This is a genomic window from Streptomyces sp. WM6372 (assembly GCF_001279655.1).
In the GTDB taxonomy this organism is placed as follows: Bacteria; Actinomycetota; Actinomycetes; order Streptomycetales; family Streptomycetaceae; genus Streptomyces.
This window is the reverse complement of the sequence record NZ_LGDB01000208.1, coordinates 1-54478: the sequence shown is the minus strand read 5'-3', so window position 1 is coordinate 54478 and position 54478 is coordinate 1. Positions and strand designations below refer to the sequence as shown.

55 protein-coding genes and 1 riboswitch (1 of these 56 cut by a window edge) are annotated in these 54478 nt (G+C 72.8%); of the genes, 29 read left to right on the top strand and 26 right to left on the bottom strand.

Annotated elements, in window-relative coordinates:
• Positions 1-289, bottom strand: partial view of a CapA family protein gene (locus ADK52_RS27885; protein WP_078988654.1) — the start only. 950 nt of this gene lie to the left of the window's left edge; 289 of the gene's 1239 nt are visible here — the first part of the coding sequence; it begins with the start codon at positions 287-289; its stop codon lies beyond the left edge, outside the window.
• Between the two features lie 162 nt (positions 290-451).
• The gene (cobC, locus tag ADK52_RS27880; protein WP_078988653.1) at positions 452-1882 is read right to left on the bottom strand and encodes an Rv2231c family pyridoxal phosphate-dependent protein CobC; all 1431 of its coding nucleotides are present in this window, start codon (positions 1880-1882) and stop codon (positions 452-454) included.
• 86 nt (positions 1883-1968) lie between these two features.
• On the opposite strand from cobC, the gene ADK52_RS27875 reads away from it, so the two are divergent.
• The gene (locus tag ADK52_RS27875; protein ID WP_053692595.1) at positions 1969-2694 is read left to right on the top strand and encodes a ZIP family metal transporter; all 726 of its coding nucleotides are present in this window, start codon (positions 1969-1971) and stop codon (positions 2692-2694) included.
• Between the two features lie 2 nt (positions 2695-2696).
• Here ADK52_RS27875 and ADK52_RS27870 read toward each other — a convergent pair whose 3' ends face one another.
• The 7 genes from ADK52_RS27870 to ADK52_RS27840 form a co-directional block, all read right to left on the bottom strand.
• Positions 2697-4115, bottom strand: a complete 1419-nt coding sequence (locus ADK52_RS27870) for a cobyrinate a,c-diamide synthase (RefSeq protein ID WP_053692594.1) — start codon at positions 4113-4115, stop codon at positions 2697-2699.
• A complete protein-coding gene (gene cobO / locus ADK52_RS27865) occupies positions 4109-4708 on the bottom strand; it encodes a cob(I)yrinic acid a,c-diamide adenosyltransferase (RefSeq protein WP_030163123.1) in 600 nt (199 codons plus the stop codon). The genes ADK52_RS27870 and cobO overlap by 7 nt, the downstream gene beginning before the upstream one ends.
• Positions 4708-6861, bottom strand: coding sequence for a putative cobaltochelatase (locus tag ADK52_RS27860; protein ID WP_053692593.1), 2154 nt, complete (start codon positions 6859-6861; stop codon positions 4708-4710). The genes cobO and ADK52_RS27860 overlap by 1 nt, the downstream gene beginning before the upstream one ends.
• Before the next feature lie 67 nt (positions 6862-6928).
• Entirely contained in the window at positions 6929-8473 is a 1545-nt protein-coding gene (locus ADK52_RS27855) for a cobyric acid synthase (RefSeq protein WP_053692592.1), read from the bottom strand.
• A complete protein-coding gene (locus ADK52_RS27850; RefSeq protein WP_053692591.1) occupies positions 8470-9429 on the bottom strand; it encodes a cobalamin biosynthesis protein in 960 nt (319 codons plus the stop codon). The genes ADK52_RS27855 and ADK52_RS27850 overlap by 4 nt, the downstream gene beginning before the upstream one ends.
• A 57-nt stretch (positions 9430-9486) precedes the next feature.
• Positions 9487-9582, bottom strand: a riboswitch (cobalamin riboswitch).
• A gap of 171 nt (positions 9583-9753) precedes the next feature.
• Positions 9754-9975, bottom strand: a complete 222-nt coding sequence (locus ADK52_RS27845; RefSeq protein WP_053692590.1) for a hypothetical protein — start codon at positions 9973-9975, stop codon at positions 9754-9756.
• Between the two features lie 28 nt (positions 9976-10003).
• Positions 10004-11296, bottom strand: a complete 1293-nt coding sequence (locus ADK52_RS27840; RefSeq protein WP_053692589.1) for an inorganic phosphate transporter — start codon at positions 11294-11296, stop codon at positions 10004-10006.
• A gap of 355 nt (positions 11297-11651) precedes the next feature.
• On the opposite strand from ADK52_RS27840, the gene ADK52_RS27835 reads away from it, so the two are divergent.
• Both ADK52_RS27835 and ADK52_RS27830 read left to right on the top strand, forming a co-directional pair.
• Positions 11652-12782: an alpha/beta hydrolase family protein gene (locus ADK52_RS27835; protein WP_053692588.1), complete on the top strand. Its 1131-nt coding sequence runs from the start codon at positions 11652-11654 to the stop codon at positions 12780-12782.
• A 117-nt stretch (positions 12783-12899) separates the two neighbouring features.
• On the top strand, positions 12900-14369 hold the full coding sequence (locus ADK52_RS27830; RefSeq protein ID WP_078988652.1) for a hypothetical protein: 1470 nt from the start codon (positions 12900-12902) through the stop codon (positions 14367-14369).
• A 39-nt stretch (positions 14370-14408) separates the two neighbouring features.
• Here the strand turns inward: ADK52_RS27830 and ADK52_RS27825 are convergent, their stop codons facing one another.
• On the bottom strand, positions 14409-14804 hold the full coding sequence (locus tag ADK52_RS27825) for a VOC family protein (RefSeq protein ID WP_053692610.1): 396 nt from the start codon (positions 14802-14804) through the stop codon (positions 14409-14411).
• Between the two features lie 60 nt (positions 14805-14864).
• Complete coding sequence (locus tag ADK52_RS27820; RefSeq protein WP_053692587.1) at positions 14865-15755, bottom strand: neutral zinc metallopeptidase; 891 nt, start codon at positions 15753-15755, stop codon at positions 14865-14867.
• A 248-nt stretch (positions 15756-16003) separates the two neighbouring features.
• Here ADK52_RS27820 and ADK52_RS27815 point away from each other — a divergent pair, with 248 nt between their 5' ends.
• From ADK52_RS27815 to ADK52_RS27805, 3 genes are all read left to right on the top strand, one after another.
• Complete coding sequence (locus tag ADK52_RS27815; RefSeq protein ID WP_053692586.1) at positions 16004-17602, top strand: ABC-F family ATP-binding cassette domain-containing protein; 1599 nt, start codon at positions 16004-16006, stop codon at positions 17600-17602.
• A 353-nt stretch (positions 17603-17955) separates the two neighbouring features.
• On the top strand, positions 17956-18177 hold the full coding sequence (locus tag ADK52_RS27810; RefSeq protein WP_030163146.1) for a helix-turn-helix domain-containing protein: 222 nt from the start codon (positions 17956-17958) through the stop codon (positions 18175-18177).
• A gap of 162 nt (positions 18178-18339) precedes the next feature.
• Positions 18340-19119 carry an enoyl-CoA hydratase/isomerase family protein gene (locus ADK52_RS27805; protein ID WP_053692585.1) on the top strand — a complete coding sequence of 260 codons (780 nt, stop codon included), beginning with the start codon at positions 18340-18342 and terminating at the stop codon, positions 19117-19119.
• A 2-nt stretch (positions 19120-19121) separates the two neighbouring features.
• On the opposite strand, the gene ADK52_RS44625 is transcribed toward ADK52_RS27805, so the two are convergent.
• Positions 19122-20075, bottom strand: a complete 954-nt coding sequence (locus ADK52_RS44625) for a zinc-binding dehydrogenase (protein WP_053692584.1) — start codon at positions 20073-20075, stop codon at positions 19122-19124.
• A 187-nt stretch (positions 20076-20262) separates the two neighbouring features.
• Between ADK52_RS44625 and ADK52_RS27795 the strand changes: the two genes are divergently transcribed.
• From ADK52_RS27795 to amaP, 5 genes are read left to right on the top strand one after another with little or no spacing between them, the layout of a single operon-like run.
• Positions 20263-20694: an Asp23/Gls24 family envelope stress response protein gene (locus tag ADK52_RS27795; RefSeq protein WP_078988651.1), complete on the top strand. Its 432-nt coding sequence runs from the start codon at positions 20263-20265 to the stop codon at positions 20692-20694.
• 10 nt (positions 20695-20704) lie between these two features.
• The gene (locus ADK52_RS27790; protein WP_053692582.1) at positions 20705-20887 is read left to right on the top strand and encodes a hypothetical protein; all 183 of its coding nucleotides are present in this window, start codon (positions 20705-20707) and stop codon (positions 20885-20887) included.
• A gap of 7 nt (positions 20888-20894) precedes the next feature.
• Entirely contained in the window at positions 20895-21308 is a 414-nt protein-coding gene (locus tag ADK52_RS27785; RefSeq protein WP_053692581.1) for a hypothetical protein, read from the top strand.
• Positions 21305-21907, top strand: coding sequence for a DUF6286 domain-containing protein (locus ADK52_RS27780; RefSeq protein WP_053692580.1), 603 nt, complete (start codon positions 21305-21307; stop codon positions 21905-21907). Before ADK52_RS27785 ends, ADK52_RS27780 begins: the two co-directional genes overlap by 4 nt.
• A gap of 4 nt (positions 21908-21911) precedes the next feature.
• A complete protein-coding gene (gene amaP / locus ADK52_RS27775) occupies positions 21912-22496 on the top strand; it encodes an alkaline shock response membrane anchor protein AmaP (RefSeq protein ID WP_053692579.1) in 585 nt (194 codons plus the stop codon).
• A gap of 27 nt (positions 22497-22523) precedes the next feature.
• On the opposite strand, the gene ADK52_RS27770 is transcribed toward amaP, so the two are convergent.
• The 5 genes from ADK52_RS27770 to ADK52_RS27750 all read right to left on the bottom strand — a co-directional run bounded on the left by ADK52_RS27770 (position 22524) and on the right by ADK52_RS27750 (position 26229).
• Positions 22524-23279, bottom strand: coding sequence for an SDR family oxidoreductase (locus tag ADK52_RS27770; RefSeq protein WP_053692609.1), 756 nt, complete (start codon positions 23277-23279; stop codon positions 22524-22526).
• 10 nt (positions 23280-23289) lie between these two features.
• Positions 23290-24084, bottom strand: coding sequence for an SURF1 family protein (locus ADK52_RS27765; RefSeq protein ID WP_053692608.1), 795 nt, complete (start codon positions 24082-24084; stop codon positions 23290-23292).
• Between the two features lie 130 nt (positions 24085-24214).
• On the bottom strand, positions 24215-24448 hold the full coding sequence (locus ADK52_RS27760; RefSeq protein WP_078613516.1) for a hypothetical protein: 234 nt from the start codon (positions 24446-24448) through the stop codon (positions 24215-24217).
• 64 nt (positions 24449-24512) lie between these two features.
• Positions 24513-25490 carry a DEDDh family exonuclease gene (locus tag ADK52_RS27755; protein ID WP_053692578.1) on the bottom strand — a complete coding sequence of 326 codons (978 nt, stop codon included), beginning with the start codon at positions 25488-25490 and terminating at the stop codon, positions 24513-24515.
• A gap of 76 nt (positions 25491-25566) precedes the next feature.
• Positions 25567-26229 (bottom strand): TetR/AcrR family transcriptional regulator, encoded by a 663-nt coding sequence (locus ADK52_RS27750; RefSeq protein WP_053692577.1) that lies wholly within the window; start codon positions 26227-26229, stop codon positions 25567-25569.
• A 142-nt stretch (positions 26230-26371) separates the two neighbouring features.
• Between ADK52_RS27750 and ADK52_RS27745 the strand changes: the two genes are divergently transcribed.
• The 4 genes from ADK52_RS27745 to ADK52_RS27730 are packed head-to-tail and all read left to right on the top strand — an operon-like array spanning position 26372 to position 30595.
• Positions 26372-27169, top strand: a complete 798-nt coding sequence (locus tag ADK52_RS27745) for an acetoacetate decarboxylase family protein (RefSeq protein ID WP_053692576.1) — start codon at positions 26372-26374, stop codon at positions 27167-27169.
• A 1-nt stretch (position 27170) separates the two neighbouring features.
• A complete protein-coding gene (locus tag ADK52_RS27740; RefSeq protein ID WP_053692575.1) occupies positions 27171-28055 on the top strand; it encodes an SDR family NAD(P)-dependent oxidoreductase in 885 nt (294 codons plus the stop codon).
• A gap of 12 nt (positions 28056-28067) precedes the next feature.
• Complete coding sequence (locus tag ADK52_RS27735) at positions 28068-29375, top strand: amidohydrolase family protein (RefSeq protein ID WP_234344269.1); 1308 nt, start codon at positions 28068-28070, stop codon at positions 29373-29375.
• Positions 29372-30595, top strand: coding sequence for an amidohydrolase family protein (locus ADK52_RS27730; RefSeq protein WP_053692574.1), 1224 nt, complete (start codon positions 29372-29374; stop codon positions 30593-30595). Before ADK52_RS27735 ends, ADK52_RS27730 begins: the two co-directional genes overlap by 4 nt.
• Before the next feature lie 22 nt (positions 30596-30617).
• Here the strand turns inward: ADK52_RS27730 and ADK52_RS44620 are convergent, their stop codons facing one another.
• On the bottom strand, positions 30618-33710 hold the full coding sequence (locus ADK52_RS44620; RefSeq protein ID WP_053692573.1) for an NACHT domain-containing protein: 3093 nt from the start codon (positions 33708-33710) through the stop codon (positions 30618-30620).
• Between the two features lie 113 nt (positions 33711-33823).
• Between ADK52_RS44620 and ADK52_RS27720 the strand changes: the two genes are divergently transcribed.
• From ADK52_RS27720 to ADK52_RS27710, 3 genes are read left to right on the top strand one after another with little or no spacing between them, the layout of a single operon-like run.
• Positions 33824-34762 (top strand): sterol desaturase family protein, encoded by a 939-nt coding sequence (locus ADK52_RS27720; RefSeq protein WP_053692572.1) that lies wholly within the window; start codon positions 33824-33826, stop codon positions 34760-34762.
• A complete protein-coding gene (locus ADK52_RS27715; protein WP_078988649.1) occupies positions 34759-35475 on the top strand; it encodes a lysoplasmalogenase in 717 nt (238 codons plus the stop codon). Before ADK52_RS27720 ends, ADK52_RS27715 begins: the two co-directional genes overlap by 4 nt.
• A 28-nt stretch (positions 35476-35503) precedes the next feature.
• Positions 35504-36547: a zinc-dependent alcohol dehydrogenase family protein gene (locus tag ADK52_RS27710; protein WP_053692571.1), complete on the top strand. Its 1044-nt coding sequence runs from the start codon at positions 35504-35506 to the stop codon at positions 36545-36547.
• A 67-nt stretch (positions 36548-36614) separates the two neighbouring features.
• Here ADK52_RS27710 and ADK52_RS27705 read toward each other — a convergent pair whose 3' ends face one another.
• Positions 36615-38168 (bottom strand): S8 family serine peptidase, encoded by a 1554-nt coding sequence (locus tag ADK52_RS27705; protein WP_053692570.1) that lies wholly within the window; start codon positions 38166-38168, stop codon positions 36615-36617.
• Between the two features lie 275 nt (positions 38169-38443).
• On the opposite strand from ADK52_RS27705, the gene ADK52_RS27700 reads away from it, so the two are divergent.
• From ADK52_RS27700 to moaA, 3 genes are all read left to right on the top strand, one after another.
• Complete coding sequence (locus ADK52_RS27700; RefSeq protein ID WP_053692569.1) at positions 38444-38809, top strand: DUF485 domain-containing protein; 366 nt, start codon at positions 38444-38446, stop codon at positions 38807-38809.
• Positions 38806-40443, top strand: coding sequence for a cation acetate symporter (locus ADK52_RS27695; RefSeq protein ID WP_053692568.1), 1638 nt, complete (start codon positions 38806-38808; stop codon positions 40441-40443). Before ADK52_RS27700 ends, ADK52_RS27695 begins: the two co-directional genes overlap by 4 nt.
• A gap of 194 nt (positions 40444-40637) precedes the next feature.
• Positions 40638-41627, top strand: a complete 990-nt coding sequence (gene moaA / locus ADK52_RS27690; RefSeq protein WP_053692567.1) for a GTP 3',8-cyclase MoaA — start codon at positions 40638-40640, stop codon at positions 41625-41627.
• A 54-nt stretch (positions 41628-41681) separates the two neighbouring features.
• On the opposite strand, the gene ADK52_RS27685 is transcribed toward moaA, so the two are convergent.
• Both ADK52_RS27685 and ADK52_RS27680 read right to left on the bottom strand, forming a co-directional pair.
• The gene (locus ADK52_RS27685; RefSeq protein ID WP_053692566.1) at positions 41682-41963 is read right to left on the bottom strand and encodes a hypothetical protein; all 282 of its coding nucleotides are present in this window, start codon (positions 41961-41963) and stop codon (positions 41682-41684) included.
• 146 nt (positions 41964-42109) lie between these two features.
• On the bottom strand, positions 42110-42442 hold the full coding sequence (locus tag ADK52_RS27680) for a DUF3099 domain-containing protein (RefSeq protein WP_078988647.1): 333 nt from the start codon (positions 42440-42442) through the stop codon (positions 42110-42112).
• 180 nt (positions 42443-42622) lie between these two features.
• Here ADK52_RS27680 and ADK52_RS27675 point away from each other — a divergent pair, with 180 nt between their 5' ends.
• Positions 42623-42901 carry a GlsB/YeaQ/YmgE family stress response membrane protein gene (locus ADK52_RS27675; protein ID WP_053692565.1) on the top strand — a complete coding sequence of 93 codons (279 nt, stop codon included), beginning with the start codon at positions 42623-42625 and terminating at the stop codon, positions 42899-42901.
• An 81-nt stretch (positions 42902-42982) separates the two neighbouring features.
• On the opposite strand, the gene tyrS is transcribed toward ADK52_RS27675, so the two are convergent.
• The 3 genes from tyrS to ADK52_RS27660 are packed head-to-tail and all read right to left on the bottom strand — an operon-like array spanning position 42983 to position 47253.
• Positions 42983-44248 (bottom strand): tyrosine--tRNA ligase, encoded by a 1266-nt coding sequence (gene tyrS / locus ADK52_RS27670; protein ID WP_053692564.1) that lies wholly within the window; start codon positions 44246-44248, stop codon positions 42983-42985.
• Between the two features lie 57 nt (positions 44249-44305).
• Positions 44306-45694 (bottom strand): metallopeptidase TldD-related protein, encoded by a 1389-nt coding sequence (locus ADK52_RS27665; protein ID WP_053692563.1) that lies wholly within the window; start codon positions 45692-45694, stop codon positions 44306-44308.
• Positions 45691-47253: a TldD/PmbA family protein gene (locus ADK52_RS27660; RefSeq protein ID WP_420714938.1), complete on the bottom strand. Its 1563-nt coding sequence runs from the start codon at positions 47251-47253 to the stop codon at positions 45691-45693. The genes ADK52_RS27665 and ADK52_RS27660 overlap by 4 nt, the downstream gene beginning before the upstream one ends.
• 146 nt (positions 47254-47399) lie before the next feature.
• On the opposite strand from ADK52_RS27660, the gene fabG reads away from it, so the two are divergent.
• From fabG to ADK52_RS44845, 3 genes are all read left to right on the top strand, one after another.
• Positions 47400-48119, top strand: a complete 720-nt coding sequence (fabG, locus tag ADK52_RS27655) for a 3-oxoacyl-[acyl-carrier-protein] reductase (RefSeq protein WP_030300576.1) — start codon at positions 47400-47402, stop codon at positions 48117-48119.
• Between the two features lie 5 nt (positions 48120-48124).
• Entirely contained in the window at positions 48125-48895 is a 771-nt protein-coding gene (gene fabI / locus ADK52_RS27650) for an enoyl-ACP reductase FabI (protein ID WP_053692562.1), read from the top strand.
• A 235-nt stretch (positions 48896-49130) separates the two neighbouring features.
• On the top strand, positions 49131-49691 hold the full coding sequence (locus ADK52_RS44845) for a hypothetical protein (RefSeq protein WP_324615945.1): 561 nt from the start codon (positions 49131-49133) through the stop codon (positions 49689-49691).
• A gap of 22 nt (positions 49692-49713) precedes the next feature.
• On the opposite strand, the gene ADK52_RS27640 is transcribed toward ADK52_RS44845, so the two are convergent.
• A complete protein-coding gene (locus tag ADK52_RS27640; protein ID WP_053692561.1) occupies positions 49714-50385 on the bottom strand; it encodes a FadR/GntR family transcriptional regulator in 672 nt (223 codons plus the stop codon).
• Between the two features lie 70 nt (positions 50386-50455).
• Between ADK52_RS27640 and ADK52_RS27635 the strand changes: the two genes are divergently transcribed.
• The 4 genes from ADK52_RS27635 to ADK52_RS27625 all read left to right on the top strand — a co-directional run bounded on the left by ADK52_RS27635 (position 50456) and on the right by ADK52_RS27625 (position 52857).
• On the top strand, positions 50456-51769 hold the full coding sequence (locus tag ADK52_RS27635) for a CynX/NimT family MFS transporter (protein ID WP_053692560.1): 1314 nt from the start codon (positions 50456-50458) through the stop codon (positions 51767-51769).
• A 5-nt stretch (positions 51770-51774) separates the two neighbouring features.
• Entirely contained in the window at positions 51775-51894 is a 120-nt protein-coding gene (locus tag ADK52_RS44615) for an SGM_5486 family transporter-associated protein (RefSeq protein ID WP_267880934.1), read from the top strand.
• A 149-nt stretch (positions 51895-52043) separates the two neighbouring features.
• On the top strand, positions 52044-52244 hold the full coding sequence (locus tag ADK52_RS27630; RefSeq protein WP_053692559.1) for a hypothetical protein: 201 nt from the start codon (positions 52044-52046) through the stop codon (positions 52242-52244).
• A 91-nt stretch (positions 52245-52335) separates the two neighbouring features.
• Positions 52336-52857, top strand: a complete 522-nt coding sequence (locus ADK52_RS27625; RefSeq protein WP_053692558.1) for a SixA phosphatase family protein — start codon at positions 52336-52338, stop codon at positions 52855-52857.
• A gap of 126 nt (positions 52858-52983) precedes the next feature.
• Here ADK52_RS27625 and serB read toward each other — a convergent pair whose 3' ends face one another.
• Positions 52984-54183 (bottom strand): phosphoserine phosphatase SerB, encoded by a 1200-nt coding sequence (serB, locus tag ADK52_RS27620; protein WP_053692557.1) that lies wholly within the window; start codon positions 54181-54183, stop codon positions 52984-52986.
• Positions 54184-54478 lie beyond the last annotated feature (295 nt).

Below are 54478 nucleotides of genomic sequence, written 5' to 3'. Positions count from 1 at the left end.
TCCGGAAGTCGTGGCTCTCGCCGCTGCCCCGGGCATCGTCCGCGGCCCGCTGGACGATCGACGGGTACGGGATGATGTCGCCGGTCGCGACCAGCGTGAACGGCTTGGCGCCGGCGGGCGCCGCGGGGCTCGCCTTGCCCTGGCCCGTCTTGCCCTGGCCGGGCTTGGCCCGGAGCTGCTGCTCCCCGGCGTCCTTGCCGTGGTCGAGCAGGCCCGGCAGGGCGAGGATCCCGCCGGCTATGGCCGCCACGGCGGCCACGGCCAAAGCCGTGCTGGCTGTCTTCTTCATTCCGGTCCCCCCGGGGCTTCCCTGCAGATGCCGAGATCATCGCCTACCTCCGGCCGCCCCGCCAACGGAGCCGGAGCGTCCGGATAGCCTCGGCGCCGCAGGTCAGGGGTGTGGGCCGCCCGCCGCAGGTGGGGGCGGCCCACACCCCTGACCTGCGGGCCGTCAGCGGGCCGTCAGCGCCAGGGCGTGGTCCAGGGCCTGGAGGAGGCGGCCCGTCGTGGCCCGGTCGCGGACCGCCAGCCGGAGCCAGGACTGGTCCAGGCCCGGGAAGGTGTCCCCGCGGCGGACCGCGAAGCCCAGGGCGCGCAGCCGGGTGCGGATCTCCGCGCCGCCCGCCACCTGGATCAGGACGAACGGCCCCTCCGCCACCCCCGACACGGTGATCTCCTCGAACTCCGCGAGCCCCGCCAGCAGATGCGCCCGGTCCACCGCCATCTGCCGGGCCGCGTCCTCCGCCTCCGCCAGCGCCGCCGGGGTCACACAGGCCTCCGCCGCCACCAGGGCCGGCGTCGACACCGGCCACAGCGGCTGCGCCGCCGCCAGCTTCGCGATCACCTGCGGCTCGGCCAGCACGTAGCCGATCCGCAGCCCCGCCAGCCCCCACGTCTTGGTCAGGCTCCGCAGCACCACCAGACCCGGCACGTCCGTCCGCCCGGCCAGCGCCTCCCGCTCACCCGGTACCGCGTCCATGAACGCCTCGTCCACGACCAGGATCCGGCCCGGCCGGGCCAGCGCCGTCAGCACCGCCGCCGGGTGCAGGACCGACGTCGGGTTGGTCGGATTGCCGACCACCACCAGGTCCGCGTCCCCGGGCACCGCCTCCGGGTCCAGCCGGAACCCGTCCGCCGCCCGCAGCACCACCCGCTCCACCGTGTGCCCCGCGTCGCGCAGCGCCGCCTCCGGCTCCGTGAACTGCGGGTGCACCACCACCGGCCGCTGCGCGCCCAGGGCCCGCGCGATCAGTACGAACGCCTCCGCGGCCCCCGCCGTCAACAGCACCCGATCGGCCGCCAGCCCGTGCCGGGCCGCCACCGCCGCGCGGGCCGCCCGCCCGTCGGGATACGCGGCGAGGGCGTCGAGCGAAGCCGCGATGCGCTGCTTGAGCCAGTCCGGCGGGGTGTGCGCCCGTACGTTGACCGCGAGGTCCACCAGCGCTCCGCCGTTGCCGCGCACCTCCGCGTCCCCGTGATGGCGCAGGTCGTGCGCCTGCGCCGTGGCCACGGCGCAGGTCGCCGCCACCGACCGGCGCTTCGGCACCAGCAGCTCCCCGCCGCCCGCGAGCGCCGCGGCCTCCGCCACCGAGGAGGTACCGGCCACATCGCGCACCGCGTCGGAGGGGTGCGGTACGGGGATCGCGGCCAACTCCTCGGCGGGATAGCTGAGCAGGGGTACGCCGAAACGTTCCGCCGCGCCCGTGATCCCCGCCTCGCCCGCCTTCGACTCCACCGTGGCCAGCGCCTTCACCGCCCCGGCGGTCAGCCCGGCGCCCCGCAGCGTCTCCTCGACGAGGGCGCAGACCTCCGCCACGGACACCCCCGCGCGTCCGCCGACCCCGACCACCAGCTGCGTCGCGTAGTCGCCCACCGGGCTCATGCCCCCTCCGTAGTCGTCAATGGTTCGTGCCCCGCCGCCCGCGCGCACACGTGCGTACGGGGCGAGGAGTCGGTATTCAGGGGCACATGGCCGTGATCGTGGCGCTGGGCGCGTTCCTGATGACCCTGGCGGGCGGGTGGACGGCGCAGCGCGTCACCGACCGCCGCCACCTCGTGCTGGGCCTGGCCGGCGGGCTGATGCTCGGCGTCGTCGGCCTCGACCTGCTGCCGGAGTCGCTGCACGCGGCCGGCCGCAAGGTGTTCGGCGTCCCGCTCGCCCTGCTGCTCTTCGTGGCCGGGTTCCTGATCGCGCACGTCGTGGAACGCCTGCTGGCGGTACGGCAGGCCGCGCACGGCGCCGAGAACGGGGGCCGCGTCCCCGAGGTCGGGCTGACGGCGGCCTCGGCGATGGTCGGCCACAGCTTCGCCGACGGCGTGGCCCTGGGCGCGGCCTTCCAGGTCGGCGGCGGGATGGGCGTGGCCGTGTCGCTGGCCGTCATCACGCACGACTTCGCCGACGGCTTCAACACGTACACGCTCACCCGGCTGTACGGGAACGCCCGCCGCAAGGCGCTGATGATGCTCTTCGCGGACGCGGTGGCCCCGGTGCTGGGCGCGGCGTCCACTCTGCTGTTCACCCTTCCGGAGGAACCGCTGGGGGCGTACCTCGGCTTCTTCGGCGGAGCCCTGCTGTACCTGGCGGCCGCCGAGATCCTGCCGGAGGCGCACCACAAGCACCCCGCCCTGTCCACGCTGATGTGCACGGTGGGCGGGGTGGCCGGGATCTGGCTGGTGGTGGGCCTCGCGGACTGAACTCACCTGGCCCGCGCCGCGGCTTCCGCGAACCGCAGGGCCACGGAGGGCTCCGCCGCCCAGTGCGTGTGCAGGTAGCTGGCGTGCACACCCCGCTGGACGAAGCCCTCGACCCGGCGTTCGGGATGCGTGAACCCCCAGGCGGGGGCGGCGCCGGCACCGGGCTCGATCACCGTGCGGTGGAACTCGTGGCCGCGCAGCCGGGTGCCGGTGGCGGCGAGGGCGCTGTCCGACACCGCGACGGCCTCGCGGTAGCCGAGGGTCAGCCGCTCCGACATGCGCGCGTCGGCGTCGAGCACCCCGCACATGGGCTTGCCGTCCAGGGAGCGGGCGAGGTACAGCAGCCCGGCGCACTCGGCGGCGACGGGCCCGCCGGCCGCGGCGAAGCCCGCGACGGCCTCGCGGAGCGGCGCGTTGGCCGCGAGCTCGGGGGCGTACACCTCGGGGAACCCGCCGCCGATCACCAGGCCCGTGGTCGCGTCGGGCAGGGCCTCGTCCCTGAGCGGGTCGAAGGTGACGACCTGCGCTCCGGCTGCGGTGAGCAGCTCGGCGTGCTCGGCGTACGAGAACGTGAACGCCGGCCCGCCCGCGACGGCGATGACGGGTGCGGCGCCGCCGCCCTCGAGCCCCCGCGCCCCGAACGCCGGCGGGGCCGGATTCCGCCCGGCTTCGCTGAACAGGGCCCGTTCCGGCGACCAGGCTTCGCAGGCCAGCGGCGGCGCCGTCCGGGCCAGGGCCATCAGGGCCTCCAGATCGCAACCCGCCCGGACCTGGTCCGCCAGGGCGGCGACCGAGGACAGGGCATCGGTGCGCCGCTCGGCGACCGGGACCAGGCCCAGGTGCCGCGACGGCGCGGCGACCTGCGGGGCCCGCCGCAGGACGCCGAGCACCGGCATCCCGGCCTCCTCCAGAGCCTCCCGCAGCATCGCCTCGTGCCGGTCGGACCCGACCTTGTTCAGGATCACGCCGCCCAGCCGCACCTGCGGGTCGAACGACGCGAAACCGTGCACCAGCGCCGCCACCGAACGCGACTGCGACGAGGCGTCGACCACCAGCACCACCGGCGCCCGCAGCAGCTTCGCCACCTGCGCCGTCGACGCCAGCTCGCCCCGCCCCGCGGCCCCGTCGTACAGGCCCATCACGCCCTCGACGATCGCGAGATCGCACCCCGCCGCCCCGTGCGCGAACAGCGGGGCGACCAGCTCTGGTCCGCACAGGAACGCGTCCAGGTTGCGCCCCGGCCGGCCCGTGGCCAGCGCGTGGTAGCCGGGGTCGATGTAATCGGGCCCGGCCTTGTGCGGGGACACGGCGAGGCCGCGTTCCGAGAAGGCCGCCATCAGGCCCGTGGCGACGGTGGTCTTGCCGCTGCCGGAGGACGGCGCGGCAATGACCAGCCGGGGGATGTGGAGCGAAGTCACCACTCGATGCCCTTCTGGCCCTTCTGGCCGGCGTCCATCGGGTGCTTGACCTTGGTCATCTCCGTGACCAGGTCCGCGAACTCCACCAGCTTCTCCGGCGCGTTGCGCCCCGTGATCACCACGTGCTGGGTGCCGGGCCGGTTCCGCAGCACCTCGATGACCTCGTCGACGTCGATCCAGCCCCAGTGCATCGGGTACGCGAACTCGTCCAGCACGTACAGCTTGTGCGTCTCCGCGGCCAGGTCGCGCTTGACCTGCTCCCAGCCCTCCTTGGCCGCCTGCTCGTTGTCGAGCTGCGCGTCCCGCTGGACCCAGGACCAGCCCTCGCCCATCTTGTGCCAGACGACCGGGCCGCCCTCGCCGGAGGCGCCGAGCACCTTGAGCGCGTTCTCCTCGCCGACCTTCCACTTCGCCGACTTGACGAACTGGAACACCCCGATCGGCCAGCCCTGGTTCCAGGCGCGCAGCGCCAGCCCGAAGGCCGCCGTCGACTTGCCCTTGCCCGGGCCGGTGTGGACGAAGACGAGCGGGCGGTTGCGGCGCTGGCGCGTCGTGAGTCCGTCGTCCGGAACGACGGTCGGCTGTCCCTGCGGCATTACGCGGCCCTCCTGGTGGTGTGGGATGACTGAGAGGTCACTGACGTACGTACGTTCTTCACGAGCCCGGCCAGCGAGTCGGCCCGCAGCCCGTCGAGCGTGACGGCGGGCCCGCCGAGGTCGCCGGCCAGTACGCCGGCCAGCCCCAGCCGCACCGGCCCCGACTCGCAGTCCACGACCACCGACGCGACGCCCTCGGCCTGGAGCAGCCGGGCGCTGCGGCCCGCGAGCTCGCGCGGGTCCCCGCCGGCGGAACCGGCGGATGCACTCGAACCCGTCGAACCGGCTGAAGTGGCCCGCCCGTCGGTGACGACCACGAGCAGCGGGCGGCGGCTGGGATCGCGCAGCCGCTCGATCCGCAGCACCTCGTGGGCCTTGAGCAGGCCCGCGGCGAGCGGGGTGCGCCCGCCCGTCGGCAGCTGTTCGAGCCGGGCCGCGGCCGCGTCCACCGAGGAGGTGGGCGGCAGCGCGAGCTCGGCGGAGGCGCCCCGGAAGGTGATCAGACCGACCTTGTCCCGGCGCTGGTAGGCGTCCAGCAGCAGCGAGAGCACCGCGCCCTTGACCGCGCTCATGCGCTGCCGGGCCGCCATCGAGCCGGAGGCGTCGACCACGAACAGGACCAGGTTGCCCTCGCGGCCCTCCCGCGTGGCCTGGCGCAGGTCGTCCTTGCGGACGACGAGCCCGCGCCCGGTGCGCCCGCGCGCCTTCTGGTGCGGGGCGGCGGCCTGGACGGTCGCGGCGAGGTGCAGCTTCGTCAGGTGGCCGCGGGGGCGCTGGGCGCCGGTGGTCCGGCCGTGCGCGGTGCGGGCGCGCGAACGCCGCCCGGACGCGCCCTCGCCGAGACCGGGCACGCTGAGCATCTTGGTCCGGAACGGCTCGGCGGCCCGTACCGCGGCCTGCTCGGGCGGGGTGCCGTCCTGGGAGGCGGGCTGGCGCTCGGGGGCCTCCGGCGCGTCGGGGGCCGACGGGGCCGGGTCGTCCTGTGCCCCGGGAGCCTCCGGGGCCTCGGGCGCCTCGGGTCCGCCCTGCGGGGGGACCCCGCCGCCCCCGTCGTCCGGGCCGCCGTCCTGCGGACCGCCGTCGTCCGGGCCGCCGTCGTCCGGGCCCTCCGGTTCCGGGTCGGGCTCGTTCTCCGGCTCCTCGTCGGGGAACCGGTCCAGGATCTCGTCGAGCTTGTCCTCGTCGAGGCCCGGCGCGTCGAAGGGGTTGCGGCGGCGCCGGTGCGGGAGCGCCAGCAGGGCGGCCTGCCGCACGTCCTCCTTGCGGACGTCGCTCCGCCCGGCCCAGGCGGCCAGCGCGGTCGCGGTGCGGGCCATCACGATGTCGGCGCGCATGCCGTCGACCTCGAAGCCGGCGCAGGTCGCGGCGATCTGGAGCAGGGAGGCGTCGCCCAGGCGGACCTGGGGGAGCAGGGCGCGGGCGGCCACGACCCGGGCGCGGACGTCCTGCTCGTCACCGGCCCAGCGGGTGGCGAAGGCGGCCGGGTCGTCCTCGTACGCGAGCCGGCGGCGCACCACCTCGACGCGCTGGGCGGGCTCGCGGGAGGCCGCCACCTCGACGGTGAGCCCGAACCGGTCGAGGAGCTGCGGGCGGAGCTCGCCCTCCTCGGGGTTCATGGTGCCGACGAGCAGGAAGCGCGCGGCGTGGCGTACGGAGACGCCCTCGCGCTCGACGTAGGAGGCGCCCATCGCCGCGGCGTCGAGGAGGAGGTCGATGAGGTGGTCGTGGAGGAGGTTGACCTCGTCGACGTACAGGATCCCGCGGTGCGCGTCGGCGAGCAGGCCGGGCTCGAAGGCCTTCACGCCCTCCGAGAGGGCCCGTTCGATGTCGAGGGCGCCGACGAGCCGGTCCTCGGAGGCGCCGACGGGCAGCTCGACCATGCGCGCGGGCCGGGCGGCCCCGGGGCCGGGTTCGTGCGGGCCGTCCGGACAGGCCGGGTCGGGGGCGGCGGGAGCGCAGGAGAAACGGCAGCCGGGGATGACGTCGACCTGCGGCAGCAGCGCGGACAGCGCGCGGACGGCGGTGGACTTCGCGGTCCCCTTCTCGCCGCGCACGAGCACGCCGCCGACCGCCGGGCTCACGGCGTTGAGCAGGAGCGCCAGCCGCAGGTCGGTCTGGCCGACCACTGCGGTGAACGGGTAGGGCGTGCTCATGCGATGCCTCTCTCTGTGCGGGTACGGATATGCGGGCGCGGGCCGTTGCGAACGGGGGCCGCCGCCGTCACGGCGCGCCCGGGGGGAGGAACGGGAGGCCCGCGGGGGCGCCGTCCTCGATCAGACGGAGCAGGGCACCGGTGTCCGCGTGCTCGGCGATCAGGTCGCCCAGCAGGTCCAGCTGCTCCTCCCGGAGGGAGGAGAAGGACGTGTCGGGGGACGGGACGAAGCGGCGGCCCGCGGCCGAAGCCACCTCGCGCAGGAACGCCCGCCGGAAGCCGTCCGACTCCAGCGAGCCGTGCCAGTGGGTGCCCCACACCGAGCCGACCCGGCAGCCTTCCAGACTGCGTCCATCGCCATCAGAGATGAACGTCTCCCCACCCAGGACCTCGGCCACCCCGTGGTGGATCTCGTACCCGTCGACCTCCTCGCCGAGCGCGGTCCCGGAAGGCCGGGCCAGGGTCTTCTCCCGCTCGAAGCGGATCCGCACCGGCAGCAGGCCCAGCCCGTCCACCGAGCCCGCCCGCGATTCGACCTCGTCCTCGATGTGCTCGCCGAGCACCTGGTAGCCGCCGCAGACGCCCAGTACCGGCCGGCCCTCCGCGGCCCGCCGCAGCAGCGCGTCCGCGAGGCCGCGCTCGCGCAGCCACTCCAGGGCCTTCACCGTGCCGCGGGTGCCCGGCACCACCACGAGGTCCGCGTCGGCCAGTTCCTCGGCCCGGTCCACGAACCGCACCACCACGCCCGGCTCCGCCGCCAGCGCGTCGACGTCCGTGAAGTTCGACATCAGCGGCACCGCGCACACCGCGACCCGCAGCACGTCCTCGCCGACCGGCGGGGCCACGACCGACTCGCGCACCGCGCCCCGCAGGGAGACCCGGAGTCCGTCCTCCTCGTCGATGCCCAGGCCGTGCCGGAACGGGAGGACGCCGTACGTCCCGCGCCCGGTCAGGGAGCGCAGCATCTCCATGCCGGGCTCCAGCAGCGACACGTCGCCGCGGAACTTGTTGACCATGTATCCGGCGATCAGCGACTGGTCCTCCGGCGACAGCAGCGCCGTCGTCCCGAAGAACGAGGCGAAGACCCCGCCGCGGTCGATGTCCCCGACCACGACCACCGGGAACCGCGCGGCCCGCGCGATGCCCATGTTCACGATGTCGGTCCGGCGCAGGTTGATCTCGGCCGGACTGCCCGCCCCCTCGCAGATCACGGCGTCATACGTGCCCCGCAGCTGCTCCAGACAGTCCGTGACGACGCCGAGAAGCTGTTCCTGCCGCCCCCCGTGGTAGCCGCGCGCACTCATCTCGCCCACCGGCTTGCCCAGCAGCACCACCTGGCTGCTGCGGTCGCTGCCGGGTTTGAGCAGCACCGGGTTCATCAGCGCCGTCGGCTCCACGCGCGCCGCCTGGGCCTGCATCGCCTGCGCGCGCCCGATCTCGGCGCCCTCGCGCGTCACGAACGAGTTCAGCGACATGTTCTGCGCCTTGAACGGCGCCACCTTCACGCCCTGCCGGGCCAGCCAGCGGCAGATGCCCGCCGTGACCACGCTCTTGCCCGCGTCCGATGTGGTGCCCGCGACGAGGAGTCCCCCGCCGAGCTTCCCGCCGCTCATCCGCGTCCCTTCCGTATGCCGTACGACACCGCACAGCGCAGTGCCACACACGCCCCCAGTGCCAGCCACGTCACCTGACGCGACAGCCGCACCGCGCGTTCGATGTCCGCGACCTGCACCGGCCGCCCCGCCCCGCCGTTCAGCACGGCCCGGTGCTCGACCCGCCCCCCGTACGCCAGGGTGCCCCCCAGCCGCACGCCGAGGGCCCCGGCGAACGAGGCCTCCACGGGGCCGGCGTTCGGGCTCGGGTGTGCGGCGGCGTCCGCCCGCCAGGCCCGTACGGCTCCCCGCCGGTCGGGACCGGCCAGTACGGCGGCCAGGGCGGTCAGCCGGGCGCCCGGCCAGCCCGCGAGGTCGTCGAGCCGGGCCGAGGCCCAGCCGTAGCGCAGGTAGCGCGGCGACTTGTGGCCGACCATCGCGTCCAGGGTGTTCACGGCGCGGAAGGCCAGCAGCCCCGGGACGCCGGCGGCGGCGCCCCACACCAGGGCCCCGACCACCGCGTCGGAGGTGTTCTCGGCGACCGATTCCACGACGGCGCGGGCCATCTGCTGCTCGTCCAGGGCCTGCGGATCGCGCCCGCACAGGTGCGGCAGCCGCTCGCGGGCCACCTCGGCGTCCCCGGCGGCGAGCGCCCCGCCGATGGCGCGGGCCTCCCGGCCCAGCGAGGTGCCGCCGACGACGGCCCAGGTGGCCGCGGCGGTCAGGGCGATGCGGGCGGCCGAGGGCCGGGAGCGCACGGCGCGGGCGCCCAGCGCGCCGACGGCGGCCGCGCCCCCGGCGCACAGGAGGGTGTGTACGACGCCCCGGCCGCGGTCGTCGCGCCACAGGGCGCGTTCGACGGCGGCGGCGGCTCGTCCGAAGGCGGCCACGGGGTGCCCTCGGCGCGGATCACCGAGGATCCGGTCGCCGATCAGGCCCGCCGTGGCGCCGTACGCGAAGACGCGGTCGGCACGCATGGTGCAGGTATGTCCTCACTCAGGGTCCGCGCCCTGGTTCGACGTGTCCGGCGGTGGGAGTTCCTGGCTCCCGGGGCGGGCGCACGGCTCACGTGCCGCGTGCTCCCCGGTGACAGTGGCGGGACCGCGCCGGATTCGCACCGGACTTCCTCTCCATGCCGCCGTATTGGCTCGGGCAGTCCACCACGCACCGCGAAGGCCCGTCAACTCGCCGTTGACCTGCGGCGAGGCACGTCACAGGCACGGGTCGCGGACGTACGAAAGCTCCCCCCGGGAAACCCGGAGGGAGCTTTCGTACGCCGTGCCCCGATCGGTCGGATCAGGTCAGCTGATGATCAGGTAGATCCCGTACCCCACGGCCGCCGTGACGAGCGCGAAGCAGGCGTACGCGCCGCTGCGGGCGAGGGTGGAGGCGCCGCCCTGCTCGGTGGCGGCCTCGTGCTTGGAGAGGCCCACCAGGCCCAGGGTGAACAGGGCCACGAGGGCGACGGTGGCGGAGAGGCTGACCCCGAAGACGGAGCCGAGTGCTGCCCAGTCGATCTTCATACTGCGGATTCCTCTGTCGTTCTCGGGGTCAGACCGCGGCGGCGGGAGCCGCCGGCGTCGTCGGAGCGGCCGCCGGGATGGTGGCCTTCAGCGCCTCGTCCGTGACCGCTGCGGTCGTACCGGCGGCGGCCTCGGCAGCGGCCTCGGCGGCCACGGTCGGCGGGACGGTGACGGCGGCCATGGCCGTGGTGACGACACCCGGCTCCTCGGCCGCGGCCTGCTGCGCGTCGTTGACGTTGCTGTGGTCGACGACCTGGCGGCGCGAGATGACCCAGATGGCGACGCAGGAGGCGACCAGGAAGAGCGCGACGGCGGCGACGCCGACGTCACCGGTGCGCATGACCAGCTCGGCACCGGAGGCGACGACGGCCGCGGCCGGCAGGGTCAGGCCCCACGCGATGAACATGCGGGTGGCGGTGGACCAGCGGACCACGCCGCCCTTGCGGCCCAGGCCCGCACCCATGACGGCGCCGGAGCACGCGTGGGTGGTGGAGAGGGAGAAGCCGAGGGTGGAGGAGGCCAGGATGACGCTCGCGGCCGAGGTCTGGGCGGCGAAGCCCTGCTGCGGCTGGAGGTCGGTCAGGCCACTGCCCATGGTGCGGATGATGCGCCAGCCGCCCAGCGAGGTGCCCAGGGCGATGGCCAGGCCGGCGGAGACGATGACCCAGACCGGCGGGTTGGCGCCGGAGTCCAGGGCGCCGCCCGCGATGAGCGCCAGGGTGATGATGCCCATCGTCTTCTGCGCGTCGTTGGTGCCGTGCGCGAGGGAGACGAGACCGGCCGAGGCGATCTGCCCGGCGCGGTAGCCCTTGGTGGCGGTCTTGCCGCCGACCTTGCCGCCGAGCTTGTACGTGACCTTGGCGGCCAGCATCGAGGCCACACCGGCCACGATCGGCGCGGCGACCGCGGGGAGCAGCACCTTGCTGACGAGCGTGCCGCCGTTGACGGCGCCGAGGCCGGCGGAGGCGACGGCCGCGCCGACCAGGCCGCCCATCAGTGCGTGGGAGGAGCTGGAGGGGAGCCCGACCAGCCAGGTGACGAGGTTCCAGAGGATCGCGCCGACGAGGGCCGCGAAGATCACTTCTGGCTGGATGCCCTCTTCGTTGACCAGGCCCTTGGAGATCGTCTTGGCGACCTCCACGGACATGAACGCGCCGACGAGGTTGAGCACGGCGGACATGGCCACCGCCGTCTTGGGCTTGAGGGCGCCGGTCGAGATGGTGGTGGCCATCGCGTTGGCCGTGTCGTGGAAACCGTTCGTGAAGTCGAACACGAGAGCGGTAATGATCACGATCCCGAGGAGAAGCGTTATGTGCTCCATTTACCCAGGCTTCTGTTTGACGTCAGTGGCTCGGCGACCGTAGGCAACCTGGATGAACGGAAGGTGAACTGACTCGGGCGGAGCGGTGTACTGGCCCGTCGTGCCATCGGGACCTTCATCCCCATTTTGGCGCCGATACGGCGATTAATGCACGTCAACGCCCGGTAGCCGGGTGGCTCCACACGGGGCCCGAAGCCCCCGGGGCCGCCCCGCGGGGGCTCGGGGGGAGATGCAGATCACTCCCGGCCGACGGGCCCGCCGGACCTCCCTGCCCTCTCTTCCCGCCCCCGCCCGGCCGCAATCGGAGCATTCCGCTCCAGTGGCCCGCAGGCCCTCCCGCCCCGACACTGGAGCCGTGCCTTCCGCCACAGCGACGGCCGCGGCCGTCGCGACCACTCTCGTCGGGGCCGGCGCCGCCGCGGTCGCGGCCGGCCGGTACGCCGCCGACGCCGCCCTGCGGCACGAGCCCGGCCGCCCCCTGCCCGGCGGGCCGCGGCTCAGCGTCCACTCCAGCGGCTCCGGGCAGATCACGCTGACCCGCTCGCTGGCCTCCCTGCGCCCCGGTACGTACGGACTCTCCGCCCCCGGGGTGCACGCCGTGGTCGGGTCCGTCCTCCACGGGGTCGACCGCGGCCCGGACACCGTCGTACGCCGGCTCCTCGCCGTCACCCACGGCAGCCTCGACCCCGGCGCCCGGGTCACCCTCACCCCCCAGGTCCACGTGGGGAACCCCGGCTCGGCCCTCGGGCTCGACCACGCCGACGTGGACGTCCCCGGCGAGCTCGGCGGGCTGCCCGCCTGGTTCGTGCCCGCCGGCCGCGACACCTGGGTGATCACCGTGCACGGGCTCGGCGCCGGCCGCGAGCACCCGATGGTGGTCATGCCGTTCCTGCACCGCCAGCGGATGCCCGTCCTCGACCTCGCCTACCGCGGCGACCTCGGGGCCCCCGCGTCACCGGACGGTCTCGGCCACCTCGGTGAATCGGAATGGCGCGACGTGGACGCCGCCATCCGCTACGCCGTGCGCTACGGCGCCCGCCGGGTCGTCCTGCACGGCTGGTCCACCGGGGCCGCCATGGCCCTGCACGCCGCCGAGCGCTCGGCGCTCGCCGACCGGATCTCCGGGCTCGTACTGGACTCCCCGGTGCTCGACTGGCACACGACCCTGCGCGCGCTCATCGCCGCCCGCCACACCCCGGCCCCGCTGGTTCCGCTCGCGGTGCGGGCCGCCGAGGGGCGCGCCGGGCTGCGCGCCGACCGGGCGGCGCCCGGGTCGGACCCCGCGGCGCTGCGCGTCCCGGTCCTGATCTTCCACGGCCCGGACGACACGCTCGCCCCCTGGGAGCCCTCCCGCCGGCTCGCCGCCGCCCGCCCCGACCTGGTCACGCTGCGGACCGTCCGCGAAGCCCCGCACGGGGCCATGTGGAACGCGGATCCGGCCGGATACGAGGAGGCCTTGAGGCGCTTCCTGACCCCTCTTATGTGAAGGCCGTGTGCCGGACGGGACGGGGAGGGGCCATTTTCCCGGTATGTCCACCCGCCGACTCCTGATAATGGCTGGTTCCGTTTGGGCTTTCGGCCGGTGACGGGCGAGACTGCTTCCGTGACGTCCCGAAAGCCTGATGAGCAGTTGGCTCGCGACTCCAGACTCCGACTCGTCTCCCCGCGTTCCGTCGCCGCGGCCCGCAAGGCGGTGACCGACCGACGCGCCCGTTCCGCTTCCCGGCCCCCGGCGGGCACCCCTGCCACGGCCGAACTCGCGACACGGGCCCGGGCCTCGCTGGCCGACGCGGTACGGCTCGCCCGCTGGGCCGAGCTCAACCTCGGTGCCGGGGACGGAGGCAGGCCCGCCCCGGCGGGAGCGCTGCCCGCCGCCGACGTCGAACGCGCCGCCGGTGAACTGAAGCTGACACACGGGCAGATCCGGGTCGGATGGGACCGCGCCCGGCTCGCGGGCCTCGTCGAGGTGCACGGCGGCCAGGCCCGGCCCGGCTGGCGGCTGCGCGCCTGGGACCGCGACGACACCGCCGTACTGCGCGGCTGGGTCGCCCTGTTCGACGCCTGGTCGCTGGTCCACCCGGCCCCCGCCGACATCGCTCCCGCGGTCGTCGCGGAGGTGGTCGAGGCGATGCCCCAACTGCTCTCCCTGCTCCAGTTGTCCGCCGGTCCCGTGACCGTTCCGGACCTGCTGGACCTGCTCGGGCAGCGGGTCACCGAACTGCGCGACGAGCGCTGCGAGATCCCCTACGACGCCCCCGCGCGCGAGACCCCGCCCGCCGACGGGACACCGGCCACCGCCCGGGCGGCCGACCCCGAGGCGGCCCCCGAGGCCGCCGGCCACACCGCGCCCGTCCCGCTCGCCCGGCTGCTGCGCTGGGCGCTCGGCGGACTCGCCGCCGTCGACGCCGTCACCCTCGGCCCCGCGCAGGCCGCCCTCACCCCGCTCGGCAGCTGGGCCGTCTGGGTCAAGCTCGAACAGATCTGCGTCGCCGCGCAGAGCCCCGCCGGGAACATCGAGCAGTCCGCCGCCGCGATGCTGCACGGCTGCGCCCGGCTCACCCCCGGACCGGCCCGCGCCGAGTACCGGGCCTGGCTCGCCGCCCGGCCCGTCGGCCACGCCGTCAGCGAACTGCTGCACGCCGCCCGCGGCGAGGACGCCCTGCTGCGCGGGCTCGCCTTCGAGGCCCTGCGCGTGGTCGGCGCCCCGGCCGAACCCGAGGTGCGCGCCGCCGTACGCGACGCGGCCCTGCGGCCCTACGCCCTGCTCTGGCTCGCCGAGCACGACGGGGTCGATCCCGACGAGGCCCAGGACGTGCTCACCGCCGAGGAGACGACCTGGCTCTGGGTGGACACGGCCGCCGCCATCGCCGACCACGGCGAGGCGGACCTGCTGGCGCGCCACCTCGACTCGGCCGTCCGGACCACCGTCCCGCGGCTGCTGGACGAGGTCCGCGCGGTCGGCCATCCGCGCACCGTCCAGGTCCTGGTCGCGCTCGCGGCCGCGCACCCGGATCCGGCCCTGGCCAAGGCGGTCCGCCGGGCCGCCTTCCAGGTCCACACCGGCGGCGCGTAGCGCCCGCGGCGCTCCGTACGGGGGAACGCGCCGCGGGTCTCAGACCTGCGGCGCGTACGTCCCGAAGCTCCAGACGTTGCCCTCGGCGTCCTTGGCCATGTAGTCGCGGGAGCCGTAGTCCTGGTCGGTGGGCTCCATCAGGATCTCCACGCCGTGCTCCGCGGCCCGCCGGTGATGGGCGTCCACGTCGTCGACCACCACGTAGACCCCCACGGGCCCGCCGTCCCCCATGGCCTTGTCGAAGACACTGCCCGTGCCCTTGCTGCCCAGCATCACCAGACCGTTGCCGTACGCCAGCTCCGCGTGCATCACCGAGCCGTCCTCGCCCTCGTACACCGCGACCTGGCTGAAGCCGAAGGCCTCGGTCAGCAGCTTGATGGCCGCCTTCGCCTCGCGATAGCGCAGCGTGGGACAGATGGACGGAACGCCTGCCATGACGACCACTCCCTCTCGTGACGGTGACCTGCGTCACAGCATGGCAGGCGCCGCCGACGGTCAGCGGAAGGTGTTGCACTGGGCCATGTCGCCCGTGCGGTAGCCCTGGTAGAACCACTGCTGGCGCTGCTGGGCCGAGCCGTGCGTCCAGGACTCCGGGGTCACCCGGCCCTGGACCTTCTCCTGGATCCGGTCGTCGCCGACCGCGGCGGCCGCGTCGAGGCCGTCCTTGATGTCCTCGTCGGTGAGGCTGGTGATGAGCGGCCGGCCCGTGGTCTCGTCCGGGGTCCGCGTCGCGTTGCGCGCCCACACCCCGGCGTAGCAGTCGGCCTGCAGTTCGACCTTGACCGCGTTGCTGTTCGCGCCCTGCTGCCCGTCCTGGGCCTTCCGCAGGGTTCCGGTCAGGTTCTGGACGTGGTGCCCGTACTCGTGCGCGACGACGTACGCCTGGGCGAAGGGGCCGCCGTTCGCGCCGAACTTCGTCCGCAGGTCCTCGAAGAATCCCAGGTCCAGGTAGACCTGCCGGTCGGCGGGGCAGTAGAAGGGGCCGACCGCCTTGGTGGCGGTGCCGCAGGCGGTGTTCACGCGGTCCTTGAAGAAGACCGTCGACGCCGGGGTGTAGCGGCCGCCGCGCCGGGTGAACTCGTCCTTCCAGAAGTCCTGGGTGCTGTTGACGACCGCGACCAGCCGGCAGTCCTCCCGCGCGTTCGCGTCCCGCCCCTTCTTGCAGGACTGCTCCACCTGACTGACGGACGACGAGGTCGCCGCCGACTCCGGGTTCCCGGAGGAGAGCCCCAGCTGGTCCGGGCCCACGCCGAAGATCAGCCCGAGGACCAGTGCGATGAGGCCCGCGATACCGCCGCCGATCGTCGCCCGCCCGCCCGGGACGCGGCTGCCGCGCTGGTCCTTGACCTCGGAGGTGTCCAGATTGGCGTCGTCGTCGAACTGCATCCCGCACCGCCTCGATTCAACGTGGCCGCCCCTGCGGCGAACATCACCCGGTCCATCCTGATACGCGGCCGGGCCCACCGGAGCGATCCGTACGCCGAACGGGGGACCCGTCAAGGGCCGGGCGCCCCCCAAAACCGGTTGCGCACCCCCGGTAGAATGAACCCATGGCAAATCTCCTCGCGGATTAGCGGCGTCGAAGCATCGCGTCCTGCCCCCCTTCCGCCGTCCCCCCGCCCTGGAGTATTTCCGTGATCACCGCCACCGGCATCGAGCTGCGCGCCGGCGCCCGCGTCCTCATCGAGTCCGCTTCCTTCCGCATCGCCAAGGGCGACCGCATCGGCCTGGTCGGCCGCAACGGAGCGGGCAAGACCACGCTCACCAAGTGCCTCGCCGGCGAGGGCCAGCCCGCGGGCGGGTCCATCACCCGTTCGGGCGAGGTCGGCTACCTCCCGCAGGACCCGCGCACCGGCGACCTCGACGTCCTGGCCCGCGACCGGATCCTGTCCGCCCGCGGCCTCGACGTCCTGCTCAAGAAGATGCGCATGAACGAGGAGCGCATCGCCACCGGCGCCGGCGCCACCCGCGAGAAGGCGCTCAAGCAGTACGAGCGCCAGGAGACCGAGTTCCTCACCAAGGGCGGGTACGCCGCCGAGTCCGAGGCCGCGACCATCTCGGCCGCCCTCAGCCTGCCCGAGCGCGTCCTCGGCCAGCCGCTGCACACCCTCTCCGGTGGTCAGCGCCGCCGCGTCGAGCTCGCCCGGATCCTCTTCTCGGACGCCGACACCCTGCTCCTCGACGAGCCGACGAACCACCTCGACGCCGACTCGATCGTCTGGCTGCGCGACTACCTGAAGAACTACCGCGGCGGCTTCGTCGTGATCTCCCACGACGTCGACCTGGTCGAGACCGTCGTCAACAAGGTCTTCTACCTCGACGCCAACCGGTCCCAGATCGACATCTACAACATGGGCTGGAAGCTCTACCAGCAGCAGCGCGAGGCCGACGAGAAGCGCCGCAAGCGCGAGCGCCAGAACGCCGAGAAGAAGGCCGCGGCCCTGAACTCGCAGGCCGACAAGATGCGCGCCAAGGCGACCAAGACCGTCGCCGCCCAGAACATGGCCAAGCGCGCCGACCGCCTGCTCGCCGGCCTGGACGCCGTACGCGTCTCCGACAAGGTCGCCAAGCTGCGCTTCCCGGACCCGGCGCCCTGCGGCAAGACCCCGCTGACCGCCGAGGGCCTGTCGAAGTCGTACGGCTCACTGGAGATCTTCACCGACGTCGACCTGGCCATCGACAAGGGCTCCCGCGTCGTCATCCTCGGCCTCAACGGCGCCGGCAAGACCACGCTGCTGCGCCTCCTCGCGGGCGCCGAGAAGCCGGACACCGGCGAGGTCACCCCGGGCCACGGCCTCAAGCTCGGCTACTACGCCCAGGAGCACGAGACGCTCGACCCCGAGCGCACCGTCCTGGAGAACATGCGCTCGGCCGCGCCCGACCTGGACCTGGTCGCCGTGCGCAAGACGCTCGGTTCCTTCCTCTTCTCCGGCGACGACGTGGACAAGCCGGCCGGGGTCCTCTCCGGTGGCGAGAAGACCCGTCTGGCCCTGGCCACGCTGGTCGTCTCCTCCGCGAACGTGCTGCTCCTCGACGAGCCCACCAACAACCTGGACCCGGCCAGCCGCGAGGAGATCCTGGGTGCGCTGCGCACCTACAAGGGCGCGGTCATCCTCGTCACGCACGACGAGGGCGCGGTCGAGGCGCTGGAGCCGGAGCGGATCATCCTGCTCCCGGACGGCGTCGAGGACCTCTGGGGCCCGGACTACCGGGACCTCGTCGCCCTCGCCTGATCCTCCCGGAGCCGGTGATCCAGTTCCTTATGGATCATTCGGCTCAGGCGTGATCCATCATCTGAGTGAGACGGTCTCGTACCCCTGCGCTCTGTACGACGGCCCTGGCCGTGCCCGTCCGGGTACGCCGCCGGGGGCCGTCGTTTTTTGCCGTCCGGCCCCTGACCTGGAGATTCCCGGTGAGCGTGGAGAAGTGTGACGGACGTCATGCAGCGGAAGAGAAGATTCCGTTCTGCTGATGTGTCCACGCCTCGGGAAATGTCGTCGTACCGACCTTGCTGAATGGGTGGCCAGGAAGCCGGGGAGGGGTGATCATGAGAAGTCCAGAGCGCACTTCCCATGAGGAGGCACGGGTGGCCGAGACTCTGAAGAAGGGCAGCCGGGTAACCGGCGCCGCGCGCGACAAGCTCGCGGCAGACCTGAAGAAGAAGTACGACTCCGGTGCGAGTATCCGTGCGCTGGCCGAGGAAACCGGCCGGTCCTACGGATTCGTCCACCGGATGCTCAGTGAGTCCGGAGTCATTCTGCGTGGTCGCGGTGGCGCGACGCGCGGCAAGAAGGCGGCTTCGGCCTGACCTCGATCCAGGCCGTCAGGCCCGGAGCCGGGGTGGATCACGCTCGCCTGCCCACACCGTAGTTCTTCGGTGACCCCCGGTCGGCCGTCCGGCCGACCGGGTGGTTACTGTGCAGTCACTTAGGCCGGGATTGCGGCCGACTGCACACCGGAGGGCACACAGATGGCTCTGCTCGACAAGGACGGCGTACGGCTCACCGTGGACGACTCGGTCGCGACGGTGACACTGACCAATCCGGCCAAGCGAAACGCTCAGTCCCCCGCGCTCTGGCGGGCGTTGGCGGAGGCCGGAAGGTCGTTGCCGGGCACCGTCCGGGTCGTGGTGCTGCGCGGTGAGGGCAAGTCCTTCTCCGCCGGACTCGACCGGCAGGCGTTCACCCCCGAGGGTTTCGAGGGTGAGCCGTCCTTCCTCGATCTGGCGCGCGGTTCGGACGAGCTGCTCGACTCCACCATTGCCGAGTACCAGGAGGCGTTCACCTGGTGGCGGCGCAACGACATCGTCTCCATCGCCGCCGTACAGGGCCATGCGATCGGCGCCGGCTTCCAGCTCGCGCTGGCGTGTGACCTGCGCGTGGTCGCCGACGACGTCCAGTTCGCCATGCGCGAGACCAGCCTGGGTCTCGTGCCCGACCTGGCCGGGACGCAGCCGCTGACCTCGCTGGTCGGCTATGCCCGCGCGCTGGAGATCTGCGCGACGGGCCGCTTCGTGCATGCCGAGGAGGCGGAGCGGGTCGGACTGGCCAACCTGGTCGTACCCGCCGATGAGCTGGACGCGGCGGTGCAGGACCTCACGACGGCCCTGCTGGCCCCGCCGCGCGATGCCGTCATCGAGACGAAGGCCCTGCTCCGCGACGCCGGATCCCGGCCCTACGACGCCCAGCGCTCGGCGGAGCGGGCCGCTCAGGCCCGCCGCCTGCGCGACCTGGCGGGCCTCTCGGACTGACCTCAGGGGATCAGGAGGGCTTTGCCCGGGATCGCACGCGCCTCGATGGCGCGATGGGCTTCCGCCGCGTCCGCCAGCGGGAACCTGCGTGCGATCACCGGGCGGAGCCGCCCCGCCGCCGCCTCGGCCAGGGCGAAGCCCGCCAGCCGGGTGATCTCCGCCGGCGGGAACTGGACCTCCGCGATCCCGCGCAGGGAGATCCCGCGCCGCTCCACCTCCGCCGGGTCCAGTGCGGTGAAGCCGCCGCTCGGCGCGCCGTGCGCCGAGACCCGCCCGCCGTCCCGGAGCAGCGCGAAGCCGGCCAGGCCCAGCTCGCCGCCGACCCCGTCCAGCAGGACGTCCACGGGACCGCCGACCGCCTCGGTCCAGCCCGGATCCGTGTAGTCCACCGCCCGGTCCGCGCCCAGCTCCCGGATCAGCGCCAGCTTCCGCTCGCCCCGGGCCGCCCCCACCACGTACGCCCCCGCGGCCACCGCGAACTGCACCAGCAGCGTCCCCATCCCGCCGGCCGCGCCCAGGATCAGCACCCGGTCGCCCGCCGTGATCCCGACTCCCTCGACGATGCCCGAACCGGTCACCCCGTCGTGCGCCAGGGCCGCCGCCTCCGCGGCCTCCAGGCCGTCCGGGACCGGGACCAGCAGGTCCACCGGGACCCGGACCAGCTCCGCGTACGTCCCCTTCGTGCCCGGGGCGGCCACCACCCGGCGGCCCCGCCAGTGCGGATCCACCCCCTCACCCACCGCGACGACCGTTCCCGCGGCCGCGCCGCCCGGCACGTACGGCGGGTGGATGCCGAAGGACTCGCCCCAGCCCCCGCGGATCTGGGTCTCCACGAAGATCGTGTCCACGGCCTCGGCCCGGACCACCGCCTCACCCGGCCCCGGGACCGGATCCGGCAGTTCCACCGGAACCAGGACCTCCGGACCGCCGTACCCGTCCACCCGTATCGCACGCATGCCATTCCCCCTGTCCGAAAGCGGCCTCTCGGCCTTGATCACGCGCCCACTCTCCGACCTCAACCGCAGTTGAGGTCAAGCGGTGGAGGGGGTCCGTTCCCGGCCGACCGGAGTAGTCCCGGAGCGCCGCCGCGGGTACGCGCTTACCGTGGTGCGAAGTGAGTCCATCCGCGCGAAGGGACACGCGATGACCGAATCCACATCCGGGGGCGCCTCCCGCAATCCGGCCGACCGCGGCCGGACCACCATCTCCGACGGGGTGGTCGAGAAGATCGCCGGACTCGCCGCCCGCGAGGTGGTCGGGGTCCATGCCATGGGCAGCGGCACCGGCCTCGCCCGTACGTTCGGCGCCGTCCGCGACCGCGTCCCCGGCGGGGCGAAGTCCTCGGCCACCCGCGGGGTCAAGGCCGAGGTCGGCGAGGTGCAGACCGCCCTCGACCTGGAGATCGTCGTCGACTACGGCGTGTCGATCCGCGACGTGGCCCGGGCCGTCCGTGAGAACGTCATCTCGGCGGTCGAGCGGATGACCAGCCTGGAGGTCGTCGAGGTCAACATCGCGGTCAGCGACGTCAAGCTCCCCGACGAGCCCGACGAGGAGCCGGAGTCCCGACTCCAGTGAAGGAGCCCGCATGAGGATGGCGGTCGCCGGTCTCTTCGCCGGCATGGCGCTCGCGTTCGCCGGATATTTCGGCGGGTTCGGAGCCTTCCTGCTGGTGGCGGCGCTCGGCGCCATCGGCTGTATCGTCGGCCGGTTCCTGGAGGGGGACCTGGAGCCCGGCGACTTCTTCCGCCCCCGCAACCGCGACAGGTGAGGCCCTGATGAGTACGACACGGGCGACCCCGCAGCGGGTCCCTCCCGCCGAACGGGGGGCCACCCGGATCGCCGACCGGGTCGTCGCCAAGATCGCGGCCCAGGCCGCCCGGGAGGCGCTCGCCGCGCGGCCGGCCGGACCGCCCGAAGCCGGCGGGGGCGGCCCGGCGGGCCGCGGCGCCGCGCCGGGCGCCCCGCACGCCAGCGTCACCGTCCACCACGACATCGCCCGGGTACGGGTGAGCCTGGAACTCGGATATCCGTCCGACCTCGCCGACCAGTGTGCGGCCGTACGCCGCCAAGTGGTCCGCCGCATCGAGGAGTGCGCCTCCATGTCCGTACCCGAGGTGGACATCGACATCGAGCACCTGCACTCCAAGCACACCCGCACCGCCGCCGTACGGGACCGGAAACTGCGGTGACGGCGCCGGCACCCGGCCGGGCGCCGGCCCAGGCGGCGGCCCCGGCCCACATCGCCCGCTTCCGGTCCGCCCGGCGGATCCCGGCCGCGCTGACGGCGCTGGCCGTGCTCGGGGCCGCGGGCCTCTTCCTCTACGACCTCGCCGCCGTACGGGCCCACCGCCCCGGCATGGAGTGGCGCCGCGAGCTGGTCCACCAGCTGGAGCGGCACACCCCCGCCGACCCGGAGGTGGCCGTCGGCGCCGCGGTCCTCGCCGTGGCCGGGGCGGTGCTCCTGCTCCTCGCCCTCACCCCCGGGCTGCGCGCCGTCCTGCCGATGCGGCCGCCGGACCCGGACGCCGGGGTACGGGCCGGGCTCGGCCGGAAGGCCGCGGCCCTGGTGCTGCGGGACCGGGCGATGGAGGTGTCCGGGGTGCGCTCGGCGCGGGTCGCGGTGCGGCGGTCCCGCGTCGCGGTCCGGGCGGAGTCCCACTTCCGCGAGCTGGACGACGTACGGGCCGACCTGGAGGAGGTCCTCGCCGTCGGCATCGGGGAACTGGGCCTCGCGCACGCGCCGCAGCCGCGGGTACGGGTCACCAGGGCCCCCGTCGGGAAGAGGTGAGGGGATGCTCGGGACGGTGAACCGGATCCTGCTCGGAATCATCGGCGCCGTGCTGCTGGCCGCGGGGGTGGCGCTGCTGACGCCGCTGTGGCCGTTCGGCGGCCGCCACGAGCCGTTGCTGAGCGCGGCGACCCGCGAGCGGTACTGGCATGCCGAGGGCTGGTGGTGGTGGGCGGTGCTCGCCGGACTCGGGGTGTGCGTGGTGCTCGCGCTGTGGTGGCTGCTGGCGCAGCTGCGGCGCTCGCGGCTGCCCGCGGTGGTGGTGGACACCGGCGACGGGGCGTTCGCTGTGCTGCGCGGGCGGGCCCTGGAGGAGGCGGTGGCCGCCGAGGCGGGGGCGCTGGACGGGGTCGCCCGGTGCAGCGTCGTCCTGCGGGGCCGGCAGGGGAGGCAGGGCCGCCGGGGCCGGCGCACGGGCCCGAAGCTGCGGATGGAGCTGGAACTGGAGCCGCATGCCGTCCCGGCCGACGCCCTGGCGGAGCTGGCCGGGCCGGTGCTGAGCCACGCCCGCCGGTCGGCGGGCCTCCCCGAACTGCCCGCGGAGGCCCGCTTCCGGATCACCTCCCACCGCGCCCGCCGCGTGACGTAGGCCGTATCGCCGGGGAGGGAGGGGCCGTCAGAAGCCGTGGCGGGAGCCGCCGTCGACCGGGAGCATGATGCCCGTCAGGTACGAGGCGGCGGGCGACAGCAGGAACGCCGCCGAGCGGCCGAACTCCTCCGGGGTGCCGTAGCGCCGCAGCGGAATGCCGGATTCGCTCGCCGCGCGGGCCGCCGCCGCATCGCCCGACAGGGCGTCGAGTTCGCGGACGCGGTCGGTGTCGATCCGGGCCGGGAGCAGCCCGACCACGCGGATGCCGCGCGGTCCGAGCTCCACCGACAGGGACTTGGCGAACCCCGCCAGCCCCGGCCGCAGGCCGTTGGAGATCGTCAGCCCCTGGACCGGCTCGTAGACCGAGCTCGACAGGACGAAGCCGATGACCCCGCCCTCGCCCAGCTCGGCCGCCGCCGCGCGGGCCAGGCGTACCGCGCCCAGGAAGACCGACTCGAACGCCGCCGCCCACTGCTCGTCGGTGTTGCTCGCCGCCGAACCGGGGGCGGGGCCGCCGACGCTGATGAGGATGCCGTCGAGGCGGCCGAACCGTTCCTTCGCGGTGGCGACGAGCGCGGCCGCCGCCTCGGGGTCGGAGTTGTCCGCGGCAACGCCCACGGCGTTCGGACCCAGCGAGGCGGCCGCCTCGGCGGCGCGCGTCGCGTCGCGGCCCGTCACGATCACCTTCGCGCCGTCCGCCGCCAGTTCGCGCGCGGAGGCGAAGCCCAGGCCGCGGGTGGCTCCGGTGACGACGTAGACACGGTTTTTCAGTCCAAGATCCATGCCCGACACGCTACGCCGTCGGCGCCGGCTCCCGCTCGGGGGTCGCGCCGGCCGCCGCGGCCGCGGCGCGGTCGCGCTTCTCGCGCCGTACGAGGACCAGCCAGCCGACCGGCACCGACGCGGCGAACAGCCACCACTGCACGGCGTACGCCATGTGCGGGCCGATCGAGTCGTGGTCGGGGTCGGCGATCGGCTCGGGGCTGCCGCCCGCCGGGACCGGAGCGGTGAGCTCCATGTAGCCGCCGAGGACGGGCTTGCCCACGTACCGCGCCTGCTGGCCGCTGTTGATCAGCATCACCTGGCGGTCCGGCAGGGCCTTGCGGTCCTTGATGCCGGTGCCGCCGCTCGTCTCGTCGGCCTTCAGCCGCCCGGTGACGGTCACCTCGCCCGAGGGTGCGGGCGGCACGGGCGGGTACGCGCGCGGGTCGGCGCCGCCCGCCACCCAGCCGCGGTTGACCAGGGCCACCCGGCCGTCGGCGAGCACCAGCGGGGTCAGGACGTGGAAGCCGACCTTGTCATCGTTGTCGGTGCGCATCCGTACGACGACCTCGTGCGCGGTGTCGTAGGTCCCGGTGGCGGTGACGGCACGCCAGAAGTCGGCCCGCGGGACCTGGTGGCCGGGGGAGGTCACCTCGGTCATCGGCACCGGCTTCGCGGACAGGTTCGCCGCGATCAGCTCGTTCTGCGCGACCCGGTGCTCATGGCGGTGGTACTGCCAGAACCCCAGCTTGATCATCGCGGGGATGAGGGCGAGGGCGATGAGGGTGAGGCACACCCATTGCCGGGTCAGCAGAAAGCGGTACACGCCCACGACGGTACCCCCAGACGGGAAGACCCCGGCGGCCGGGTGGCCGTCCGGGGTCGGGAAGGGGGACGGGAAGGGAGAGGGGGAGGGGAGAGGGGAAGGGGAGGGGAAGACGAGGGCGAGGGGAGGGTCACACGCGGTCGACGATGCCCACCTTCCCCTCCGCGCGGGCGCAGTGCGCCCCGCAGAACCACTGGCCCTCGACCTCGACGCCCTGTCCGATGATCTGCACCCGGCAGTGTTCGCAGATGGGCGCCATGCGGTGGATGGCGCAGGAGAAGCAGTCGAAGACGTGCACGCTCCCCTGCGCGTGCACCTCGAAGGACATGCCGTAATCGTTTCCGCAGACCTCACAACGTGCCATGCGCCACAGGGTGGGACCGGACGGGCGCGACGGGAAAGCGGGTGCCGGGCGAGTCGCCCGACGCTCACCCGTCTGCCGCAGCCACGTCCCGCAGCAGTTGGGTGAAGGCCGCCTCGTCGACCACCGGCGTACCGAAGGACTTCGCCTTGACGGTCTTGGAGGTGGCCGAATCGGGGTCGTTCGTCACGAGCAGGCTCGTGAGCCGCGACACACTCGTCGCGACATGCAGCCCCGCCTCGATCGCCCGGTCCTCCAGCAGCTCCCGGTCCACCGAGGTGTCACCCGAGAAGGCGATCCGCATGCCCTGCTTGAGCGGTTTTCCGTCCTCGAAGCGCCCCGGGTTCGGGTGCGGGCACGGCGGCCGCTTGCGCGAGGGCCGCCAGCCGGCGCCCCCGTACGAGGCCTGCCGGCCGATCCGCGGGGTGACGGGGGAGTCCGACCACTCCGTCAGCGGCCGGCACTCCAGCAGGGGCAGCCGTACGCCGTCCCGCGCGGCGGCGTGCAGCGACGGACGGAACGCCTCCGCGAGCACGCGGGCGTCGTCGAGCGCGTGGTGGGCGCGCTGCTGGACCACGCCGAAGTGCGCGGCGAGCGACTCCAGCTTGTGGTTGGGCAGCGGGAGGTTGAGCTCCTTCGACAGGGCGATGGTGCACAGCCGCTGACGGACCGGCGCGGTCTCGGCGGCCCGCGCGTACTCCCGGGCGATCATCTGCCAGTCGAACATCGCGTTGTGCGCGACGAGCACCCGGTCCGCGAGCCGGCCGGCAAACTCCTCGGCGATGTCCTTGAAGAGCGGCGCGTCCTGGAGCATGTCGCTGGTCAGTCCGTGGATCCAGACCGGGCCCGGGTCCCGCTGCGGGTTGACCAGGGTGTACCAGTGGTCCTCGACATTGCCCTGCGCGTCGAGCCGGTAGACGGCGGCGGAGATTATCCGGTCGTCGCGAGCGAGCCCGGTCGTCTCCACGTCGACGACCGCATACCCCTCGGGGTACGCGGTCGGCCACGTCGTCTCTGCGGTCGTACGGTCGTCGAGCATGGTCACAGAGGATATCGGCACGGACTGACACCCGGTGCCCGATGGGCCCCGCCGGCCCGAGGGCGGTGGCCGGTAAAGGGGTTCACCGCGGGGGCGGGTCCGCCGGTGCCAGCAGGGAGCGGACCAGGGCGCGGACGGAGAGCAGGAACAGGCGTTCCGGGTCGGCCGGGCGGGCGAGGGCGCGGGCGAGGTCCGGGTCGTCGGGGGCGGCGGTGGAGCTCTCCCCGGCGGAGCCGGGGGGAGGGTCCCAGAGGTCGCTCTCGGCGGGGGACTGGGCGGGGGAGCGTTCGCGGTTGCGCTCCACGAGGAGGTAGCCGACGATCTGGAACTGGACCGCGCGCACGGCGTCGGCGGCCCGCGCTCCGCGCAGCCCGGCCGCGTGCACCTCGTGGACCAGGGCCTGCTGGGCGGGCAGGAACATCCGCTCGGTGAGCCCGCGTTCGTGGACCATCGCGATCAGGTGCGGCCGCTCGCGCAGTTCGCGGCGCAGGATCCGGGCCACCGAAAGGATCCGCTCGACGGGGGTGCGGCCGGCCGGCCGTATCGCGCCCATCTCCTGGACGGTCCGCTCGACGAGGGCGTCGAGCAGCGATTCACGGTTGCCGACGTGCCAGTAGATGGAGGTCACCGCCGTGCCCAGCTCGGCGGCGAGTTTGCGCATGGTGAGGGCGGCCGGGCCGTGCTGCTTGACCAGGGAGGCCGCCGCCGCCAGTACCTCGTCACGGGTGAGCGTGGCTCTGGCCATGGCCGTCTTCCGCCAATCTGTCGGATCCAGTAAATCTGTCGAGTCGTCAGTTTCCTTGTGTGCAGAGGTCTTTACCCTTCATCGCTCGCGGTGTAACTGTGTTACAGAACCGATCCGCTCAAGGCGAGGGATGGTGCGAGAGATGACACGCGTACGGTACGGAGCGCGCACCGAGGCCGAGATCACGGCGTCGCGCGAGAAGAGTTCCCGGCTCCCCGACATCTGGTCCACCGGAGTGGTGGCCGTCTGGGAGAGCGACCCGGACGTGGTGGCGGCGGTCCTGCCGCCACCGCTCAAGCCCGCCGAGCGGCCCCTCGTACGGGCCAACATCAGCAAGGTCGACCTGCCCGGCTACCCCCTCGGCGCCGGCTCGGTCGCCGTCGCCGCGCAGCACGACGGGGTCGAGGGCTGGTATCCGCTGGTCATGCCCATGACCCACGAGCGGGCCCTGATCGGCGGCCGCGAGGTCTTCGGCGAGCCGAAGAAGCTGGGCGAGGTCGAGGTCGAGCGCGACGGCCTCGTCGTACGGGCCTCCCTGGCCCGGCACGGGATCGCGTTCGTGGAGGTGCGCGGGGCGGTGGACCGCGAACTGCCGCTGCCCGAGCCCGTCGCCAAGACCGACTTCTACTTCAAGTTCCTTCCGGCGGTGGACGGTTCGGGCTTCGACGCCGACCCGGTGCTCGTCCACGTCACCCGCAACGAGAAGGTCCGCAGGCTGGAGCACGTCACCGGCGACGTGGTCCTGCGCGAGTCGATGTTCGACCCCGTCGCCGACCTCCCCGTACGCCGGATCGTGGAGATCACCATCGGCGAGAAGACCACCGACCAGAAGGGCCGCGTCGTCGAGCGCGTCAGCGCCCGGGCCCTCCTCCCTTACATCCACCAGCGCTACGACGACCCGATGCAGATCCTCGACGGCCCGCCCGAGGGGAGCGTGTGACATGCGGCTCGAACCCGGACAGGTGGCCGTCGTCACCGGCGCCGCGAGCGGCATCGGCCTCGCGATGGCCCGCCGCTTCGCGGCCGAGGGGCTGAAGGTCGTCCTCGCCGACGTGGAGGAAGCGGCCCTGCGCAAGGCCGCCGACGAGCTGACCGCCGACGGGGCCCGGGTGCTGGCCCGGCCCGTCGACGTCAGTGACCGCGACTCCGTGCTCGCGCTGGCCGACGCCGCGTACGAGGCCTTCGGCGCCGTGCACGTGCTCTGCAACAACGCCGGCGTCGGCTCCGGAGCCGAGGGCCGGATGTGGGAGCACGAGCCCAACGACTGGAAGTGGGCCTTCTCCGTCAACGTCTGGGGCGTCTTCCACGGCATCCAGGCCTTCGTCCCGCGCATGATCGCGGGCGGCGGCCCCGGCCACGTCGTCAACACCTCCTCCGGCGACGGCGGCATCGCCCCGCTGCCCACCGCCTCCGTCTACGCCGTCACCAAGGCGGCCGTCGTCACCATGACCGAGTCGCTGTACGCCCACCTCAAGGCGGAACGCGCGGCCATCGGCGCCTCCGTCCTGTTCCCCGGACCGCACATGCTGCGCACCGGGCTGTGGGAGTCGCACCGCAACCGGCCCGAGCGGTACGCGAAGCAGCGGCCGCGCAAGACCCCGTACCGCAGCCTCGACCAGTACGAGGCCGCGATGAAGCGGGCCGGCCACGAGGTGGACTTCACCCCGGTCGAGGAGGTCGCCGAGCACGTCGTCGACGGCATCCGCGCCGACCGCTTCTGGATGCTCCCGGCGAGCGAGCACAGCGACCGGCAGATCCGCGCCCGGTCGCAGTCGATGCTCGACCGCGCCGACCCCGCCTACCTGGAGAGCTTCATCCTCGACTGAGGAGCGTGTGCAGTGAGCGAGACCGTGAACGACAGCAGTGCGTACGAAGACCCGTACCTGATCATCTCCTCCGACTGCCACGCGGGACTGCCGACCGAGCAGTACCGCCCGTACCTCGACTCCCGCTTCCACCCCCAGTTCGACGAGTTCCTCGGCCAGCAGGGCGCCCGCCGCGCCGAGGCCACGCGCCTCGGCGTCCGCAACGAGGCCTTCGCCGAGAAGTGGTTCCACGATCACGAGGAAGGCCTCAGGGGTGGCTGGGACACGGCGCAGCGCCTGAAGGAGCTCGACGGCGACGGGGTCGCCGCCGAGGTCGTCTTCCCCGACGCCGACGCCGTGGACAGCCAGACCGCCGCCCCCTTCGGGGTGGGCCTCGGGCTCTCCGGCGACCAGGACCCCGAGCTCGGCATGGCGGGCGCGCAGGCGCACAACCGCTGGCTGGCGGAGTTCGTCTCCGAGACCCCCGAGCGGCACTGCGGGGTCGCCCTGCTGCCCATCACGGGCGAGCCCTCGAAGGTCGTCGCCGAGATCCACCGGGCCAAGGAGTCCGGACTCGGCGCGCTGATGATCCCCGCGATGTGGGTGGACAAGGCGCCGTACCACGACCGCCGCTACGACCCGGTGTGGGCGGCGGCGGCCGAGACGCGGATGCCGATCGTCACCCACTCGGGCTCCTCGCCGCGCCACGAGTACGGCGACCACCTGGGCATCTTCGTCTCCGAGGTCACCTGGTGGCCGTCGCGCCCGCTGTGGTTCCTGCTCTGGTCCGGGGTCTTCGAGCGGCACCCGGGGCTGCGGTTCGGCGTCGCGGAGTCGGGCTGCTGGTGGCTGCCGAACCAGCTGTGGTTCATGGACCGGCTCTACCTCGGCGCGCACGGCGGCAAGAAGCTGTCCCCGTTCGAGGAGCTCAAGCGCCCGCCGAGCGAGTACCTGGACCGGCAGGTGTTCATCTGCGCGACGAACACCAAGCGGCGCGAGCTCGCCCAGCGCTACGAGATCGGCGTGGACAACATCCTGTGGGGTTCGGACTTCCCGCACCCCGAGGGGACCTGGCCGAACACCCGGACCTGGCTGAAGAACACCTTCCACGACATCCCGGTCGGCGAGACCCGCCGGATGCTGGGGCTGGCGGCGGCGGACGTCTTCGGCTTCGACACGCAGAAGCTGGCCCCGCTCGCCCGCCGGATCGGCCCGACCCCGGCGGAGCTCGGCCAGCCGGCCGACCAGGCGTCCGTGGAGTCCTCCTGGGCCCGCTCGCGGGAGACGGGCCGCCACTGGCTGACGGGCGAGGACTTCCCCGTCCTGGGGGTGGACCGATGACGGGCCCGGACCGGTACACGGTCATCTCGGCGGACTGCCACGCGGGCGCGGACCTGCTGGACTACAAGCCGTACCTGGAGAAGCGGTACCACGAGGAGTTCGACGCCTGGGCCGCCACCTACGTGAACCCGTACGAGGACCTCCTCGCGGACACGGCGGACCGCAACTGGAACTCGGCGCGCCGGCTCGCCGAACTGGAGGCGGACGGCATCGTGGCGGAGGTGGTCTTCCCGAACACGATCCCGCCGTTCTTCCCCAAGGCTTCGCTGATGGCCCAGCCGCCGACCGCCGCCGAGTACACGATGCGCTGGGCGGGGCTCCAGGCGCACAACCGCTGGCTGGCGGACTTCTGCGCGGACGCGCCGGGGCGGCGGGCGGGTGTGGTCCAGATCCTGCTCAACGACGTGGACGCGGCGGTGAAGGAGATCCGCCGCACGCGGGAAGCGGGCCTGACGGGCGGCATCCTGCTGCCCGGCGTCCCGCCCGGCTCGTCGGTCCCCGAGCTGTACTCGGCGGCGTACGACCCGATCTGGGCGGTGTGCGACGAGCTGGACGTCCCGGTCAACCACCACGGCGGCTCGGCGTCGCCGCCGCTCGGCGACGAACCGGCCGCGAGGGCCGTCTTCATGGTCGAGACGACCTGGTTCTCGCACCGGGCCCTGTGGCACCTCGTCTTCGGCGGGGCGTTCCGCCGCCACCCCGGCCTGAAGCTGGTCCTGACGGAGCAGGGCTCCGGCTGGATCCCGGGGGTCATCGAGATGCTGGACTACTACCACGGCCGCCTGGTCGCGGCCTCGGCCACGGCCGAGTCCAAATTCGGGGCGGGCCTGGCGGAGGCGATGGGCAAGGGCCCGAGCGAGGTCTGGCGGGACAACTGCTTCGTGGGGGCCAGCTTCATGCGCCCCCACGAGGTCCCGCTGCGGGACCGGATCGGCCTCGACAAGATCATGTGGGGCAGCGACTACCCCCACGACGAGGGCACCACCCCCTTCTCCCGCGAGGGCCTCCGCATCGCCTACGCGGGTCTCCCGAGGGCCGAGGTGGCCGCGATGGCGGGCGGCAACGCGGCCCGCGTGTACGGCTTCGACCTCCCCTTCCTGGACGGGCTGGCGGCGAAGCACGGCCCGCTGGTGACGGAGATCGCGGAGCCGCTGACGCAGGTCCCGCCGGAGGCCACCAGCCCGGCCTTCGCCAAGGGCGGCTCGGTCCGCGTCTGGTGATCCCGCGCCCCCGCCGGGCGGCTCAGTTCCGGTAGACGAGCCGCTCCGGCGGGATCCGCTCGGCGCCGACCGTGCCGGTGCGCCGGTCCACCTCGATCACGAGCCCGTCCGTGTCAGCGAACGGTGAGAGGTCCAGGGTCCCGAGGCATTCGCGCAGGACGAGCCGCCGCAGCCCCGGCAGCTCGGTCAGCGGCTCCAGCGTCCCCTCGAACACGCACCTGAGCAGCACGAGTTCGGTCAGCTGCTGGTACGGCACGAGGGCCGCGGCCGACACGGGGGCGGCGTGGCGCAGTTGCAGGGAGTGCAGCCCCGGGAGCGGGAGCGAGCGGACCAGCTCCCGGTACTGCATGCTGCCCGCGATCGTCAGGTCCTTCACCCCGGGCCACCGGTCGATCCCGTCGAGGGTCATCCTGCGGACGCCCTGCCACAGGGCCAGGGAGGTCAGCCCCTCGGCCGCCGGGACGTCCCCGATCCGCCGCTGCTGCGGCTCGAACCCGATGACCAGGGACTTGAGCCCGTCGACCGCCGCCAGCGGGGCCAGCGACAGGCCGTCCCGGAGGTAGCCGAAGGCGAGGCTGTCCGCCGACAGCCCGGCGACCGCCTCGATGCCCGTGACCTCCGGGCAGTCCAGCACACCGAGGTGCCGCAGCGACGGGTGCCCGGCCAGCGGTGCGAGATCGGTCAGCGCCGGATTGCGGTGGATGACCAGCCACTCCAGGTCCCGCCGCCCGGAGATCGCCCCCGGGACGGGGCCGTTCCACGTGAGGTGGACCCGCCGGATGTGCGGCATCCGGCGGAGCACGGCCAGCTCCTGCGGCGTGCGCACGTGCAGGTGCCCGACGCGGACGGGGGCGTCGGCCAGGACCGCGTCCGCGAACGCGTCCGTGGGGAACCGCCCCCAGGAGTCGGACAGTTCGTGGACCACGTCGTAGCGGTCGTCCCGGCGGAAGCCGGCGATGACCTGGAGCGCCCGCTCCCCGCCGACCAGCGCGGCCGTACGGATGACGGCGGCGGCCTGCTGCTCGTCCAGACCCGCCGGGCCCGGCAGCAGTTCCAGGACCAGCTCGCCCGCCTTGGCCAGTTCCTCAGCCTGCCCCACCGAGTACGGCGGCAGCAGGTGCGCCGTGCGCTCCTCCACCTCCCGCCAGACCGCGGGGTCCAGTTCCGGGGCGTGCTCCAGGCAGGCCGCGGCCAGCAGGACCAGCCGGCTGTGGTCCCGCTTGACCTTGTCGGCCCGTCGCAGCAGCTGCCGCAGCAGGCGCGCGCGTTCTTCGGGGCGGGCGTGCCCGACCGCCATGCGGACGACGTCCTCCCAGGCGTCCTCGTGGGCGTTGCCCACCAGCACGCCGAAGTCCCTCGCCTCCACGGCGGCCTTGGCCCCCAGGTAGTCCTGGAAGGTCCGGTGCACGAAATGGACCGACCCCGGCACCGGTTCCCGGAGCAGCCCGCTGCGGATCAGCAGGTGCCGGAACACCTGCTCGGCCCCGGCCTGCGCCCGTACCTGGGGCATCGCGGCGAGCCATTCGCCGACCATCTCCTGCGCCTCCGTGCAGGACGCCTCCACCTGGCCGTTGCGGATGAGCCAGTACGCGAGCCGCTGGAGCAGCAGGGTCTGCTCGTCCCTGCTGAGGTACACCCCCTCGACGCCGGATATGTCCCGCTCGGTGTCCCGGCGTACCAGGAGCATGTCCAGGGCGGCGTCGTACAGCTCCTTGCGGGCCCGGGGCAGGTGCATGTGGCGGTCCCGGTTCAGGGCGCACAGCAGGGCGCACATGAGGGGGTTCGAGGCGAGCCATCCGAGGTCCCGGCGGGAGCCGACGGATTCGATGAGCGACCTCTCGTACCGGTCCAGGCTCTCCCGCTCCTCCTCGGAGCCGCACTCCGCACGGGCGGAGTCGTGCCAGTGCGTGATGAACGCGCTGACGTCGGCGCGCTCCATCGGCAGCAGGGACAGGAGGGAGAACGCCTGCCCGGTCAGCCAGTCCTCCGGGACGGCCGACGGGCGGGTGGTCACCACGTAGCGGGCCCGGGGGTAGGCCGCGAGCAGTGACCGGAGCCAGTCCTCCGTGCGGCTGCGGAGCTTGGACGACACTTCGTCGACGCCGTCGACCAGGACGAGCGCCCGCCCCTCGGACAGCAGGTTCTCGACCCACCCGTCGGGGGCCCGCAGCGGCACGCCCGAGGCGCGCAGCCAGTCCTCGGGCATCGGCAGGCCCTCCGGCGAGTTGAACGAGCGCAGCCGCAGGACGAAGGGGACCAGCGTGTTCCAGTGGCGCAGGCCGGGCTTGAAGCTGCGGCGCGCCGCGTTCAGCGCGAGCCACTGCACCAGGGTGCTCTTGCCCGAACCCGCCGGGCCGCGCAGCAGGACGCGCTCGGAGGAACTCAACGCCAGTTCGGTCTTCATCGCCGAGTGGCGGCCCGGCTCCTCCAGCAGCTGCTCGCCGTTCACCGCCAGGCTGATGTACGCCAGGTCCAGCGGCCACTCCGCGCGGGCCCGGCTGAAGGTCAGGCCGAACAGCTGGAGGCGGCCGTGGGTCTCGGCGACGTAGCGCGCGTACCGCTCCTCGAACGCGTGGGCCGCGCCGTCCTCGCGCCGCCCCATCCGCTCCACGGCGCGCGTCAGCTCGCCGGTGCGGCGGATCAGCTCCACCTCCGCGCGTGCCCCGAAGCCCGGCAGGGTCGTCGTGTACTCCACGGCGTGTGCGCAGCACAGGGCGACCAGGTCGCGGTAGGCGGACTCGGCCGCCTCGCTCAGGGCCGCGCCGCGCGGCGGCAGCAGCATCGCGGCCAGCGCCGCCGGGTCCAGGTCTGCGGCGAAGAGGCCCTCCGCGTCCAGCGTCCCCAGCGCGGCGAACGCGTCGCCCACCGCGTCGACCACCGCCAGGCGTTCGTGCGCCGGCAGGCGGTCCGCGGCCTCGCCCAGGCGCGCGGCGAGTACGCGGGCGAGCCGGCGGACCTCCGGCTCGCCCAGTTCCTCCGGGCGCTGCCAGCGGGCCGCCGGATGCGCCGGGTCGGCGGCCAGTCCCGCCCCCGGTGCGCGACTCAGCAGGGACTTCACCAGCGCCCCGGCCGCCGTCCCCGCCACACGTAAGAGAACCGTCTCGAAGCCCGTCATCCCCCGCCTTCCCGTCGGTCCGGAGATTATCGCGCGAACCGTCGGTAACCCCGATGGATACCGATCGGTAACAACCCCTAGCGGCGCCCCCGAACCCGCTCTATGGTGCGGGCATGCCGAACCTGCCCGATGTCGTGCTGTGGTCCATACCTGCCTTCGTGCTGCTCACCGTCATCGAGGTGGTGAGCTACCGGCTCCATCCCGATGAGGACGCCGCCGGCTACGACGCCAAGGACGCGGCGACGAGCGTCGCCATGGGCCTCGGCAGCATCGGCTTCGACCTGCTCTGGAAGATCCCGGTCGTCGCCGTGTTCACGGCGGTCTACGAGCTGACCCCGCTGCGCGTGCCGTTCCTGTGGTGGACCGCCCTGCTGATGCTGCTGGTCCAGGACTTCCTCTACTACTGGCAGCACCGGCTCCACCACGTCATCCGCATCCTGTGGGCCTGCCACGTCGTCCACCACAGCAGCCGGAACTTCAACCTCACGACCGCCCTGCGCCAGCCCTGGACCAGCGCCACCACCTGGTGGTTCTACCTGCCGATGGTCGCCCTCGGCGTGCACCCGGCCGCGATCCCGTTCTGCTACGGCATCAACCTCCTGTACCAGTTCTGGGTCCACACCGAGCGCATCGGGAAGCTCCCGCGGGCCTACGAGTACGTCTTCAACACCCCCTCCCACCACCGCGTCCACCACGCCTCCCAGGGCGGCTACCTGGACCGCAACTTCGGCGGGATCCTGATCGTCTGGGACCGGATGTTCGGCTCCTGGGTGGGGGAGGAGGACAAGCCCGTCTACGGGCTCACCAAGAACATCGGCACCTACAACCCCCTGCGCGTCGCCACCCACGAGTACGCCGCCATCGCCCGCGACGTCCGCGCCGCCCGCAGCTGGCGCGAGCGCGCCGGACGCGTCTTCCGCGGCCCCGGCTGGCAGCCCGCCGCCCCGGTGGCGGCCGAGGTGCCCGAGGCGGCCGGAGCGCCCGAAGTGCCCGAGGCGGCCGGCGCGCCCGACTCCGCCGCCCCCGCGAAGGCCTCGGAGCACGCCGCGTGAGCGACACCGAGTCCCGGGCGTTCCGTACGCCCTCCTGGGCGCGGCCCGTGCCCGAGGAAGCCGGCGCCGCCGGCCGCGTCCTGCTCGGCGCCTTCGCCCTCGCCACCGCCCTCGACCTCGGCTCGCTGCTGGCCGGCTGGCACCTCGGGCACGTCCTCGCCAAGCCGCTGCTGATGCCGCTGCTCGTCGCGTACGTGATCACGCGCAAGGCTCCCCGCCTGCTCGTCGCGGCCCTGCTCTTCGGGTGGGGCGGGGACCTGGCCCTCCTCTTCGACGCCGACCCCGCCTTCCTCATCGGCATGGGCTCCTTCGCCGCCGGGCACGTCTGCTACCTCGTGCTCTTCGGCCGGGGCAGAACGCATCCCGCGCTCGGGGGCGCGTACGCCCTGGCGCTCGTCGGGACCGTCGCGCTGCTCTGGGCGGACCTGCCGGCCGATCTGCGCGTCCCGGTCGCCGGGTACAGCCTGCTGCTGACCGCCATGGCCTACCGCTCCAGCGCCCTCGGCCTGCGCGCCGGCCTGGGCGGGGCGCTGTTCCTGCTCTCCGACACGCTGATCGCCACCGGGGTCGCCGACTGGCCGCAGCTGCCGCGCCCCGACTTCTGGATCATGGCCACCTACGTCGCCGCCCAGTACCTGCTGGCCACCGGGGCGCTCGCTCCGGCACAGGCGTACCGTAGGACGGCCACACAAGGCATGCACTGTCACGACTGAACCAATTGATCCGGAGGGCTGCACACCCATGCGCGCCACCGTCATCCACGCCCCGCACGACATCCGCGTGGAGGAGGTGCCCGACGCTGCGATCCAGCGCCCCGAGGACGCCGTCGTCCGCGTGCTGCGTGCCTGCATCTGCGGCAGCGACCTGTGGGCCTACCGCGGCGAAGCCGCGCGCCAGCCCGGCCAGCGCATCGGCCACGAGTTCCTCGGCGTCGTCGAGGAGACCGGCTCGGCCGTGTCCGGCCTGAAGGCCGGCGACCTCGTCGTCGCCCCCTTCATGTGGTCCGACGGCACCTGCGACTACTGCTCCGAGGGCCTGTACACGTCCTGCGTGCACGGCGGCTTCTGGGGCTCCGTCGGCTTCGACGGCGGCCAGGGCGAGGCCGTCCGCGTCCCGCACGCCGACGGCACCCTCGTGAAGCTGCCCGCCGCGGCCGTCTCCGACGACCACCTGCTGACCGGCCTGCTGGCCCTCTCCGACGTCATGGGCACCGGCCACCACGCCGCCCTCGGCGCGGGTGTCCGCAAGGGCTCCACGGTGGCCGTCGTCGGCGACGGCGCGGTCGGCTTGTGCGGGGTCCTCGCCGCCAAGCGCCTCGGCGCCGAGCGGATCATCGCACTGGGCCGCCACACCGTCCGTACGGACATCGCCAAGCTCTTCGGGGCCACCGACGTCGTCGCCGAGCGCGGGGAGGCCGCCGAGGCCGCCGTCCGCGAGCTCACCGGCGGCCAAGGCGCCCACGCGGTCATCGAGGCCGTCGGCACCGAGCAGTCCATGCGCACCGCCGTGAGCATCACCCGCGACGGCGGGGCCATCGGCTACGTCGGCGTCCCGCACGGCAGCGGCACCGGCCTCGACCTCGGCGTGATGTTCGACCGCAACATCAGCCTGCGCGGCGGCGTCGCGCCCGTGCGCGCGTACATCCCGGAGCTGCTGGAGGACGTGCTCAGCGGCGCGATCGACCCGGCGCCCGTCTTCGACCGGGCCGTGTCCCTGGACGAGGTCCCGGACGGCTACCGCGCGATGGACGACCGCAGCGCGCTGAAGGTGCTCATCAAGCCCTGACGGTACGGAACGCGCACAGGGGCCGGTCCGGGGGAGTCCCCCGGACCGGCCCCTGCCGTTCAGGCCGCTACTTGACGGCCTTCAGCGCGTCCACCACGCCGTAGCCGTAGTACCCGGTCTGGCCCCACCTGCTCTGGCAGGTGGTGGCGGCGACCAGCGCGCCCGTCGCGTCGTAGACCTTCTCCGGGCAGGCCGTCTTCGTGGCCTGGGCCTTCAGCATGGCCTGGAGCTGCGACGGCGTGGCCTTCGGGTGCGCGCTCTTCAGCAGCGCCGCCACGCCCGCCACGTGCGGTCCGGCCATCGAGGTGCCCTGCTTGTAGCCGTAGCCGCCGCCCGGCACGGTCGACAGCACGCGGCCGTTGGCGTCGGGGGTGGCCGGAACCTGCCACTTGTCTCCGCCGGGGGCGGCGACGTCGACGACGCCCAGCCCGAAGCTGGAGTAGTACGAGCGGAAGCCCTGGTCGCCGGTCGCGCTCACCGTGACCACACCCGGCAGCTGGGTGGGGATGTCCAGGCAGACGTGCGGGTCGATCGTGCGCGGGACCGGGGTGGCGTCGTCCGGGCTCGTGTCGTCGACGATGGCGTTCGACGCCAGGTCGTGGTTCGAGTTGCCCGCCGAGGCCACGCTGAGCACGCCCTTGCGCTCGGCGTACTTGGTCGCCCGGCCGAGGGCCTCCACCAGCGCCTTCTGGTCGTCGTCCGCCTTGCAGTTGTAGAGCCACGGGTCGACGTAGTAGCTGTTGTTGGTCACCTCGATCCCCTTCTCGGCGGCGAACATGAAGCCGCAGACGACCGCCTCGGTGAAGAACAGGCTGGTACCCGGCTCGCTCACCTTGATCGCGGCGACCTTCACGCCCGGCGCGACACCCGCGACGCCGATGCCGTTGCGCGCGGCCGCGATGGTTCCGGCCACGTGCGTGCCGTGGTCGCTGCCGTCGGGGTACGGGCGCCACGCGCCGTCGGTGGTGTCCGCGACGCCGCCGACACAGTTGGCCGACTGGCCCTTGGAGAAGTTCGGGGCGAGGTCCGGGTGGGTGTCGTCGACACCCGTGTCGATGACGCCCACGGTGACGTCCGGGCTGCCATCGTTGATCTTGTGCGCCTGATCGGCCTTGATCGCCCGCAGGTCCCACTGGTTGGGCTCCAGCGGCTCCTGACCGTCCGTGGCCGTCGCCGCCGCCTTGGCGGCGTCCGCCGCGCTGAGCTTCTGCGTCGTGCCCTCCTCGGTGGTCGCCACCGTCTGGAGGGGGGCCGTCCGGGTGGCGCCGACCGACACGAACAGGCTGCGCTGCGCGCGCAGCTGCTTGGCGAAGTCCGGGTTCTGGGAGTGTGCGACGACTACCCCGATCTGCTCATAGGACGTCACCACCGTTCCACCGGCCCGCTCGACGGCCTTCTTCGCGGCCTTCACCGAGGCGTACGCGGTCAGGTTCGCGACGTACGAGAGCTTGGGGCCGGTGGTGTCGGGCTTCGCCGTGGCCGCCGTACCCGCCGTGTTGCCCAGCGGGGCGGCGGATGCCGCGACCGCGGGCAGGAAGGCGAGCGAGGCGGTGAGCGCCAGGCCGACCGGAACGGCGAGACGGCCGCGTCTCTCAGGGGATCGTGACCCCAGCTGAGCCATGGGTTCTCCACATCATCGTGAAAGAAGCCGCCCGCGCGGGTTCGCGCCGGACGGCGGGTTCATGACAAGCGAACCTAGTGCGGGCGCGCGACTTTCCGCCATCAGTTCGACGAAATCAGATCCTGAAGGATCATCCGAAAAATCAACGGGTGTTGAACCGTCCCGACGCGCCGTACGTGCCGTTGACAAGGGGGGATCAGCGCCACCGTCCCCCCCACACGGAGGTTGTTTTGTCCGTCGTCCCCACCGCACCCGCGTCACAAGGAGAGCCCCCCGTGACCACCGAAGCAGCGCCGCCGCACGGCAGCGCGGGAACGCCCACGGCGAGCCCCACGGCCGAAGAGTTCTCAGCCGTCCAGCAGAGCGCCGAATTCGCCGAACTGCGCAGTTCCTACCGGTCCTTCGCCTTCCCGCTCACCGTGGCCTTCATCGCCTGGTACCTGCTCTACGTCCTGCTGTCCAGTTACGCCGGCGGCTTCATGGGGACCAAGCTCTTCGGCAACATCAACGTCGCCCTCGTGCTCGGCCTCGCCCAGTTCGCGACGACCTTCCTGATCGCCTGGCTGTACTCCCGGCACGCCGCCGCGAAGCTCGACCCGAAGGGTGCGGCGATCAAGGCGCGGATGGAGGCCGGCGAATGAGCGACGCCCTCGCCCTCCACCTCGCGGGGACCGTGGCCGCGGGCGCCACCGAGCACCGGCCGCTGATCATCACCCTGTTCGGGCTGTTCGTCGTCGCCACCCTCTTCATCACGATCTGGGCCGGCCGCCAGACCAAGGACGCCGCCGACTTCTACGCGGGCGGCCGCCAGTTCACCGGCTTCCAGAACGGCCTGGCCATCTCCGGCGACTACATGTCCGCCGCGTCCTTCCTCGGCATCGCCGGCGCCATCGCGCTCTTCGGCTACGACGGCTTCCTCTACTCCATCGGCTTCCTCGTCGCCTGGCTGGTCGCCCTGCTCCTCGTCGCCGAGCCGCTGCGCAACTCCGGCCGCTACACGATGGGCGACGTGCTCGCGTTCCGGATGCGGCAGCGGCCCGTGCGCACCGCCGCCGGCACCTCCACCATCGTGGTCTCGATCTTCTACCTGCTCGCCCAGATGGCCGGCGCCGGCGTGCTCGTCTCGCTGCTCCTCGGCATCACCAGCGACGGCGGCAAGGTCGCCGTCGTCGCGCTGGTCGGCGTACTGATGATCCTGTACGTCACCATCGGCGGCATGAAGGGCACCACCTGGGTCCAGATGATCAAGGCCGTCCTGCTCATCGCGGGCGCCCTGCTCATCACCTTCCTGGTGCTGCTGAAGTTCCACTTCAACATCTCCGAGCTGCTCGGCAAGGCGGCCGAGAACAGCGGCCAGGGCGCCAAGTTCCTGGAGCCGGGCCTCAAGTACGGCAAGGACGCGACGACGAAGCTGGACTTCATCTCGCTCGGCATCGCACTCGTACTCGGCACCGCCGGCCTGCCGCACATCCTGATCCGCTTCTACACGGTGCCCACGGCCAAGGCCGCCCGCAAGTCCGTGAACTGGGCCATCGGCATCATCGGCGCCTTCTACCTGATGACCATCGCCCTCGGTTTCGGCGCCGCCGCCCTGCTCAAGCGCACCGACATCCTCGCCTCCAACAAGGCCGGCAACACCGCCGCCCCGCTGCTCGCCCAGGAAGTCGGCGGCGGAGCCGGCTCCACGGGCGGCGCGGTCCTGCTCGCCGTGATCTCCGCGGTCGCGTTCGCCACCATCCTCGCGGTCGTGGCCGGGCTCACCCTCGCCTCCTCCTCGTCGTTCGCCCACGACCTGTACGTGAACGTGATCCGCAAGGGCAACGCCACCGAGCAGGAGGAGGTCCGCGCGGCCCGCTGGTCCACGGTCGTGATCGGCGCCGTGGCCATCGGCCTCGGGGCCCTGGCCCGCGACCTCAACGTCGCCGGCCTCGTCGCCCTCGCCTTCGCGGTCGCCGCCTCCGCCAACCTGCCGACGATCCTCTACAGCCTCTTCTGGAAGCGGTTCAGCACCCAGGGCGCGCTGTGGTCGATCTACGGAGGCCTCGTCTCCGCGGTCGTCCTGGTGCTCTTCTCCCCGGTCGTCTCCGGGAAGCCCACCTCGATGTTCAAGGACGCCGACTTCTACTGGTTCCCGCTGGAGAACCCGGGCATCGTCTCGATCCCGCTCGGCTTCCTGCTGGGCTGGCTGGGCACCGTCCTGTCCAAGGAGAAGGCCGACCCCCGGAAGTTCGCGGAACTCGAGGTCCGCTCCCTTACGGGAACGGGCGCTCACTGACACCGTGCTCATGTGACATGAGCCGAGCACACAACGTGGCCGCGTCGTACTTCTCTACGACGCGGCCACGCCGCGTCTCGTTCATTCGGGCATCCCTACGCGTCACAGCCGTCGCGTAGGCTCGAACACAGCGCCAGGCATCCCGCCGAAGTGGCGCGGACGTCTCTATGGACCGGACAGGGAGGGGGCCCGAAATGCTTCTCGACACCTACGGCCGCGTGGCCACTGACCTGCGCGTCTCACTTACCGACCGGTGCAATCTGCGCTGCACGTACTGCATGCCCGAGGAGGGCCTGCAGTGGCTCGGAAAGTCCGATCTGCTGACCGACGAGGAGATCGTCCGGCTGATCCGGATCGCCGTCACGCGGCTCGGGATCACCGAGGTCCGCTTCACCGGCGGCGAACCGCTGCTCCGGCCCGGCCTGGTCGGCATCGTCGAGCAGTGCGCGGCCCTGGAGCCGCGCCCCCAGATGTCCCTGACCACCAACGGCATCGGCCTCAAGCGCACCGCACAGGCGCTCAAGGCCGCCGGACTGGACCGGGTAAACGTTTCGCTGGACACCCTGCGGCCCGAGGTCTTCAAGACCCTCACCCGGCGCGACCGCCACCGCGACGTCATCGACGGCATGGCCGCGGCCCGCGAGGCCGGCCTCACCCCTGTCAAGGTCAACGCCGTCCTGATGCCGGGCCTGAACGAGGACGAGGCCCCCGACCTGCTCGCCTGGGCCGTGGAGAACGAGTACGAGCTCCGTTTCATCGAGCAGATGCCGCTCGACGCCCAGCACGGCTGGAAGCGCGAGGGCATGATCACCGCCGGTGACATCCTCGCCTCCCTGCGCACCCGCTTCACGCTCACCGAGGAAGGCTCCGAGGAGCGCGGCTCCGCCCCGGCCGAGCGCTGGGTGGTCGACGGCGGCCCCGCCACCGTCGGCGTCATCGCCTCGGTCACCCGCCCGTTCTGCGGGGCCTGCGACCGTACGCGGCTCACGGCCGACGGCCAGATCCGTACGTGCCTGTTCGCCACCGAGGAGTCGGACCTGCGCGCCGCGCTGCGCTCGGGCGCCCCGGACGAGGAGATCGCCCGCCTGTGGAAGGTGGCGATGTGGGGCAAGAAGGCCGGGTCCGGACTCGACGACCCGTCCTTCCTCCAGCCCGACCGGCCGATGTCCGCGATCGGCGGCTGACGGCGGCCACGCGGCCGGCCGGCGGCCGCCCCGCCGGCGCCGCCTTTCCGGGCGCTACGGGCGCTCCGAGCCCTCCGGCTGGACCCACTCGTCGAGCTTCACGACGTCCTTGAGGAATCCGCGGACCCCCAGGAACTGGGAGAGGTGCTCCCGGTGCTCCTCGCACGCCAGCCAGGTCTTGCGGCGCTCCGGCGTGTGCAGCTTCGGGTTGTTCCACGCCAGGACCCAGACGGCCGCGTCGCGGCAGCCCTTGGCCGAGCAGGAGGGCGCGGGCGCCTCGGCGGCACGGGGAGACGGAGTGGAACCGGGGAGGTCGGGGGAGTCAGGGGAGTTCACGCCTCAACCCTACAAACCCCTGCCACGGAAAGGCGACGCCGAGCAGCCACGGGGGGAGCTGCCCGGCGTCGGTCCGTCGCTCCGACGGGGGATGCGGAGCGCGTAGGCAGTATGTCACGCAGGACCCGGTGCAGTGCACCGGAACTTCATGATTGATCTGAGCTTTTCTTGAGGTTTCCCGCGTCCAGTGCCGGACGCACAGGTGACGGGATGAAGTGCGAGGGCAGCGAGGGGGTCGACTCGCGCCCCGCGTTGGCGATCACCACGGCCACGTACGGCAGCAGCGCGCCCGCGATGAGCGTCACGATCGCCACGTGACGTTCCACGTTCCACAGGATCACCGTCGCCAGCACCGAGAGCGTCCTGATCGACATCGAGATGACGTACCGGCGCTGCCGTCCCCGCACGTCCTCGTCGAGACCCATCCGGGCTCCGGTGATCCGGAAGACCTCGGCCCCGTTCCGCTTCTTCCGCTCCACGCTCCACCGCCAGATTCGCCTGCCGGACGCTCCCCGGTCCGGACCCCTCCCACCGTACGCCGCCCGCCTCGTGGCGAGGAGAGGGGGTATCCCCCGAATGGGGCCGTCCGAAATGCGCAGTACGCCGGACGGGTCGAAACTGGGCCCACATGCGCACAACGCGCCACGAGGAGGCTCGACATGTCATGGTTGTGGGCGATCATCGTCGGTTTCGTGCTGGGCCTCATAGCCCGGGCGGTCCTGCCGGGCAAGCAGCACCAGCCCCTGTGGCTGACCACCCTGTTCGGCATCGCCGGCGGCATCCTCGGCAACGCCGTCGCGGTGTGGATCGGCGTCGGGGAGACCAAGGGCATCGACTGGACCCGGCACCTGCTGCAACTTGCCGGAGCGGTGCTGATCGTGGCTCTCGGTGAGATGGTCTACAAGTCGCTCAAGGGCGGCAGCAAGCAGATGACCTGAGGGGCGGCATGACGGAGGGGCCGGCCGGACGTCTCGTCCGTACCGGCCCCTCCGCCGTGCTCGGGCGTCAGGCCCCGGGCGTCAGCCCGTGACCTCGACCGCCGCCAGGTTCTTCTTGCCGCGGCGCAGCACCAGCCAGCGCCCGTGCAGCAGCTCCTCCTTGGCGGGGACCGCGTCCTCGGCGGTCACCTTCACGTTGTTCACGTAGGCACCGCCCTCCTTCACGGTCCGGCGGCCGGCCGACTTGCTCGCCACCAGTCCGGTCTCCGCGAGCAGGTCCACCACCAGGCCGAGCTCGGCGACCTCGGCGCGCGGCAGCTCGGACAGGGCCGCGGCCAGCGTGGCCTCGTCCAGGTCCGCCAGCTCGCCCTGGCCGAACAGCGCCTTCGACGCGGCGATCACGGCCGCGCACTGGTCGGCGCCGTGCACCAGGGTGGTCAGCTCCTCCGCCAGCGCCCGCTGGGCGGCGCGCGCCTGCGGCCGCTCGGCGGTCTGCGCCTCCAGCTCCTCCAGTTCCTCGCGGGACTTGAAGGACAGGATCCGCATGTAGGTGGAGATGTCCCGGTCGTCCACGTTCAGCCAGAACTGGTAGAACGCGTACGGGGTGGTCATCTCCGGGTCGAGCCAGACGGAGCCGCTCTCGGACTTGCCGAACTTGGTGCCGTCCGCCTTGACCATCAGCGGGGTCGCCAGCGCGTGCACCTCGGCGTGCGGCTCCAGGCGGTGGATCAGGTCGAGACCGGCGGTCAGGTTGCCCCACTGGTCGGACCCGCCCTGCTGGAGGGTGCAGCCGTAGCGCCGGTACAGCTCCAGGAAGTCCATGCCCTGGAGCAGCTGGTAGCTGAACTCGGTGTAGCTGATGCCCTGGTCGGACTCCAGGCGCTTGGCGACCGAGTCCTTCGTCAGCATCTTGTTGACGCGGAAGTGCTTGCCGATGTCACGCAGGAACTCGATGGCGGACATGCCCGCCGTCCAGTCCAGGTTGTTCACCATGATCGCGGCGTTCTCGCCCTCGAAGGACAGGTACGGCTCGATCTGGCCCCGAAGCCGGGTCACCCAGTTCGCGATCGTCTCCGGGTCGTTCAGCGTCCGCTCGGCCGTGGGCCGCGGGTCGCCGATCTGACCGGTGGCCCCGCCGACCAGCGCCAGCGGCCGGTGCCCGGCCTGCTGGAGCCGGCGTACGGTCAGCACCTGCACGAGGTGTCCCACGTGCAGGGAGGCCGCCGTCGGGTCGAAGCCGCAATAGAAGGTGACCGGACCGTCCGCGAACGCCTTGCGCAGCGCTTCTTCGTCGGTGGACTGGGCGAAGAGCCCACGCCACTTCAGTTCGTCGACGATGTCCGTCACGGTCTCTCGACTCCTTCAGATGGGAAATGCGTCACGCCAAAAGCTCAGTCTAGGTGGTCAGACACCCTTGCTGACCGAGCTCATGTTGAAATCGGGGATCCGCAGCGCGGGCATCGCGGCCCGTGTGAACCAGTCGCTCCACTCGCGCGGCAGGGTCTTCTCGGTCCGGCCCGCCTCGGAGGCCCGCGACAGCAGGTCCACCGGCGATTCGTTGAACCGGAAGTTGTTCACCTCGCCGACGACCTGGCCGTTCTCCACCAGGTAGACGCCGTCCCGGGTCAGGCCCGTGAGCAGCAGCGTCGCCGGGTCCACCTCGCGGATGTACCAGAGGCAGGTCAGCAGCAGACCCCGCTCGGTGGAGGCCACCATCTCCTCCAGCGAGCGGTCGCCGCCGCCGTCCAGGATCAGGTTCCCGAAGCCCGGCGCGACCGGCATCCCGGTCATGGCCGCGCTGTGCCGGGTCGTGGTCAGCCGGGCCAGCTCGCCCTCGCGGATCCACTCGGTGGCCGGGACCGGCAGGCCGTTGTCGAAGACCGAGGCGTCGTCGCCCGAGCTGTGCGCGATCACGAACGGCGCGGACTCCAGGCCCGGCGCGTTCGGGTCGCTGCGCAGGGTCAGCGGCAGCCGGGACAGCTTCTCGCCGAGCCGGGTGCCGCCGCCGGGCTTGGAGAACACCGTCCGGCCCTCGACCGCGTCCCGGGCCGCCGCGGACCACATCTGGTAGATCAGCAGGTCGGCCACCGCGGTCGGCGGCAGCAGGGTCTCGTACCGGCCGGCGGGCAGGTCGATCTTCCGCTCCGCCCAGCCCAGCCGCACGGCGAGCTCGGCGTCCAGCACGGTCGGGTCCACGTCCTTGAAGTCCCGGGTGGAGCGGCCGGCCCAGGCCGAGCGCTGCCGGTCGGGGGACTTGGCGTTGAGCTCCAGGGTGCCGTTCGGCTGGTCGTGGCGCAGCCGCAGCCCGGTCGAGGTGCCGACGTACGTGGAGACCAGCTCGTGGTTGGCGAAGCCGTACAGCTCCCGGCCGCCCGCGCGGGCCCGGGCGAAGGCCTCGCCGAGGGCCGGGGCGAAGTCCGCGAACACGGCCGAGGAGGTCTCGGCCGGCGCCTCGGTGAAGTCGGGCGAGGCCGGGGTCCCGGTGACCAGCGGCCGGGCGTCCTCCGCGGGGCCGGCGCCGCGGGCGGCGGCCTCGGCGGCCCGGACCAGCGGCTCCAGGTCCTCGGCGGTCACGGCGGAGCGCGACACGACCCCCGAGGCCGTGCCCTCCTTGCCGTCGACGGTGGCGATGACCGTCAGGGTCCGGCCGCGGGTGACGCCGTTGGTGGTGAGCGCGTTGCCCGCCCAGCGCAGGTTGGCCGTCGACTCCTCGTCGGCGATGACGACGCAGCCGTCAGCGGTGGACAGCTCCAGCGCCCGCTCGACGATCTCGTGGGGCTTCGTACGGCTCATCGGCCGGCCTCCTGCGTGGTGTTCAGGATGTTCACGTCACGGAACAGCGCGGACGGGCAGCCGTGCGAGACGGCCGCGACCTGGCCCGGCTGGGCCTTGCCGCAGTTGAAGGCGCCGCCCAGCACGTAGGTCTGGGGGCCGCCGACCTTCTCCATCGACCCCCAGAAGTCGGTGGTCGTGGCCTGGTAGGCGACGTCGCGCAGCTGCCCGGCCAGCTTGCCGTTCTCGATCCGGAAGAACCGCTGCCCGGTGAACTGGAAGTTGTAGCGCTGCATGTCGATCGACCAGGAGCGGTCGCCGACGACGTAGATGCCGCGCTCCACCCCGCCGATCAGGTCCTCGGTCGACAGCCCGCCCGGGTCCGGCCGGAGCGAGACGTTCGCCATCCGCTGGACGGGCACGTGCCCGGGGGAGTCGGCGAAGGCGCAGCCGTTGGAGCGGCCCAGGTCGGTGAGCCTGGCGATCCGGCGGTCCAGCTGGTAGCCGACCAGGGTGCCGTCCTTGACCAGGTCCCAGCTCTGCGCCTGGACGCCCTCGTCGTCGAAGCCGACGGTGGCCAGTCCGTGCTCGGCGGTGCGGTCACCGGTCACGTTCATGATCGGGGAGCCGTACTTGAGCTTGCCCAGCTGGTCGAAGGTGGCGAAGGAGGTCCCCGCGTACGCCGCCTCGTAGCCGAGCGCCCGGTCGAGCTCGGTGGCGTGGCCGATGGACTCGTGGATCGTGAGCCACAGGTTGGACGGGTCCACGACCAGGTCGTAGCGCCCCGCCTCGACGCTCGGCGCCCGCATCTTCTCGGCGAGCAGCCCGGGGATCTGCTCCAGCTCGGCGTCCCAGTCCCAGCCGGTGCCGGTCAGGTACTCCCAGCCGCGCCCGGCCGGCGGGGCGATGGTGCGCATCGAGTCGAACTCGCCGGTGGTCGAGTCCACGGCGACCGCGGTGAGCTGCGGGTGGATCCGCACGCGCTGCTGCGTGGTCATGGTGCCGGCGGTGTCGGCGTAGAACTTGTTCTCGTGGACGGCGAGCAGTGAGGCGTCCACGTGCGCCACCCCGTCGGCGGCCAGCAGTCGCGCGCTCCAGTCGGCGAGCAGGGCCGCCTTCTCGGCGTCCGGCACCTCGAACGGGTTCACGTCGTAGGCGGAGATCCACGTCTTGTCGGCGTGCACCGGCTCGTCGGCGAGCTCCACCCGCTCGTTCGAACCGGCGGCCTTGATGACCTGCGCGGACAGCTTCGCCATGGCCACGGCCTGCGAGGCCACCTTGGCGGCGCCGTCCATGGTCAGGTCCACGCCGGAGGCGAACCCCCAGCTGCCCCCGTGCACCACGCGGACCGCGTACCCGAGGTCGGTGGTGTCGGAACTGCCCGAGGGCTTGGCGTCCCGGAGCCGCCAGGAGGCGCTGCGGATCCGCTCGAGCCGGAAGTCGGCATGGTCGCAGCCCAGCGCGCGGGCCCGGGCGAGCGCCGAGTCGGCGAGCGCCCGCAAGGGCAGCGCGGTGAAGGCCGCGTCGATGGAATGGGGCACGGAAGTCCTCCCGGGGTCGGGGCCGGTCGCCTCGATCATGTCGCGCTCGGGGCGCTTGTGCCTACATCTTTCTGTAGGGACTCGACAGAGCCCGTACCGAGGCCCTGTGGGAGATCGATTCTGCGTGCGGGGGCCATGGCCTATAGGTTTTTGGTACTCAGACCGCTAGTCGAAAGGGTGATCCGTTGAGCCGCTCGGTTCTCGTCACCGGAGGAAACCGGGGCATCGGCCTCGCCATCGCCCGAGCCTTCGCGCAGGCCGGCGACAAGGTCGCGATCACGTACCGGTCGGGTGAGCCGCCGCAGGAGCTCACCGCGCTCGGCGTCCTGGCGGTCCGCTGCGACATCACCGACTCCGAGCAGGTGGAGCAGGCCTACAAGGAGATCGAGGACGCGCACGGCGCGGTCGAGGTGCTGGTGGCCAACGCCGGCATCACCAAGGACACGCTGCTGATGCGCATGTCCGAGGAGGACTTCGCGTCCGTCGTCGACACCAACCTCACCGGCACCTTCCGGGTGGTCAAGCGCGCGAACCGTGGCATGCTCCGTGCCAAGAAGGGCCGCGTCGTCCTGATCTCCTCGGTCGTCGGGCTGCTGGGCTCGGCCGGCCAGGCCAACTACGCCGCCTCCAAGGCGGCGCTGGTCGGCTTCGCCCGCTCGCTCGCCCGTGAGCTCGGCTCGCGCAACATCACCTTCAACGTCGTGGCCCCCGGTTTCGTGGACACCGACATGACGAAGGTGCTCACCGACGAGCAGCGTGCGGGCATCGTCGGCCAGGTACCCCTGGGCCGCTACGCGCAGCCCGAGGAGATCGCGGCAGCCGTGAGCTTCCTGGCGTCCGACGACGCCGCGTACATCACAGGAGCCGTCATTCCCGTTGACGGCGGATTGGGCATGGGTCACTGATCACCATGAGCGGAATTCTCGACGGCAAGCGCATCCTCATCACCGGGGTGCTGATGGAGTCGTCCATCGCCTTCCACGCCGCCAAGCTGGCCCAGGAGCAGGGCGCCGAGGTCATCCTCACCGCGTGGCCGCGCCCGACGCTGACCGAGCGCATCGCCAAGAAGCTGCCCAAGCCGGTCAAGGTGATCGAGCTCGACGTCACCAACGACGAGCACATGGCCCGCCTGGAGGGCCTCGTCCGCGACGAGCTCGGCGGCCTCGACGGTGTCGTGCACTCCATCGGCTTCGCGCCGCAGGACGCCCTGGGCGGCAACTTCCTGAACACCCCGTTCGAGTCGGTCGCGACCGCCATGCACGTCTCGGCGTTCTCGCTGAAGTCGCTGACCATGGCGTGCAAGCCGCTGTTCCCGGCGGAGGGCGCGGCCGTCGTCGGCATGACCTTCGACGCGCAGTTCGCCTGGCCGCAGTACGACTGGATGGGACCGGCCAAGGCCGCGCTGGAGGCCACCAGCCGCTACCTCGCCCGTGACCTGGGCAAGGAGAACATCCGCTGCAACCTGGTCTCGGCCGGTCCGATCGGCTCGATGGCCGCGAAGTCCATCCCGGGCTTCTCGGAGCTGGCGGACGTCTGGAACTCCCGCTCGATGCTGGAGTGGGACATGAGCGACCCGGAGCCGGCGGGCAAGGCCATCGTCGCCCTGCTGTCGGACTGGTTCCCGAAGACCACCGGCGAGATCGTCCACGTGGACGGCGGCCTGCACGCGATGGGTGCCTGACCGAGGCACCGACGGGTACGCAGAGGTACTCGTACGTCCGTACGGCGGCGGCCGCGTCTCCCTTCCGGGAGGCGCGGCCGCCGCCGTTCCGGCCGGTGGGGGCGGGGATCCGGGCCGGGTGTTCGATCAGATTTTCGCCCTCCGACCGGATCTTCCCGAGTCGAAAACCAGGACAGATGCCTGCAAACTGACCGAGCCGGGATCTTCTCGGCTCGTGCGGGGAGGAGGTGCGGGAGTGCGCGCGAGGCGGAGCCGAGCGGTATCGCTGCTGGTCACCTCGGTGGTCCTGACGGGATTCCTGATCCCGGGGGCCGACGCGCGGCCCGAGGGGGGCGAAGTGCTGACGGGGCCGGAGGCGGCGGCCGTCGTGGAGCCCGCCGCCGTTGGGCCGGCCGTCGTGGAGCCCGCCGCCGTTGGGCCGGCCGCCGTTGAGCCCGCCGCACTGGAGCCTGCCGTACTGGAGCCTGCCGTACTGGAGCCCGCCGCTCTTGAGCCCGCCGCCGTGGACCTCGACGAGATCCCCGCCGAGCCGCCCGTACGGCCCCCGCCGCCCGCCGCCCGGGAGCTGTTCGGCGCCGACTGCGACACCGTGATCGAGGGCTCGCAGGTGACGGCCACCTGCCTCAACGCCTATCCCGAGACCGATCTCCTGCGCCTGCACGTGGAGTGCGACCGCTGGTGGGACGTGGACGCGGACAGCGCCGCCGTCGCCCTGCCGCCGGCCGGCCGGATCGAGCTCACCAGCCGCTGCTGGAAGGAGGTCCGCTCGGCCTGGGTGACCCACCAGCGGCCGTGACCCCGGATCCCTCCCGCGAAGGCTACTTCCTGCCGAGGCACACGAACGGGTAGCCCGCCGCCTCCGAGGCGGCCGCGTCCCCGTCCCCGCGCCGGACCGCCTCGATCAGCCGGGCGTGGTCCAGGTGCGCCGCGGGATCCAGCTCCGTGCCCACGTCCGTGCGCAGCCAGTCCGCCACCAGGTCGCCGAGGTCCGCGTACAGCTCGATGAGCACCTCGTTGTGCGAGGCCGCCACCACCGCCATGTGCAGCGCGACGTCCGCCGCCACGAACCGCTCCGCGTCCCCGCTCGCCCAGGCCTCCTCGCGCCGCGCCAGCAGCGCGTCAAGCTGCCCCAGGTCCCGCTCGGTGCGCCGCTCCGCCGCCAGCCGGGCCGCGGCGGACTCCAGCGTCGAGCGGAGCTCCGCGATGTGCCGCGGATCGGCGCCCGCGAAGCGGCGGTGCATCACCCCGGCCAGCTCGCTGGTGGCGATGACGTACGTCCCCGAGCCCTGGCGGATGTCCAGCAGCCCGTTGTGCGCCAGTGCCCGGACGGCCTCCCGGACGGTGTTGCGGGCGACGCCCAGCAGTTCCACCAGCTCCGGCTCGGTGGGGATGCGGGCTCCGACGGGCCATTCGCCGGACGTGATCTGGTTCCTGAGCTGGGAGATCACCTGGTCGACCAGCGCGGAGCGCCGGGGCGAGGTCAACGGCATGCGGGCGGGTTCCTATCCGGGTCCGGTCTGAGGGTGACAACCAATCATCCCATGATTCTATGATGGTGTAATGCCCGACGAAGAAATCCAGACCCTGAACCGGCCCGAGGCCGCGCGCACGGTACCCGCACCGTCCCGTTCCGCCGCCCCCACGAACCCGCAGGCACAGCCGGACCCCGCCTGGCTCGGCCCGGTCCTCATCGTCGGCATCGTGCTGGCCGCCCTCAACCTGCGGCCCGCCATCACCAGCCTCGGCGCCCTCTTCGAGGAGGTCCGCACGGGCCTCGGCATGAGCGGCACCGTCGCCGGAGTGATCACCTCCGTCCCCGCCCTCTGCTTCGCCGTCTTCGGCGTCACCGCGCCCCGGCTCTCCCGCCGCTTCGGCCCGGCCGCCGTCGTCTGCGCCGGCATGGCCGCCGTCGCCGCCGGGCTGCTGATCCGGCCGCTCACGCACGACGCCGCCGGCTTCCTCGCCGCCAGCGCCCTGTCACTGGCGGGCATAGCCCTGACCAACGTGCTGCTCCCGGTCATCGTCAAGCGCTGGTTCCCGGACCGCGTGGGCACCATGACCGGCCTGTACTCCATGGCCCTGGCCCTGGGCACCTCGCTCGCCGCCGCCATGACCGTGCCCATGACCTCCGCCCTCGGCGGCAGCTGGCGTACGGGCCTGCTGGTCTGGGCCGTGCTCGCGCTGGTCGCCGTACTGCCCTGGCTGCCCGTCGCGGCGGCCGCCCGTCGCCGGAAGCGGGCCGAGGACTCCGCGGCCGCCGCGACCGTACGGGCGGACGCGGGCCCGAAGATCGTCCGCAGCCGCACCGCCTGGGCCCTGGCCTGCTACTTCGGCCTCCAGGCCACCGGCGCGTACATCACCATGGGCTGGCTCCCGCAGATCTTCCGCGACGCCGGGGTCTCCGCCTCCACCGCGGGCGTCCTGCTCGCCGTCACCATGGTCATGGGCGTCCCGCTCGCCTTCGTCATCCCCAACCTGGCCGGCCGGATGAAGAACCAGGGGGCCATCGCCGTCACCCTCGGCCTCTTCGGCCTCGTCGGATACACCGGCCTCCACTTCGCCCCCGCCGCCGGGGCCTGGGCCTGGGCGCTCCTGCTTGGCGTCTCCAACTGCGCCTTCCCCCTCGTCATCACCATGATCGGGCTGCGCGCCAAGTCCCCGGCCGGTGTGGTCAAGCTGTCCGCCTTCGCCCAGAGCGCCGGCTACCTCATCTCCATCCCCGGACCGCTCCTCATCGGCGCCCTCTACCAGCACAGCGGCGGCTGGGACCTGCCGCTCACCGTCATGGCGGCCCTGCTGGTCCCGCAGATCGCGCTGGGCATCCTGGCCGGCCGGGACCGCACGATCGAGGACGAATGCGGCATGCGAGACTGAGCGGCATGTCGCCCGTACTCGAACCGAACCCGCAGAACAGCCACAAGAAGCTCGGCCTGGTGCTGGGCGCGATGCTGGTCGTGACCGTGATCATCTCCGTCATCGCGAGCGTCGTCTCCCCCTGACCCGCGCAGGGGTAGGGGTAACCCCCCACACCCCTAGGGGGCCAGGGTCAGGGTCGACTGGGGTGTGTCCCGGATGGGCACCGCGCCTTCGAATCCATAGATTCGAAGAGAGCGAGCCAGTCCCACCCCGCGTACCCACGGAGGCGGCCATGTCGGCCCCCACGCACACCCCCGGTCCCCGAATCCACGGCGCCAGCACCCGGCTGCACTGGTGGGCGCTGGCCCTTCCGGCGCTCGCGTTCGGCCTCCTCCTGCTGCTCCTCGCCGGCTCCGGCCAGGCCCATGCCGCCACCGGCGAGGCCTCCGCGATCCTCCAGGTCACCGAGCAGATCCTGCGCGTCGTCGGCTGACCGGGCCCGCGCGGCCGGGCCCCGCGGCCGACCGCCGCCGAGCCCCCAACACCCTGCGCCCCACGGCCCGATTCGTGGGAAGCTGGGAGCCATGAGCGCCGACACATCCCGCAGGATCGTCCTCCTCCGGCACGCCAAGGCCGACTGGCCCGAGGTGTCCGACCACGAACGCCCGCTGGCGGAACGGGGCCGCAAGGACGCACCGGCCGCCGGGTTGAAGCTGTCCGAAACCGGCATCGCCTTCGACCTGGCCCTCTGCTCCACCGCCGCCCGCACCCGTGAGACGTGGAAGCTCGCCGTCCAGGAGATGCCGCACCGGCCGAAGACCCACTACGAGGAGCGTCTGTACGACGCCTCGCTGGGCGAGCTCATCGCCCTCCTGAACGAGACGTCCGACGAGGTCGAGGACCTCCTCGTCATCGGCCACAACCCGGGCATGCACGCCCTCGCCGACGCCCTCTCGGGACGCGCGGAGGGCGACGCCCTGGCCCGTATGAACCGCACCGGGTTCCCGACCGCGGCCCTGGCCGTCGTCTCCTTCACCGGCTCCTGGAAGTCCCTGGAGCACGGAGTGGGCACGCTGCTGGAGTACTGGACGCCCAAGGACCACTGAGCGGACACGTACGAGCGCCACGACGCGAGGCGCCACGACGCAGGGCATCACGACGCAGGTACGAGTACGAGTACGGGCCCCGGCGCGGTCGATCCGCCGGGGCCCGTCCTCGTACTCGCGCGCGGCTCAGGTCAGGCCCGCGGCCTCGACCTCTTCCCGGGTGATCCCGAGCAGGTACAGCACCGCGTCCAGGAACGGCACGTTCACCGCCGTGTGCGCGGCCTCCCGGACCACCGGCTTGGCGTTGAACGCCACGCCCAGCCCGGCCGCGTTCAGCATGTCCAGGTCGTTGGCGCCGTCACCGATGGCCACCGTCTGGGCCAGCGGCACCCCGGCCTCCGAGGCGAAGCGGCGCAGCAGCCGGGCCTTGCCGGCCCGGTCCACGATCTCGCCGGTGACCCGGCCGGTCAGCCGCCCGTCGACGATCTCCAGGGTGTTGGCCGAGGCGAAGTCCAGGCCCAGCCGCTCCTGCAGATCGTCCGTCACCTGGGTGAACCCGCCGGAGACCACGCCCACCTGGTAGCCGAGCTGCTTGAGGGTACGGATCAGGGTCCGGGCGCCCGGCGTCAGCCGCACCTCGGAGCGGACCTTGTCCACGACGGAGGCGTCCAGCCCGGCCAGCAGCTTCACACGGGCGTGCAGCGACTGCTCGAAGTCCAGCTCCCCGCGCATGGCCCGCTCGGTCACCTCGGCGACCTCGGCCTCGCAGCCGGCGTGCGCGGCGAACAGCTCGATGACCTCGTCCTGGATCAGCGTCGAGTCCACGTCCATGACGACCAGACGCTGCGCCCGGCGGTGCAGCCCGGCCGAGACCACGGCCACGTCGACGCCGATGTGGGAGGCGGAGGTGGCCAGCTCGGTGCGCAGCGGTTCGGTCTCCACACCGGAGACGGCGAACTCGACGGCCGTCACCGGGTACTTGGCGAGCCGGAAGATGCGGTCGATGTTGCCGCCGGTCGCGGTGATGCGGGAGGCGATGGCGGCCGTGGACTCGGCGGTCAGCGGATGCCCGAGCACGGTGACGTGGGAACGGCCGCTGCCGCGCGGCCGGTTGTCACCGGTACCGGAGAGGATCTCGGCCTGCAGTTTCAGCGAGTCGGCCCAGCTGTGGACGGTGGCCCGCAGCTCGCCCTCGCCGCTGTCGGCGGGCTGGGTGACGAGGGCGCACAGGACGATGCGGCCACGGGTGACGACCTGCTCGATGTCGACGACGTCGACGGAGTAGGCGGCGAGGGTGTCGAACAGCCCGGCGGTGATCCCGGGACGGTCCTTGCCGAAGATCTTGACGAGGAGGGTGGGGACGTCGGAGGTCTGCGAAGCGCTCATGGTGTCCTCACCGTATCTTCCCGTCCCGCCTGCTCGGACCCCCGTCCCACCTGCCGGAACCATTTTCCGGCGCAGCGCCCTCCGGCGCCGCCGATCGCGGGCGCCCGGTGGACGGCGGGAGGGTGTCGGAGAGGTGAATGCGGGCCGACGGGGAGGAGCGGGAAGCCCTCGGGGCAGCGCGGTGGCCGAGCGTGTTCGATTCGATACGCCCCGCTTCCCCGCGCCCCGCTCCCGCCCGGCGCCTCAGCCCGGGGGCCCCAGCGGCGGCGGCGGGGGAGGGGGCGGCGGCGGGGGG

Excerpts from the sequence above, each read along its gene's own strand:
- ADK52_RS27705 (WP_053692570.1), bottom strand. The coding sequence starts at position 38,168 with ATGGCTCAGCTGGGGTCACGATCCCCTGAGAGACGCGGCCGTCTCGCC.
- ADK52_RS27695 (WP_053692568.1), top strand. The coding sequence starts at position 38,806 with ATGAGCGACGCCCTCGCCCTCCACCTCGCGGGGACCGTGGCCGCGGGC.
- ADK52_RS44615 (WP_267880934.1), top strand. The coding sequence starts at position 51,775 with ATGTCGCCCGTACTCGAACCGAACCCGCAGAACAGCCACAAGAAGCTC.
- ADK52_RS27805 (WP_053692585.1), top strand. The coding sequence starts at position 18,340 with ATGGCTCTGCTCGACAAGGACGGCGTACGGCTCACCGTGGACGACTCG.
- ADK52_RS27660 (WP_420714938.1), bottom strand. The coding sequence starts at position 47,253 with ATGATCGAGGCGACCGGCCCCGACCCCGGGAGGACTTCCGTGCCCCAT.
- ADK52_RS27850 (WP_053692591.1), bottom strand. The coding sequence starts at position 9,429 with ATGCGTGCCGACCGCGTCTTCGCGTACGGCGCCACGGCGGGCCTGATC.
- cobO (WP_030163123.1), bottom strand. The coding sequence starts at position 4,708 with ATGCCGCAGGGACAGCCGACCGTCGTTCCGGACGACGGACTCACGACG.
- fabI (WP_053692562.1), top strand. The coding sequence starts at position 48,125 with ATGAGCGGAATTCTCGACGGCAAGCGCATCCTCATCACCGGGGTGCTG.
- ADK52_RS27730 (WP_053692574.1), top strand. The coding sequence starts at position 29,372 with ATGACGGGCCCGGACCGGTACACGGTCATCTCGGCGGACTGCCACGCG.
- ADK52_RS44620 (WP_053692573.1), bottom strand. The coding sequence starts at position 33,710 with ATGACGGGCTTCGAGACGGTTCTCTTACGTGTGGCGGGGACGGCGGCC.
- ADK52_RS27630 (WP_053692559.1), top strand. The coding sequence starts at position 52,044 with ATGTCGGCCCCCACGCACACCCCCGGTCCCCGAATCCACGGCGCCAGC.
- ADK52_RS27740 (WP_053692575.1), top strand. The coding sequence starts at position 27,171 with ATGCGGCTCGAACCCGGACAGGTGGCCGTCGTCACCGGCGCCGCGAGC.
- ADK52_RS27745 (WP_053692576.1), top strand. The coding sequence starts at position 26,372 with ATGACACGCGTACGGTACGGAGCGCGCACCGAGGCCGAGATCACGGCG.
- ADK52_RS27855 (WP_053692592.1), bottom strand. The coding sequence starts at position 8,473 with ATGAGCGGCGGGAAGCTCGGCGGGGGACTCCTCGTCGCGGGCACCACA.
- ADK52_RS27790 (WP_053692582.1), top strand. The coding sequence starts at position 20,705 with ATGAGGATGGCGGTCGCCGGTCTCTTCGCCGGCATGGCGCTCGCGTTC.
- ADK52_RS27860 (WP_053692593.1), bottom strand. The coding sequence starts at position 6,861 with ATGAGCACGCCCTACCCGTTCACCGCAGTGGTCGGCCAGACCGACCTG.
- ADK52_RS27640 (WP_053692561.1), bottom strand. The coding sequence starts at position 50,385 with ATGCCGTTGACCTCGCCCCGGCGCTCCGCGCTGGTCGACCAGGTGATC.
- ADK52_RS27820 (WP_053692587.1), bottom strand. The coding sequence starts at position 15,755 with ATGCAGTTCGACGACGACGCCAATCTGGACACCTCCGAGGTCAAGGAC.
- moaA (WP_053692567.1), top strand. The coding sequence starts at position 40,638 with ATGCTTCTCGACACCTACGGCCGCGTGGCCACTGACCTGCGCGTCTCA.
- ADK52_RS27785 (WP_053692581.1), top strand. The coding sequence starts at position 20,895 with ATGAGTACGACACGGGCGACCCCGCAGCGGGTCCCTCCCGCCGAACGG.
- ADK52_RS27675 (WP_053692565.1), top strand. The coding sequence starts at position 42,623 with ATGTCATGGTTGTGGGCGATCATCGTCGGTTTCGTGCTGGGCCTCATA.
- ADK52_RS27840 (WP_053692589.1), bottom strand. The coding sequence starts at position 11,296 with ATGGAGCACATAACGCTTCTCCTCGGGATCGTGATCATTACCGCTCTC.
- serB (WP_053692557.1), bottom strand. The coding sequence starts at position 54,183 with ATGAGCGCTTCGCAGACCTCCGACGTCCCCACCCTCCTCGTCAAGATC.
- ADK52_RS27635 (WP_053692560.1), top strand. The coding sequence starts at position 50,456 with ATGCCCGACGAAGAAATCCAGACCCTGAACCGGCCCGAGGCCGCGCGC.
- ADK52_RS27625 (WP_053692558.1), top strand. The coding sequence starts at position 52,336 with ATGAGCGCCGACACATCCCGCAGGATCGTCCTCCTCCGGCACGCCAAG.
- ADK52_RS27845 (WP_053692590.1), bottom strand. The coding sequence starts at position 9,975 with ATGAAGATCGACTGGGCAGCACTCGGCTCCGTCTTCGGGGTCAGCCTC.
- ADK52_RS27665 (WP_053692563.1), bottom strand. The coding sequence starts at position 45,694 with ATGAGCCGTACGAAGCCCCACGAGATCGTCGAGCGGGCGCTGGAGCTG.
- cobC (WP_078988653.1), bottom strand. The coding sequence starts at position 1,882 with ATGAGCCCGGTGGGCGACTACGCGACGCAGCTGGTGGTCGGGGTCGGC.
- ADK52_RS44625 (WP_053692584.1), bottom strand. The coding sequence starts at position 20,075 with ATGCGTGCGATACGGGTGGACGGGTACGGCGGTCCGGAGGTCCTGGTT.
- ADK52_RS27720 (WP_053692572.1), top strand. The coding sequence starts at position 33,824 with ATGCCGAACCTGCCCGATGTCGTGCTGTGGTCCATACCTGCCTTCGTG.
- ADK52_RS27760 (WP_078613516.1), bottom strand. The coding sequence starts at position 24,448 with ATGGCACGTTGTGAGGTCTGCGGAAACGATTACGGCATGTCCTTCGAG.
- ADK52_RS27770 (WP_053692609.1), bottom strand. The coding sequence starts at position 23,279 with ATGGATCTTGGACTGAAAAACCGTGTCTACGTCGTCACCGGAGCCACC.
- ADK52_RS27750 (WP_053692577.1), bottom strand. The coding sequence starts at position 26,229 with ATGGCCAGAGCCACGCTCACCCGTGACGAGGTACTGGCGGCGGCGGCC.
- ADK52_RS27825 (WP_053692610.1), bottom strand. The coding sequence starts at position 14,804 with ATGGCAGGCGTTCCGTCCATCTGTCCCACGCTGCGCTATCGCGAGGCG.
- ADK52_RS27875 (WP_053692595.1), top strand. The coding sequence starts at position 1,969 with ATGGCCGTGATCGTGGCGCTGGGCGCGTTCCTGATGACCCTGGCGGGC.
- amaP (WP_053692579.1), top strand. The coding sequence starts at position 21,912 with ATGCTCGGGACGGTGAACCGGATCCTGCTCGGAATCATCGGCGCCGTG.
- ADK52_RS27795 (WP_078988651.1), top strand. The coding sequence starts at position 20,263 with ATGACCGAATCCACATCCGGGGGCGCCTCCCGCAATCCGGCCGACCGC.
- ADK52_RS27710 (WP_053692571.1), top strand. The coding sequence starts at position 35,504 with ATGCGCGCCACCGTCATCCACGCCCCGCACGACATCCGCGTGGAGGAG.